Annotated in this window: 58 protein-coding genes, 1 pseudogene and 1 riboswitch (2 of these 60 running past the window's edge); of the genes and pseudogenes, 7 read left to right on the top strand and 52 right to left on the bottom strand. The window is 41.0% G+C overall.

Going from position 1 to position 57,671, the window contains the following annotated elements; genetic code table 11:
* The 29 genes from AC0VX1_RS11710 to AC0VX1_RS11570 all read right to left on the bottom strand — a co-directional run.
* Positions 1-566, bottom strand: partial view of an oxidoreductase gene (locus tag AC0VX1_RS11710; protein WP_413021060.1) — the 5' portion only. 478 nt of this gene lie to the left of the window's left edge; only the first 566 of its 1,044 coding nucleotides appear in the window; its start codon is at positions 564-566; its stop codon lies beyond the left edge, outside the window.
* Positions 567-611: 45 nt separating this feature from the next.
* The gene (locus tag AC0VX1_RS11705; RefSeq protein ID WP_413021059.1) at positions 612-1,040 is read right to left on the bottom strand and encodes a DUF1801 domain-containing protein; all 429 of its coding nucleotides are present in this window, start codon (positions 1,038-1,040) and stop codon (positions 612-614) included.
* A 368-nt stretch (positions 1,041-1,408) separates the two neighbouring features.
* On the bottom strand, positions 1,409-2,884 hold the full coding sequence (gene nagE / locus AC0VX1_RS11700; RefSeq protein WP_475471334.1) for an N-acetylglucosamine-specific PTS transporter subunit IIBC: 1,476 nt from the start codon (positions 2,882-2,884) through the stop codon (positions 1,409-1,411).
* A gap of 189 nt (positions 2,885-3,073) precedes the next feature.
* Positions 3,074-4,279 carry an exo-beta-N-acetylmuramidase NamZ family protein gene (locus tag AC0VX1_RS11695; protein WP_475471759.1) on the bottom strand — a complete coding sequence of 402 codons (1,206 nt, stop codon included), beginning with the start codon at positions 4,277-4,279 and terminating at the stop codon, positions 3,074-3,076.
* A gap of 46 nt (positions 4,280-4,325) precedes the next feature.
* Entirely contained in the window at positions 4,326-6,266 is a 1,941-nt protein-coding gene (locus AC0VX1_RS11690) for a glycoside hydrolase family 3 protein (RefSeq protein ID WP_475471332.1), read from the bottom strand.
* 202 nt (positions 6,267-6,468) lie between these two features.
* The gene (locus tag AC0VX1_RS11685; RefSeq protein WP_475471330.1) at positions 6,469-7,479 is read right to left on the bottom strand and encodes a MupG family TIM beta-alpha barrel fold protein; all 1,011 of its coding nucleotides are present in this window, start codon (positions 7,477-7,479) and stop codon (positions 6,469-6,471) included.
* The gene (locus tag AC0VX1_RS11680) at positions 7,476-8,846 is read right to left on the bottom strand and encodes a PTS transporter subunit EIIC (protein ID WP_057277790.1); all 1,371 of its coding nucleotides are present in this window, start codon (positions 8,844-8,846) and stop codon (positions 7,476-7,478) included. The genes AC0VX1_RS11685 and AC0VX1_RS11680 overlap by 4 nt, the downstream gene beginning before the upstream one ends.
* Before the next feature lie 32 nt (positions 8,847-8,878).
* A complete protein-coding gene (locus tag AC0VX1_RS11675) occupies positions 8,879-9,736 on the bottom strand; it encodes a MurR/RpiR family transcriptional regulator (protein WP_413021054.1) in 858 nt (285 codons plus the stop codon).
* 10 nt (positions 9,737-9,746) lie between these two features.
* Complete coding sequence (gene murQ, locus AC0VX1_RS11670) at positions 9,747-10,655, bottom strand: N-acetylmuramic acid 6-phosphate etherase (protein WP_475471329.1); 909 nt, start codon at positions 10,653-10,655, stop codon at positions 9,747-9,749.
* A 372-nt stretch (positions 10,656-11,027) separates the two neighbouring features.
* Positions 11,028-12,206, bottom strand: a complete 1,179-nt coding sequence (locus AC0VX1_RS11665; RefSeq protein ID WP_413021052.1) for an ABC transporter substrate-binding protein — start codon at positions 12,204-12,206, stop codon at positions 11,028-11,030.
* Between the two features lie 22 nt (positions 12,207-12,228).
* Positions 12,229-12,936 (bottom strand): ABC transporter ATP-binding protein, encoded by a 708-nt coding sequence (locus AC0VX1_RS11660; RefSeq protein ID WP_413021051.1) that lies wholly within the window; start codon positions 12,934-12,936, stop codon positions 12,229-12,231.
* Positions 12,929-13,699, bottom strand: coding sequence for an ABC transporter ATP-binding protein (locus tag AC0VX1_RS11655; protein ID WP_413021049.1), 771 nt, complete (start codon positions 13,697-13,699; stop codon positions 12,929-12,931). Before AC0VX1_RS11655 ends, AC0VX1_RS11660 begins: the two co-directional genes overlap by 8 nt.
* Positions 13,696-14,664 (bottom strand): branched-chain amino acid ABC transporter permease, encoded by a 969-nt coding sequence (locus AC0VX1_RS11650; RefSeq protein WP_475471757.1) that lies wholly within the window; start codon positions 14,662-14,664, stop codon positions 13,696-13,698. Before AC0VX1_RS11650 ends, AC0VX1_RS11655 begins: the two co-directional genes overlap by 4 nt.
* Positions 14,665-14,692: 28 nt before the next feature.
* On the bottom strand, positions 14,693-15,556 hold the full coding sequence (locus AC0VX1_RS11645) for a branched-chain amino acid ABC transporter permease (protein WP_034312368.1): 864 nt from the start codon (positions 15,554-15,556) through the stop codon (positions 14,693-14,695).
* 1,078 nt (positions 15,557-16,634) lie between these two features.
* The gene (locus AC0VX1_RS11640; protein ID WP_413021046.1) at positions 16,635-17,006 is read right to left on the bottom strand and encodes a hypothetical protein; all 372 of its coding nucleotides are present in this window, start codon (positions 17,004-17,006) and stop codon (positions 16,635-16,637) included.
* A 12-nt stretch (positions 17,007-17,018) separates the two neighbouring features.
* A complete protein-coding gene (locus AC0VX1_RS11635; RefSeq protein ID WP_475471326.1) occupies positions 17,019-17,549 on the bottom strand; it encodes an NAD(P)H-dependent oxidoreductase in 531 nt (176 codons plus the stop codon).
* A gap of 43 nt (positions 17,550-17,592) precedes the next feature.
* A complete protein-coding gene (locus AC0VX1_RS11630) occupies positions 17,593-18,225 on the bottom strand; it encodes an efflux RND transporter periplasmic adaptor subunit (protein ID WP_413021044.1) in 633 nt (210 codons plus the stop codon).
* Complete coding sequence (locus tag AC0VX1_RS11625) at positions 18,222-19,862, bottom strand: MFS transporter (protein ID WP_475471324.1); 1,641 nt, start codon at positions 19,860-19,862, stop codon at positions 18,222-18,224. Before AC0VX1_RS11625 ends, AC0VX1_RS11630 begins: the two co-directional genes overlap by 4 nt.
* A 313-nt stretch (positions 19,863-20,175) precedes the next feature.
* Positions 20,176-20,601, bottom strand: a complete 426-nt coding sequence (locus AC0VX1_RS11620; RefSeq protein ID WP_053534838.1) for a MarR family winged helix-turn-helix transcriptional regulator — start codon at positions 20,599-20,601, stop codon at positions 20,176-20,178.
* Positions 20,602-21,179: 578 nt separating this feature from the next.
* Positions 21,180-22,877: a sigma-54 interaction domain-containing protein gene (locus AC0VX1_RS11615; protein ID WP_413021041.1), complete on the bottom strand. Its 1,698-nt coding sequence runs from the start codon at positions 22,875-22,877 to the stop codon at positions 21,180-21,182.
* A 134-nt stretch (positions 22,878-23,011) separates the two neighbouring features.
* Positions 23,012-23,413, bottom strand: a complete 402-nt coding sequence (locus AC0VX1_RS11610; protein WP_475471321.1) for a MaoC/PaaZ C-terminal domain-containing protein — start codon at positions 23,411-23,413, stop codon at positions 23,012-23,014.
* Positions 23,410-23,862: a MaoC family dehydratase N-terminal domain-containing protein gene (locus AC0VX1_RS11605; protein WP_095678347.1), complete on the bottom strand. Its 453-nt coding sequence runs from the start codon at positions 23,860-23,862 to the stop codon at positions 23,410-23,412. Before AC0VX1_RS11605 ends, AC0VX1_RS11610 begins: the two co-directional genes overlap by 4 nt.
* A gap of 18 nt (positions 23,863-23,880) precedes the next feature.
* Positions 23,881-24,645 (bottom strand): SDR family oxidoreductase, encoded by a 765-nt coding sequence (locus AC0VX1_RS11600; RefSeq protein ID WP_057277805.1) that lies wholly within the window; start codon positions 24,643-24,645, stop codon positions 23,881-23,883.
* Positions 24,646-24,665: 20 nt separating this feature from the next.
* Positions 24,666-25,841, bottom strand: coding sequence for an acyl-CoA dehydrogenase family protein (locus AC0VX1_RS11595; protein ID WP_475471319.1), 1,176 nt, complete (start codon positions 25,839-25,841; stop codon positions 24,666-24,668).
* 26 nt (positions 25,842-25,867) lie between these two features.
* Positions 25,868-27,019: an acyl-CoA dehydrogenase family protein gene (locus tag AC0VX1_RS11590; protein WP_034312386.1), complete on the bottom strand. Its 1,152-nt coding sequence runs from the start codon at positions 27,017-27,019 to the stop codon at positions 25,868-25,870.
* Between the two features lie 45 nt (positions 27,020-27,064).
* Positions 27,065-28,660, bottom strand: coding sequence for a long-chain-fatty-acid--CoA ligase (locus AC0VX1_RS11585; protein ID WP_475471317.1), 1,596 nt, complete (start codon positions 28,658-28,660; stop codon positions 27,065-27,067).
* 310 nt (positions 28,661-28,970) lie between these two features.
* The gene (gene parC, locus AC0VX1_RS11580) at positions 28,971-31,415 is read right to left on the bottom strand and encodes a DNA topoisomerase IV subunit A (RefSeq protein ID WP_098185317.1); all 2,445 of its coding nucleotides are present in this window, start codon (positions 31,413-31,415) and stop codon (positions 28,971-28,973) included.
* The gene (gene parE, locus AC0VX1_RS11575; protein ID WP_048678600.1) at positions 31,405-33,390 is read right to left on the bottom strand and encodes a DNA topoisomerase IV subunit B; all 1,986 of its coding nucleotides are present in this window, start codon (positions 33,388-33,390) and stop codon (positions 31,405-31,407) included. The genes parC and parE overlap by 11 nt, the downstream gene beginning before the upstream one ends.
* A 382-nt stretch (positions 33,391-33,772) precedes the next feature.
* A complete protein-coding gene (locus AC0VX1_RS11570) occupies positions 33,773-34,183 on the bottom strand; it encodes a CoA-binding protein (RefSeq protein ID WP_063576383.1) in 411 nt (136 codons plus the stop codon).
* Positions 34,184-34,674: 491 nt separating this feature from the next.
* Here AC0VX1_RS11570 and plsY point away from each other — a divergent pair, with 491 nt between their 5' ends.
* Entirely contained in the window at positions 34,675-35,262 is a 588-nt protein-coding gene (plsY, locus tag AC0VX1_RS11565) for a glycerol-3-phosphate 1-O-acyltransferase PlsY (protein ID WP_034312400.1), read from the top strand.
* A gap of 172 nt (positions 35,263-35,434) precedes the next feature.
* Here the strand turns inward: plsY and AC0VX1_RS11560 are convergent, their stop codons facing one another.
* On the bottom strand, positions 35,435-35,746 hold the full coding sequence (locus AC0VX1_RS11560; RefSeq protein WP_475471756.1) for a protoglobin domain-containing protein: 312 nt from the start codon (positions 35,744-35,746) through the stop codon (positions 35,435-35,437).
* A gap of 361 nt (positions 35,747-36,107) precedes the next feature.
* Here AC0VX1_RS11560 and AC0VX1_RS11555 point away from each other — a divergent pair, with 361 nt between their 5' ends.
* Positions 36,108-36,257 carry a YycC family protein gene (locus AC0VX1_RS11555; protein ID WP_082609358.1) on the top strand — a complete coding sequence of 50 codons (150 nt, stop codon included), beginning with the start codon at positions 36,108-36,110 and terminating at the stop codon, positions 36,255-36,257.
* Between the two features lie 129 nt (positions 36,258-36,386).
* Here the strand turns inward: AC0VX1_RS11555 and AC0VX1_RS11550 are convergent.
* Both AC0VX1_RS11550 and AC0VX1_RS11545 read right to left on the bottom strand, forming a co-directional pair.
* Positions 36,387-37,730 (bottom strand): annotated as a pseudogene (locus AC0VX1_RS11550) (IS1182 family transposase).
* 530 nt (positions 37,731-38,260) lie between these two features.
* A complete protein-coding gene (locus AC0VX1_RS11545) occupies positions 38,261-38,746 on the bottom strand; it encodes an NUDIX hydrolase (RefSeq protein WP_475471313.1) in 486 nt (161 codons plus the stop codon).
* Positions 38,747-38,836: 90 nt separating this feature from the next.
* Between AC0VX1_RS11545 and AC0VX1_RS11540 the strand changes: the two genes are divergently transcribed.
* The gene (locus AC0VX1_RS11540) at positions 38,837-39,133 is read left to right on the top strand and encodes a HesB/YadR/YfhF family protein (RefSeq protein ID WP_034312410.1); all 297 of its coding nucleotides are present in this window, start codon (positions 38,837-38,839) and stop codon (positions 39,131-39,133) included.
* Between the two features lie 37 nt (positions 39,134-39,170).
* On the opposite strand, the gene AC0VX1_RS11535 is transcribed toward AC0VX1_RS11540, so the two are convergent.
* The 7 genes from AC0VX1_RS11535 to acnA form a co-directional block, all read right to left on the bottom strand.
* Entirely contained in the window at positions 39,171-39,464 is a 294-nt protein-coding gene (locus AC0VX1_RS11535; RefSeq protein WP_034312413.1) for a hypothetical protein, read from the bottom strand.
* Positions 39,465-39,488: 24 nt separating this feature from the next.
* Entirely contained in the window at positions 39,489-39,920 is a 432-nt protein-coding gene (locus AC0VX1_RS11530; protein ID WP_034312417.1) for an acyl-CoA thioesterase, read from the bottom strand.
* Positions 39,921-40,077: 157 nt separating this feature from the next.
* Positions 40,078-40,323: a small acid-soluble spore protein Tlp gene (gene tlp / locus AC0VX1_RS11525; protein ID WP_063591297.1), complete on the bottom strand. Its 246-nt coding sequence runs from the start codon at positions 40,321-40,323 to the stop codon at positions 40,078-40,080.
* Positions 40,324-40,389: 66 nt separating this feature from the next.
* Positions 40,390-40,533 (bottom strand): acid-soluble spore protein N, encoded by a 144-nt coding sequence (locus AC0VX1_RS11520; RefSeq protein WP_048678620.1) that lies wholly within the window; start codon positions 40,531-40,533, stop codon positions 40,390-40,392.
* Between the two features lie 128 nt (positions 40,534-40,661).
* Positions 40,662-40,790, bottom strand: a complete 129-nt coding sequence (locus tag AC0VX1_RS11515) for an FbpB family small basic protein (RefSeq protein ID WP_072272906.1) — start codon at positions 40,788-40,790, stop codon at positions 40,662-40,664.
* A gap of 340 nt (positions 40,791-41,130) precedes the next feature.
* Positions 41,131-41,664 carry a redoxin domain-containing protein gene (locus tag AC0VX1_RS11510; RefSeq protein ID WP_475471309.1) on the bottom strand — a complete coding sequence of 178 codons (534 nt, stop codon included), beginning with the start codon at positions 41,662-41,664 and terminating at the stop codon, positions 41,131-41,133.
* Positions 41,665-41,868: 204 nt separating this feature from the next.
* The gene (acnA, locus tag AC0VX1_RS11505) at positions 41,869-44,580 is read right to left on the bottom strand and encodes an aconitate hydratase AcnA (protein ID WP_475471308.1); all 2,712 of its coding nucleotides are present in this window, start codon (positions 44,578-44,580) and stop codon (positions 41,869-41,871) included.
* Positions 44,581-44,965: 385 nt separating this feature from the next.
* Between acnA and sspO the strand changes: the two genes are divergently transcribed.
* Positions 44,966-45,118 carry a small acid-soluble spore protein O gene (sspO, locus tag AC0VX1_RS11500; RefSeq protein ID WP_034312428.1) on the top strand — a complete coding sequence of 51 codons (153 nt, stop codon included), beginning with the start codon at positions 44,966-44,968 and terminating at the stop codon, positions 45,116-45,118.
* A 163-nt stretch (positions 45,119-45,281) separates the two neighbouring features.
* Here the strand turns inward: sspO and AC0VX1_RS11495 are convergent, their stop codons facing one another.
* The gene (locus AC0VX1_RS11495; RefSeq protein WP_034312430.1) at positions 45,282-45,545 is read right to left on the bottom strand and encodes a hypothetical protein; all 264 of its coding nucleotides are present in this window, start codon (positions 45,543-45,545) and stop codon (positions 45,282-45,284) included.
* Positions 45,546-45,661: 116 nt separating this feature from the next.
* On the opposite strand from AC0VX1_RS11495, the gene AC0VX1_RS11490 reads away from it, so the two are divergent.
* Positions 45,662-45,805: a small acid-soluble spore protein P gene (locus tag AC0VX1_RS11490; RefSeq protein ID WP_063576391.1), complete on the top strand. Its 144-nt coding sequence runs from the start codon at positions 45,662-45,664 to the stop codon at positions 45,803-45,805.
* Positions 45,806-45,994: 189 nt separating this feature from the next.
* On the opposite strand, the gene AC0VX1_RS11485 is transcribed toward AC0VX1_RS11490, so the two are convergent.
* Genes AC0VX1_RS11485 through tenA form a run of 9 tightly spaced genes read right to left on the bottom strand, consistent with a single transcriptional unit; the run spans position 45,995 to position 53,312 of the window.
* A complete protein-coding gene (locus AC0VX1_RS11485; RefSeq protein WP_475471305.1) occupies positions 45,995-47,014 on the bottom strand; it encodes a thiazole biosynthesis adenylyltransferase ThiF in 1,020 nt (339 codons plus the stop codon).
* Positions 47,011-47,778: a thiazole synthase gene (locus tag AC0VX1_RS11480; RefSeq protein ID WP_034312435.1), complete on the bottom strand. Its 768-nt coding sequence runs from the start codon at positions 47,776-47,778 to the stop codon at positions 47,011-47,013. Before AC0VX1_RS11480 ends, AC0VX1_RS11485 begins: the two co-directional genes overlap by 4 nt.
* A 1-nt stretch (position 47,779) precedes the next feature.
* Positions 47,780-47,983, bottom strand: a complete 204-nt coding sequence (gene thiS, locus AC0VX1_RS11475) for a sulfur carrier protein ThiS (RefSeq protein WP_034312438.1) — start codon at positions 47,981-47,983, stop codon at positions 47,780-47,782.
* Positions 47,984-47,997: 14 nt separating this feature from the next.
* Positions 47,998-49,122 carry a glycine oxidase ThiO gene (gene thiO / locus AC0VX1_RS11470; RefSeq protein WP_413021030.1) on the bottom strand — a complete coding sequence of 375 codons (1,125 nt, stop codon included), beginning with the start codon at positions 49,120-49,122 and terminating at the stop codon, positions 47,998-48,000.
* 1 nt (position 49,123) lies between these two features.
* Positions 49,124-49,735, bottom strand: coding sequence for a thiazole tautomerase TenI (gene tenI / locus AC0VX1_RS11465; protein WP_413021029.1), 612 nt, complete (start codon positions 49,733-49,735; stop codon positions 49,124-49,126).
* Positions 49,736-49,775: 40 nt separating this feature from the next.
* A complete protein-coding gene (locus tag AC0VX1_RS11460) occupies positions 49,776-50,552 on the bottom strand; it encodes an energy-coupling factor transporter transmembrane component T family protein (protein WP_057275908.1) in 777 nt (258 codons plus the stop codon).
* On the bottom strand, positions 50,553-52,016 hold the full coding sequence (locus AC0VX1_RS11455) for an ABC transporter ATP-binding protein (RefSeq protein ID WP_475471301.1): 1,464 nt from the start codon (positions 52,014-52,016) through the stop codon (positions 50,553-50,555).
* 18 nt (positions 52,017-52,034) lie between these two features.
* The gene (locus AC0VX1_RS11450; protein WP_034312445.1) at positions 52,035-52,613 is read right to left on the bottom strand and encodes an ECF transporter S component; all 579 of its coding nucleotides are present in this window, start codon (positions 52,611-52,613) and stop codon (positions 52,035-52,037) included.
* 15 nt (positions 52,614-52,628) lie between these two features.
* Positions 52,629-53,312, bottom strand: coding sequence for a thiaminase II (gene tenA, locus AC0VX1_RS11445; protein ID WP_034312447.1), 684 nt, complete (start codon positions 53,310-53,312; stop codon positions 52,629-52,631).
* Positions 53,313-53,449: 137 nt separating this feature from the next.
* Positions 53,450-53,581: riboswitch (TPP riboswitch) on the bottom strand.
* Between the two features lie 759 nt (positions 53,582-54,340).
* Between tenA and AC0VX1_RS11440 the strand changes: the two genes are divergently transcribed.
* Positions 54,341-55,069 (top strand): protein kinase domain-containing protein, encoded by a 729-nt coding sequence (locus AC0VX1_RS11440; RefSeq protein ID WP_475471299.1) that lies wholly within the window; start codon positions 54,341-54,343, stop codon positions 55,067-55,069.
* Positions 55,060-55,290 (top strand): hypothetical protein, encoded by a 231-nt coding sequence (locus AC0VX1_RS11435; RefSeq protein WP_475471297.1) that lies wholly within the window; start codon positions 55,060-55,062, stop codon positions 55,288-55,290. Before AC0VX1_RS11440 ends, AC0VX1_RS11435 begins: the two co-directional genes overlap by 10 nt.
* A gap of 292 nt (positions 55,291-55,582) precedes the next feature.
* Here AC0VX1_RS11435 and AC0VX1_RS11430 read toward each other — a convergent pair whose 3' ends face one another.
* The 3 genes from AC0VX1_RS11430 to AC0VX1_RS11420 all read right to left on the bottom strand — a co-directional run.
* Complete coding sequence (locus AC0VX1_RS11430; RefSeq protein WP_034312477.1) at positions 55,583-55,855, bottom strand: HU family DNA-binding protein; 273 nt, start codon at positions 55,853-55,855, stop codon at positions 55,583-55,585.
* A 173-nt stretch (positions 55,856-56,028) separates the two neighbouring features.
* Positions 56,029-57,546, bottom strand: a complete 1,518-nt coding sequence (locus AC0VX1_RS11425; RefSeq protein WP_475471294.1) for a cobyric acid synthase — start codon at positions 57,544-57,546, stop codon at positions 56,029-56,031.
* Positions 57,547-57,558: 12 nt separating this feature from the next.
* A protein-coding gene (locus AC0VX1_RS11420) for a cob(I)yrinic acid a,c-diamide adenosyltransferase (RefSeq protein ID WP_048678477.1) crosses the window boundary here: on the bottom strand, positions 57,559-57,671 show its end. It continues 424 nt past the right edge of the window; 113 of the gene's 537 nt are visible here — the last part of the coding sequence; its start codon lies off the right edge, out of view — the gene reads right to left on this strand; the stop codon is at positions 57,559-57,561.

The following is a 57,671-nucleotide window of genomic DNA, read 5'->3' as shown; positions in this document are numbered from 1 at the left end:
CCAAACAAATGAAGAGCTTGATCGATGAGATGTGATCCTAGATCATAAAGCATGCCTGATCCCGGGCCCGGTTTTTCCCTCCATCTATCCCTAACCACAGGCCGGTATCGATCATAATGGACTTGGTATGTATTGATTTCCCCAAGCACTCCATCATCTATAAGTTTTTTCACAGTCAAAAAGTCATTATCCCATCTCCGGTTATGATAGACACTTAAAACAAGATTCTTTTCCTCGGCAATCTTGAGGAGCTCCTCCGCCTCCCAAGCTTCCACAACCATCGGCTTTTCGAGAATGACATGCTTCCCGGCTAACAAGCTTTGCTTGGCCATTTCATAATGCAAACCACTCGGTGTCGTAATAACAGCCAAATCAATGGACGGGTCTTCAAGAATTTCCTCTAAGCTGCCTACCACTTCCACATCTTTCAAATCTTTTTGGACTTTTTCCTTATTGGAGCTCACAACTTTCACTATTTGAAACTGCTCTAAAACACTAAGTAATGGCGCGTGGAAAGTAGCTCCTGACAATCCGTACCCAACTATGCCCACTTTAATTTTTCTCATTTTCAATCCCACTCGCTTTCTTATTCCTCTTAAACAAACATTTTATTATATTTCATTGTCCGGGTATGTATCTCTCAAAAACTTGACAGATTGATTAATCAATTCTTTCAATACATTAATATTGATATCTGCCACTTTATTGATGTACACACACGCTTTTCCGGCAGTGTGTTTTCCAAATACCTGTAACAATTCTTCTCTTTTTTTGTCCCCTGGAGCAAAGTATAAACTGATTTTTGCTTTTCGAGGTGAAAATCCTACCAGTGGGGCATCGCCTTCGTGACCGGATTCATATTTATAATGATAGGTTCCGAACCCAATTATGCTAGGTCCCCACATCTTTGCCTCATAACCTGTCGTTTCGGTAAAAACATTCAACAATTCGTAGGCATCTTCACGTTTTTTCGGATTATCGACGTTTTCGATGAACTCAATGACACTACTGTCCGTCTCATTGGTTTTTTGTTTATACATGACCGGAACCTCCCTTATATTAAAAGGCAGAAAAAATTCATAAGATATCGCTTGCTCAGTATCTTAATACCCTATACAATCGTGTTTTTAGGTTGTTATGTATGTATACAGCCTTCATCACCGATGTATCAATGATTGGCGGACGAGCTCCTTTACTATTTCTCTATGCTTCATGGCAAATCCTTCATTCAATACCCTAATATATTATAGAACATTGATTCGTTTTATTCTATTTTAAGAGCAAGTTTATTAAGTACATCTTTCGCGCTTTAAAAATCAGTACTTTACCATAATAATCTCTACGATCAGAAATTATTATTCTGATCGTAGATTTTTTTATTAAAAGGCAAACTGCAGTTTTACCAAATCTATTGCCGCCTGATCTTTTCTATTTCATCAGCTATGAAATGCACCTGTGTCCCTACGATGACTTGAATGCTTTGGGGACCCACAATATTGATTCCGGCAACCCCTGCTGATTTGATTTTATTCTGATCGACAGCTCCCATATTTTCCACTTCCACCCTTAATCGGGTAACACAATTATCTACAGATGTTACGTTAGCGTCTCCGCCTAATCCCTCATATATAGCGGAAGCCATTCCAAAGAATTTACTCTCATTATTCCCGCCTTGACCGCTGTCTGCTTCCGCAATCGCTCCTCCGCCATCAAGCTCATCTTCTGTATCATCTTCTCTGCCGGGAGTCATTAAATTGAACCTAGTTATCAAGAATCGGAATAAGAAATAGTAGATGACTGCAAAAGCCAGTCCTTGAAGAAGCAGCATATAAGGTTCATTTGCCATTGGCAATCTTGAGCTTAAAACAAAGTCAATGAATCCTGCACTAAAACCGAACCCTGCTGTCCATTGGAAAGTCGCAGCAATAGCCAACGATATTCCTGTTAATAAGGCATGCACAACGAATAGGGCTGGTGCAACAAACATGAATGCAAATTCCAAAGGTTCAGTAACGCCTGTGAAAAATGAAGCGAAGCCGGCTGCGAGCATTAATGAGGCCACTTGTTTTTTCTTCCGTGATTTTGCCGAATGGTACATGGCAAGAGCAGCTGCCGGTAAACCGAACATCATGACGGGAAAGAAGCCGGCTTGATACATGCCTGTGGTTCCTTTTATTCCCGTTCCAGCCCAGAATTTACCGATATCGTTAAGACCGATTACATCGAACCAGAATACGGAGTTTAACGCATGATGTAAACCAGTTGGTATCAAAAGCCGATTGAAGAACCCATAGAGTCCTGCTCCAGCGGCACCTAATTCACTTATTCCTTCCCCAAATATAACTAACCAGGAGTAGATGAGTGGCCATACGAAGAATAATATTAGGGAAACCAGTAACATGGCAACCGCAGTAAGGATCGGAACAAGGCGTTTACCGCTAAAGAAAGCGAATGCATCCGGCAGTTCTACCTTACTGAACCGATTAAACATAGTTGCCGCTATAAGACCCGAGAGGATTCCGACAAATGCATTTTCTATTTTCAGAAACGCTGGATTTACATCTTTTACATCGATTCCTTGCAGCATCGCCACCGAGTCCGTGGAAAGCAATGTCGTTACGACTAGATAGGCTACCAGCCCGCTCAAAGCGGCAGCTCCATCTTTTCCTTTCGACATCCCCAACGCCACTCCAACGGCAAACAAGATAGCCATATTGTCAATGATCGAAGAACCTGCTTTGATTAAGAAAGCTGCTAACGGACTTCCCGCTCCCCATCCTGCTGGATCTATCCAGTAACCGATCCCCATTAAAATGGCGGCTGCCGGCAATACGGCTACTGGCAGCATCAAGGAACGCCCTATTTTTTGAAGATATTTTTTCATTCCGCTTTCCTCCTGACAATTTCTGATTTAGGGCAAACCCCATATTCTATTAGACAACGGTTCCTTCCATTTTAGAACTTCATTTCATTTATAAATTTGACTATATTCAGGAATAAAGTCTTAGCGATTTACTCCTCCTTCGAAAGCCCATAAAAAAGAAAAGTCCAACCCGGACTTTTCTTTTTTCACTTATTTATAGAGCAAGTAATTTTTGCGAACCTTTTTAAAGGCATCCTGCTTTACTTGATATTCTTTCAAGATTTCATTTACTGTTGAACCTTCTTTAATTCTAGACATTATCCATCCATTGCCAATCAATAAATTGAAATTGTTGGCTGCAAGGAATTCGAAATCACCGGGATATAGATCCTGAATGGTCTTGATGATGTGAAGTCCAGTAGGGACAGCCTTGAACTGTTCTCTATCCGTTATATAAATTTCCACTCCGTGGCTAAGTTTACCTGCATGTTTTGAAAATGTAGGTGTAAAGGACGCTGCCCTAAATTTTACACCGGGTAACCTTAATGCATTTAATTTCCCAGCAAGCTCATCACCGTTTATATAAGGAGCACCTATCAACTCGAATGGTTTGGTCGTTCCTCTGCCTTCCGAGACATTCGTTCCCTCGATCAAGCCTGTAGCCGGATATACGAAAGTAGTGGAAACTGTCGGCATATTCGGTGACGGCAAGACAAAAGGGAGACCAGTATCGTCATAATCCATATCTCGCTTCCAGCCTTTCATCTTGATGACCTTGAGATCTGCTCCAATTTTAAATTCCTTATTGAACAAAGTCGCGAGTTCCCCAACCGTCATCCCATGCTTAAGCGGGAGTGGATACAACCCAACAAACGATGAGAATTCAGGTTCAAGGACCGGCCCATCTACCGACTCTCCGCCTTGTGGGTTCGGCCGGTCCAGCACGATAAAGGGGATATCATTTTCTTTGGCTGCTTCCATTGCATAAGCCATCGTGTAGATATAAGTGTAATAGCGTGTTCCGACATCCTGGATATCAAAAACAAGGACCTCAACATCCTTTAACATTTCAGGTGTCGGTTTTTTCGTTTTACCATATAAACTATAAACGGGCAATCCTGTTTTTTCATCAATATAATATTCAACGCTTGCACCAGCTTGCGCATCTCCACGCACTCCATGTTCAGGACCAAATAAAGCCGTTAAATGAATATCCGGATCATCATGAAGGAGATCGACGATGCTGGTTAATTTAGAGTCGATGCCAGTTGGATTCGTAATCAAGCCGACTTTCTTTCCGCTTAAAACGTTCTTTTCTTCTTTTAAAAGAACTTCAATACCAGGACTGACCTTTTGTTTTTTCTTCTCTTTAACAGCAGTTACACTTTTTGAGGAAACGATACCGAAACAAAGCATGCAAATGGCAAATAGGATTATCATTCTTTTCAAATTGCTTCTCTCCTTATTTTTTAATGGGTCTTCCAGATTTAATATCTAATCCATATCCATATTTATAAAGGCTTTCAGAGGGCCTAGTTACTGAAGGTATATCGACCGGCAACGTGCCTTTTGGTCTTGATTCTCCAAAAATGGTCGAGATGCCTGCCGGGATATTCGGCTGTCTATAACGCCCATTCGAATACCCTTTAAACCCGTAAACAGCAAGAATCGCCTTCGCTTCTTCAAAGTTTGCAACATCATAAGGGTTTCTTAAACTCATTAAAACAAATTCTTTGTCTTTTTTCTTGGCATGATTCATGACCGCTCTAGGGAAGGCTGTTGCCCACTTCGACGAATCTTGAATGCTGTCATCTATCACTCCATCATTGACAGCCGGATCGTTTTTGACAATATAGGAACCAGTTATGACAAAATCCGATTCATCAATGAGTCTGGCCACTTGATCTGTAAATGACTTTCCTGAAAAACTCATACCCGTTATTTGGACTTTCTTTATTTTCTTTTTATTAGCTAATTCGCTGATGCTCCTGGACATGGATTCAACTTGGTCATCAAAAGGAGCAAGAATTAAAACTTTATCATTTTTCTTAGGTTTGAAAGGCAATGTTTTGTGTTCATTTTTCAATAGAGTGATGGCATCTTCCGCCATTTCCCTTTCTTTTTTCAAATGATCTTCGTTACCGACCACTTGAAGCGCGGTTTCGATTTTTTTATCTATCGGAGTATCTTCCGGGTTTAATATCCCTCTTTTCACTTTTAGTTCAAGTATCCTCGTTACAGATTGATTGACTTGATTTAGAGGAATTTCCCCGCTTGCCACTGCTACCTTCACTGCATTGAATACAGAGGTTAGATTCTTTTCCATTTGAAGCGAATTAACCTGTGCCGGCATCAAAGCAATATCAACACCAGATTTCAGGGCAAGGACCATAGCTTCTTCCTGTCCGAAGTTGTCCGCGATGGCTTTCATATTCAAAGCATCTGTAACCACAACACCGTCAAATCCCATTTCTTCACGTAATAGACCCGTGATGACCTTTTGTGATAGCGTTGCAGGAACCATAATTTCTTGACCGTCTTTTTTACTGATATAGGTAGTGTCATCGAATGCAGGAAATTGAACATGTGCAGTCATCATCATATCAACTCCAGCATCGATGGCTCTTTGGAAAGGAAGCAGCTCGATGGAGCGCAAACGCTCTTTATCATGAGAAACAAGGGGAAGACCATAATGACTGTCGACTGCTGTATCTCCATGGCCAGGGAAATGCTTGGTCGTCGCTATCATGTTCTGATTTTGCAATCCTTTTATCATCTGAATGCCAAGCTTTGATACAAGTTCCGGATCGGAACTGAAGGATCGAACGCCAATAACAGGATTTCCGGGATTATTATTGACATCGACAGACGGTCCGAAATTGACATTTATGCCAAGTGACGACAGTTCCTTGCCAATAATTTCTCCGGATTGATATGCGTAACTCTCTTGTCTGGCTGCACCAAGTGCCATATTACCAGGAAGGTTCGTTCCAGTTTGAAGGCGAGTTACGATTCCTCCTTCCTGATCAATCGTTATGAACAGCGGAAGGTCCGGGCTTGCCATCTGTAAACCATCGGTGAGCCGAACCGTTTGTTCGGTATCGACTACATTCTCAGCAAACAGAATCACACCGCCCAGATGATATTTTTCGATGATGCTTGCAACTTCCGAGTTCATTTCAATAAACCCGGTCGCCTTTGTTTCTCCTTGTTTTTGCCAATTACGAAAATCCGGCATGAGCATTTGACCGACTTTTTCATCGATTGTCATGTTTTCTACGATTTCCTGTATATCTGAAACCGTTTTTTCATTCTCGTATCCCTTTGCCGTCGCATTCCCTCCCATAATGGACAAAACCAAACATAATGCGATTCCAGCTGGGGCACATATCCTTTTTATCATTCAGGCTTCCTCCCTTGTATTCTTTTTAGTTCTGTTAGCAACAATTCCAAAACACTGCCGTGAAGGGGTAAAAATGAATGGAAATGAACTATATAGATCCTATAAAGAAATCAAGGCAGCATCGGGAATCCCAGCAGCCGCCTCTTTGAAAAGCCTTCATGAAAAGTATCCATTTATCCCTGGATTCTTTGAGCCCAATTGTTTACTCAATTATAAGTTTTATTGTTTGACCAGGCTTTAGAAGGGACAGCAAGGGAATATCTTCTTCTATAACTCTTCCTATAATGTTGACTCGGTGGTCTGCCCCTAGCTCTCTTTTGCAAATCTGAACCTCTCCCCGATACCTTCCAAAAGCATCATTGTCCATCGTTATGGATCCAAGGCTTCGTGCAGCTGTATTACTCGGCTCAACATTTGCGGTGACCCGGGTATTCTGCAGCCGGAAAACATCTTGAGAAACATCTGGCCTCAATTTATACTGACCGCTTTGCAAAAGTCGGGATTCCATTCTAATAGTTAGAATGTTCAGGTTTTTATATGCAGTTAGATTCTCAAGCAAATTACCCTCCGTTCCCTGATCTCCAACGTAAACTCCTTCCACATGCTGGATTAGCTCAATTCCGGCGGCGTAAGGATTCATCAACCTGTGTTTTTCAAGCGTTGGAAGACCCTCATGAAGAGGACCGCGTTTACTTCCTGCACCCGGGATGAAAGCAAAGATCGGTATGCCGTATTTCTTGAACATTCTATTTTGTTCATGAAAGAACTCTTCTTCAAGGCCCGTTTCAGGCCTTGGATAAAAGTTGTGCCAAGCTATCAGACTTTCCGGTTCCACTCCGCCCCCAAGCACGGCTAAAAGTTCATCTTCATTCAACGTACTTGCATTTAGTGAGAGTGAAAACACCTTAGATAAAGATATGACCGTTTCTTTATCGAACCCATCATCAAGGCGAATCCCTTTAATACCTAATGGCCATAAATCCGTAAATTTGTTAATCCCCAAATGATCAAGTGTATTTAATGAGACATCTGCATGGATTTCCATTCCATAGTCCTCTGCAAGCTTTAAAAGCCTGATCATCCTCTTCACGAGGTCCCCCTTTTCTTCAGGAATATGGAGCGAGGTAAATGCTCTCTTCACTCCCAGATTAGCAGCATGTATAATTTGTGTTACTGCAAGCGGGTCCTGTAGATAAAAAGAAATTCCGATCACTTAAATTCAACCGCCATTTCATCTTTAAATCCGAACAGATACGTAAAAATAAACCCTGCTATATAGGAAATGAACAACCCAGCAAGGAACAGGGCGATTTGGTTTGGATGAACTAGAAAGGTAAGCGGCAGTCCGGACACACCGATGGAAGACGTGGCGATCCCGAATTGAGCTTGGAATGCTCCGCCTACTCCTGCACCTAAACATGCAGTTAAGAAGGGCCGGCCCAATGGCAGGGTCACTCCAAATATAAGGGGTTCACCAATACCTAGCATTCCTGAAGGAAGGCCTCCTCCGATAGCCCTCTTCAAACTTGCTTTCTTCGTTTTCATATAGATGGCAAATGCCGCTCCCACTTGGCCCGCGCCACCCATCGCCAAAATGGGAAGCAGTGGATCATCACCAATCGAATTTATCAATTCTAGATGGACTGGCGTTAAACCTTGATGTAAACCAGTAATGACGAGAGGGAGGAAGGCCGCCCCAAGCACGAATCCAGCTACAACACCGCCGAAATCCAATACATTCAATAACCCATTCGTAATGGCATCCGATAAAAACCCTCCTACCGGCATAAATACAATGTAAGTGACAATCCCGGTAATGAGTAAAGCGATGGTTGGCGTCAAAATGATATCCAGTGATTGAGGAATGAATTTCCTGACCTGTTTTTCCACCAAGGCTATGAAAATAGCTGCAAAGAGTACTCCGATCAACCCACCGCGGCCAGGGAGCAAATTTTCACCGAACAATGAAATGTCGCCGACGGCCGGATTTATGACCAAGATACCAGCAAGGGCACCAAGTGCAGGTGATCCGCCGTATTCTTTTGCAGCATTGGTCCCAACCAAAATCCCCAAGTAGGCAAACAGACCGGATCCGATAACGGTTAAAATGATGGCTAATTGTGATTCTGCTGCGAGCCAGCCCGCTTGAACGATTGCCTTTGTAATACCGGTAATCAAACCTGATGCCACTAAGGCGGGAATTAAAGGGATGAAAATACTTGCAATCCTGCGTAAAAAAAGTCTAAACGGTTTTGCGTTTTTCCTATCAATCTCTGATTTATTCTTCGAGGCCACTTCTTTTAAGTTCAAATCTCCAGAAGCTTCCCCCAGAAGCTTTTCAAATTCTGTATGAACCTTGTTCACCACGCCTGGCCCGAGAACGATTTGTATCGTTTCCTCTTCAATGACGCCAAAAACGCCTTCCGTATTTTTTATATCTTCCATTTTTACTTTCGAACGATCGATTGGCAATACCCTCAGTCTCGTCATACAATGTGCAGCATCGGCAACATTAGATGCCCCACCTAATTTCCCCAATAACTCTTCTGCTAAACTGGCGTACTTATCCCCCTTACCCATTCATAAGCCCCCTTTTTCAAATCTCGGATTAATCATTTATATCGATCTGTCATCGATTTAATGGCAGACCTTGTGTTATCAATATATTGGACAGTTTCTTCATACTGCTCTGAAGCCATCCCCAAAAACAAAATGTCAATCATATATAATTGCGCCAATCGTGAGGATGTTGCTGCACTTCGAAATGGTGCTTCATTCGAATAGGATGTAAACAATGTGGCATCACATAAAGAAGATACCGTTGTTTGGCCATAATGGGTCAGCCCGATTGTCTTGACCCCACGTTCCTTTGCCAGCTTCAATATATTGACAACTTCAGGTGTTTCCCCAGAGAATGAAATGGCAAAAACGATGTCATTCTCATCAGCATTTGCAATCAGGGTTGCAACTAGATGCATATCTGTAAAAGCCGTTGCTCCTTTATTGATGCGAAGTAATTTTTGCTGAGCATCCGCAGCAACTATATTCGAAGCACCCACACCGCAAAAGTGGACGGTTTTTGCATTCAGCATCAGCGTCATGGCATGTTTTAGATTATCATGATCAATTATTTCAGATGTGTCCCGGATGGTCTGAATCGAATTACTCGTTGTTTTCTCCACAATCCGGTACAGTGATTCGGAAGGCTCGATATCCCGGTAGCCCTGTTCAACCCTCTTCATCAAATCTCCAGCAATCCTTATTTTCAGATCTTGAAATCCTTTTATTCCAAGCGATTTACACAACCTAATAACAGCAGCCCCGCTTGTTTGGGCAGAGGTACTTAATTCCTGTACAGTGCTGTTCACAACTTCATGAGGATTCTGCAGAATATATTCCGCTAGTTTTTGTTCGGATTGCGGCAGCTTGCTCAACATCGTCTGTATGATGGATAATCCTCCTGTAGCCATTGCTTCCCTCCTAATCTTCATAGATCGAGATGGCTTTTCTGACATCTCCATCCGCTTTTTCCAGTAGCTCCATAGCTTTTTCATAATCTGTTGCCGTTTTTATCATGACAATCGCTGGCTTAACTTGATTATTTGCCTTTTCAAGCGTATTCAAAGCTTGATCATAATCAGCATTCGTTACTGTTTCTATGATGTTTACTGCACGATCCTTCAGTTTTTGATTACTGACATTTACATCGACCATCAGATTTTCATAGACTTTGCCCAATCGGATCATTGTTGCCGTTGAAATCATATTGAGTACCATTTTATGTGCGGTTGCCGCTTTCATTCTCGTGGATCCTGTTAACACTTCCGGCCCGACCACCACTTCAATCCCTATATCAGCTTCTTTCGTGATGCTCGCGTTATTATTGCATGATAAAGCGACCGCTTTAGCCCCGACCTTTCTTGCATAACGCAAAGCACCCTTCACATAAGGAGTGCGCCCGCTTGCCGCAATGCCAATAACCGTATCATTTGCTGTAAGCGCCACGTCAATCAGGTCACTTTCCCCAAACTCTTCTTTATCCTCTGCACCTTCAACAGCCCGAACAAATGCCTTTTCCCCTCCTGCGATTATTCCCAGCACACTATCAGGCGGAGTGCTGAAAGTCGGGGGACATTCCACAGCATCCAGCACTCCGAGCCTTCCGCTCGTTCCCGCTCCGATGTATATGAGTCTCCCTCCTTTTTTTAACGATTCGCAAGCCCATGCAACTGCCGTTTCAATCTCTGGCAATACCTCCTGAACTGCTGCTGCCACTTTAAAATCTTCTTTATTGATTGCAGAAATGATGTCCATTGTAGTAACACTGTCGATATTCATCGTCTTTTCGTTCCGTAATTCAGTCGTTAATGAACGCAAATGTTCTTCCATAGACTATTAAATCCTCCTATAAACAATCACTTAAATATAATTTCATTTTTTAATATAAAATAATGAAATTATATTTCATATTATATTCAATGATAGCGTTTTCATTACTCAGAGACAAGATATATTTGTAAAATTTGTTAACCGGCAATCTCCGTTCTTCAAAACCCCGATGCTGGCGGCCTGCCTATAAATATTGTACCTATCCCTTGCAGAGTGCGGTATTTTACCCAAAGGAGCCTACTATTTTTAGTGTAAATTTTTTCAATAAAAAAAACGTGTACCGTCACCATATTAGGACGATACACGCAATTTTGCAAAATGCTAAACTAGTATACTACTCCAGACCCGGGACACCTGCACTCCTTTACCCAGTTAACGGATCGGGACCACTTTCCCGTTTTCTACTGCACCAACGACAATAGTGGATGCAAATCCTCCATTTTCATCTATCGAGGGAATATCGTATATTTTTTGATCTGGCCCAATATTTGAAAGCCCGTCTTGCATATGTTTACGGATGGCCTTGGCATCATCAACGCTGCCTGCAGATTTCATCGCTTCCACAAACGCATACATCGCGATATAATTCAATCCTACTTCGGAGCTTGGATCTTCCTTATAATTCTTTTGATATTTCTCGACGAATGCAGGCACTGCTTCTTCATCTGAGTCCATCAATGGCAGAACGCCAATCGAGCCTTCCAATGTTTCATATGAACCTGCAATCGGCTTCATTTGATCCAGCTTTGCTTGATCCATGATGATGAAACCGCCTTTAAATCCCAGCTCCCGAGCTTGCTTCGCTACTTTTGCCGTAGGTTCCGAAGCTCCACCGATGAATAGCACATCAGGATCTTTTTTCAAGGCATTTGTGACAATCGTAAAGAAATCGGTTTCTTTGGCGAAATCAATCGAAGAATTATAAACGACTTTTCCGCCTTGCTTTTTCCAATGTGGGAGCACGGCTTCCGTCCAGTCTTTACCGTATTGCGAAGATGTTGGCAAAGCGGCAATTTTCTTGCCGAAATGTTCCATCGCATATGTTGTAAAAGGCTCGATATACCCCTCGTAATTCGGTGGGATTCGAACAGTTAATGAATTTCCGCTCTCGGTCACTGCCGGTTCACTCGTATATGCACCAATGATGAATTCCTCTTGTTCATTAAAAACCTGAAGTGCCAGCACGCCTCCGCTGTGAGGCGTGAATATGATCGGCGTATCATATTCCTGAATTAAACGTTTAGCATTCGACCCTGTTTCATTAGGTAAGTATTTATCGTCCAACGATACTAAGTTCAACGTGTATTTCTTACCATCTACTTCAAAACCACCAGCATCATTAATTTCATTGACGGCCATTTCGACACCATTCAATGTCCTTTTCCCATATAACGCTGCTGCCCCGCTTAAAGGACCGCTAAAACCGATGTTTACGACATTGTCATTTTTTCCTTTACTGCCACTGCTGGACACAGGGTCCCCTTTATTGCACCCGGTCAAAACAGTGATGGTTAGCAGGAGAAAGACAAATAATACTTTCAGTTTTTTCATAAAAATCCCCCATTCAATTTATTCAGGCCCCAATATACGCTTTCCTTACTTCATCATTGGCTAATAACTCACTTGCTGTCCCTTGAACGACAATTTCCCCATTTTCAAAAACATATCCTTTATCTGCAATGCTTAGGGCAGCATTCGCGTTTTGTTCAGCAAGCAGAACCGTGATTCCTTCGCGGTTTATTTCTTCAATGACTTGAAACATTTGTTCGACAATGAGTGGAGCGAGTCCCACCGAAGGCTCATCAAGCATCAACAATTTAGGTTTCGACATCAAAGCCCTTCCAATTGCGAGCATTTGCTGTTGGCCGCCGCTCAGGCTTCCCGCTTCATCATGATGCTTTTCTTTTAAAATCGGGAATAAGTGATAGACGTATTCCAAGGAATCCTTAATCTCCGCTTTTTTCTTTCGATGCACATAGGCACCCATCCGCAGATTTTCCTGAACGGTCATCTGTGAAAACAGTTTACGTCCTTCGGCACACTGAACGATCCCCTCCCGAACATTCTTATCCGGGGCACGGCCCCCTATCGGCATGCCTTGAAAATGGATTTCCCCCATGGAAAGCTTACTGATTCCGCTTATGGAACGAAAAGTCGTGCTTTTTCCTGCCCCATTAGCTCCTAGCAAAACAACGATTTCTCCCTCGGCAACTTCGATATTCACATGGTTTATCGCAGTGAAACTTCCATAATTCACGGCGACATCTGTTAACTTAAGCACTGGCACTCCCTCCCAAATAGGCTTTAATGACCGCTTCATTTCCGCGGATTTCCTTAGGTGTGCCCTCGGCAATTTTTTCTCCGTAATTAAGGACCATGATGTGGTCTGCCAAGTTCATGATCATATGCATTTTGTGCTCGATTAAACAAACGGTCAGTCCCGATCGATTCAATTTTTTAATCAGTTCTGTCAAGCCTTCCGTTTCATCCGGGTTGATTCCCGCAGCAGGTTCATCAAGAAAGATGATTTCCGGTTCTGTCGCTAGGGCTAGGGCAATGGCTGTCCGTTTCTTTTCCTCCTGTGAGATGTTCGAGACCATTCTGTCAGCCGATTCCGTTAATCCGACAATATCAAGCACCTCCATAGCCTTATCCCTGCAAGCCGCTTCCTCCCGTTTTAAACGTTTTGTTCTTAGAATGGCATCCGCCAAATTGGATTTTGTTCGAAGTCTATGACCGACAATGACATTATCCAACACGGTCGATTGATCGAAAAGGCTTGTCGTTTGAAAGGTTCTTGAAATTCCGAGCCCCGCTATTTCATTGGCAGGAAGTTTGGTGATATCAATCCCTTTAAAAAGGACCGTCCCGGAAGTCGGTCGATGAAAGCCACTGATCAAGTTAAAAAAAGTGGATTTCCCTGCACCATTTGGCCCGATTATTGCATTGATTCTACCTTTTTCAATTGAAAAATCCACATTATTGACGGCCGCCAATCCTCCGAAACGCTTTGTCAAATTCTTAGTTTCGATTAGCAAATTCATCCCTCCTCAGCTTTTATGTGCAATTCGCCCCTAACCCCGGACAGCGCATTATCTTTTCGCTTTCTTTGCCAATCAAAGAAGGCCCCTGCGATTCCGCGCGGATAAAAGATAATGATCACCGTAAGTAATGGTCCGAATATCAACATTCGATATTCTTGAAGGAATTGCAGATTCTGCGACAGGATTACTAATAATAATGTTCCTACCAATGGACCTGAAAGTGTGCCGATTCCACCAACCAATAAATACATCAATAAATCGAACATGATGGCAGTTGATCCGATATCAGGTCCAATGAAACGAATGAATGAAGCATACAAGGCACCTGCCAAACCTGCGAAGAATGTGGATAGGACAAATGCGGTTAACTTATTCTTCATTGTGGATATACCAATCGTTTGTGCTAGGTCCTCGCTGTTCCTGATGGCCATATACGTTCTGCCGGTCAACGAGCGTATAATTCGATACACGATTAAAATCACTGCAAGCAGGAAAATGAGAACGAGATAATATTGGGATGCTGCCGTATCGAATGTGATAGGCCCTATATTCCCGGGAGCAGGGATCCCGATCAATCCCCTAACCCCCTCTGTAAGTCCCTCCCATTTATCGATCACCAGATATATGATGTAACCCACACATAGGGTATAAATCGCGAAAAAGTGTTCCTTTGTCCTTAGCGCAATCAAACCGATTAAAAACCCAATGGCACATGTGATTAAACATGCACATATTAGTGCCAGCCAAAAGTTCATTCCCGCTTTTACTGTGAGCAGGCCAAGAGAATATGCTCCAATCGCAAAAAATCCAGCATGTGCAAGCGAGAGATACCCAGTATAGCCTGATAATAAATTGATTCCATAAACAGCTATCGCCCAGATGAACGAAAGTGTCAGTATATGGAGATAATAATCGTTTTGCGCGATATAGGGGAATGAAAAAGCAAAGATGATAAGAGCGATAATCCCATTTCTTTTCGTTAATATCCTCACACTACCTCTCCCCCTTTGCAAAAAGACCTGTTGGTTTCACCGTTAATATGATGACTAAAAGTATGAATGCAATGATGTCTTTATAATCATTTGAAATATAAGTTGCACCAAGGCTCTCACTGAAACCTAGGATATATCCACCTACGATCGCCCCCGGGATGCTGCCCATCCCACCCAATATGATTATGACGAAGGCTTTTAGGATGACTAAATGCCCCATGCCGGGAAAAACAAGATTAATCGGTGATGCAAGGGATGAAGCGATGGCTGCTAATCCCCCCGATATCATGAAGGTAAGCATCGCGACTTTATTAATGTTGATTCCCACTAATGACGCCCCTTCACGGCTTTGGGACATTGCAATTATCGTCGAACCGGCATAAGTTTTCTTTAGGAAAAGGTAAAGTAAAACCATCACTGCGATAGCTGACACGATGATCAATAATCGCTGAAGTGTGAACGTCAGTCCCAGGATATTGACGACTTGACCATATGGAGAAGTCATAGTATGGAAGTCGGCACCCCAAACAAATTGGGCAAAAGCTTCAAGAAAAAGGAGAATGCCGATGGCTGCAATCTTATCGTGCAACGGAGGTGCCTCCCTTAACAGGCGGAACACGAAACGTTCCAAAAGGACTCCCAACAAACCAACAACAATAATGGATACGAACATGGCCATCCAGTAATTGACCCCATATAATGTCATCATTGACAACGTGATATATCCTCCCAACATATATAGGGCACCGTGTGCAAAGTTCGGAATATGCAAAATTCCATATACTAGCGTCAATCCCAGTGCAACAAGACTATATACGCTGCCAATCGTCAAGCCATTAAAAAGCTGCTGGATCAAAATTTCCATTTATTTCCTCCTTGAAAATTAATGAATTTCACTCTGCTGTTCCTGGCTCACAATCCTGTCCATATTTTAAAAGCACACATCTGTATTAAAAACATTTTCACATACTCTCCCATAGCATCAACATCTCGGGAATGGAATAAGCTTTAATTCCCTTTATTCTCCGCCTATAGAAATATTAGGCATCCGTTGTTAGCGCTTTCATTTTTTTTCGGGCGTAACGATCGTGCAGACAAGCTGTATTTAGGGAAAGCCAATGATTCCATTTTCTGTTTAATGACGGTTTATACATGGTGGCCGTCTGGTTTTTTCACCCCTTTCACCTCGCACCTTCCATAGGAGAATCATTCCGCAGAATAATTTCCAGATTAATTTCCAGATCCAGATTAATATCCAGATAATAATGCAAGTGCCGTGCCAAACATTAAATCACCTTCAATAAGGCTATTAACCAGTCTGTGAATTCATTATTGAATTGTAAAATCTCAAAAGTATCGGTTCCATACGGGATGTCCTTCATTCACTATTGACTGAAAAAATCATTTCTGAATCAAAAAAAATTAAAATGGAAAGGAACCAAAAAATCCCGTTTATAACTTCCATCATTTCACATATTAGCAGGCAGGTAATATTGTAAAAAAATGCAACCTAAGAACCAATAATTTCCTAAGGTAATAAAACCCGTCATCCCCAAAAACGCGTAAATATAATTAGAAATATCAGTCAAAAAGACAGCACCTCCAATTTTGGATAATATCCAAAATTGGAGGTGCTGCTCATACTTACCTATTATTTCCACGACCTCGATATTTTTTAAGTTTCTTCACAATTGTTGCATGAGGAATCAAGCGCTTCTCCAATTTCATGGTAATTTGGTAGGTTTAAGCCGCTTTCGTCAAGATTTCCTTATTTGCTTTTACCACGGAGATCAGCTAGTAAATTATTGTTAATCCTCAAATCTCTTACCGATCGAATGGGTCACGCATTCATAATGTCTAAGAACCGTTACCTTGCAGTTGTACTTAACTCACGATTTAATGTTACCTCACTTTTTAGAGTTAGTTCATCCTTAGGATTTTTTCTACACTTCTCCGTTTTTTTCATTTTCACGCTTACGATTCATGGTTTTTAACGCTTTTCTATATTCTTCATCCTTCATAGCCAATCCCTTGATGTTTAAATCTTCCTGCGTCGTATCCTGGAAACATTGAAGGACTTGGCGGTAGGCCTGATCGTTCATGTGCTTAACCTGCCCAACGGAAGCAGTTAGAGTCTCCTCTGGAACCTCTGGAACCAATTCAGATTTGTCAGGTGAATGGATGGCTTCCTTACCAGTTTCGTTTATAACCGTTTCACGTGCCATCTCTTCTTTTGAAGTTGACCAGAAATTAATCTTGAACAATCCCCCAATAACAGCCATAGCCAATCCTATGCAAGCAATAATGGTCACCATCTGACCAACCCCTTACTGTACATGTGCTAGAGTTTGTGTGACTTCCGCTACACGTTTTCCTAAAGCTCTTCCTAACTCTTGGGCTTGCTTAGGAAGCAAATCTGTACTATCAACAGGACAGGACACCCCTACCCCGTAATAAGATCCATATAAAGCATTTTCTGGAACATTACCAGGTAAGCCGACGATAATCATCCCTTGGTGAAGCATGGGAGTAATGAGGTTAAGCATCGTTGCTTCTAATCCTCCATGGACGGTAGCAGTCGTACAAAATACAGCACCCATTTTGTTTATCAGCTTACCTTCTGCCCATAAGAACCCTAATTTATCTATCCAAGCTTTCAATCCAGAGCTAATCGTCCCGAAATGTCCAGGACATCCCCATACAATCGCATCCATTTCTGATAGCTTATATACATCTGCCTGATCCACATGATCTATATGCACTTCTGCACCATGCACTTCTTGAGCACCTTCTACTATTGAATATGCCAGTGCCTTTGTATGTTCACCTTCACTATCATAGACTACATAGATTTTCATAAAAGTTTCCACTCCTCTTGGATGAATTCATGCGAATTTTCGTCTACAACGAGATTTTGATTTTAGCATTCATACCAGGAAGTACTTTGGCAGATGGATTCATAATTGAGATTTTAACAGAAACTTTTTGAGTGACCTTTGTGAAATTGCCCGTATTCGACTCTGGTAAAGACGAAAATACAGATTTAGTAGCATAGCCGATTTCTTCAACTTTTCCTTCGAAAGTTACGTCGGTATCGCCATCTACGTTTATATCCACTGAATCGCCTTTTTCAATATCCTTTAAATCTGTTTCCTTGATGTTAGCTGTAATGTATAAATGCTTGAGGTCTGCAGCTTGAGCTAGCACTTGGCCACCTTGTACTAGCTGGTCATTTCCCGCTCCATTTTTAATAATCGTTCCCTCCATGGTAGACTTTATGGAAACGGCTTGACCTTCTTCATCAATTGTTCCTATTGCCTTTCCTTTTGTAACAGCTTTACCCTCTTTAATATTCCAATCTTTGAGCATACCAGAAGCTGGTGCTACAATTTGAACCATGTCTGCAGATACCTTCGCATCATCGGTTTTAACAAAGTTCTCATTTTGATAATAAAAGTAGGCACCGCCTGCTAGCAAAGCAATTACAACAAGAATACCTAAAATATTGGCAATTATTAAACGACCTTTACTCATACGTATTTCCCCTTTTTATTCGTTTTTTCCAATGGTGCTGGAAGTAAAATGTGCTGCTCTTTCTGCACTAGCGACCTTCCTTTGCCCGTTACAGCCTTTCCGATGGAAGCTAACAACATGATTATGCCTAATATCAGGAGAATGGTAAATAAATCATGGTAAGCCCCTAGAAGCGCACCTTTTTGACTATTCTCAACCATTGAATAATAAGCCATGCTTTTTGCCTCTGTAAGTGTATGTCCATTATTGATATAATTGCGGACCAATCCGGCCATCTCTGAGTTAGTTTCGGGATTCAATAGAGATATTTCCCCTCGAACATCTTCATAGTGAATCTCATGCATTCGATAAGCGAACCATCCTAGTACTGGTCCAGCAATTGAACCAAATAAATTTCTCATTGAATGCAGGGATGATGACCGTAGTACTGCCTTGTGAATGTCACCTGCTAGTGCTGTTCCCAATGCCCCTGATAATAGCACCATGCTTACGCCTACGCCTATACAAGCCATTTGAACATTTATTGCCGTTAAAGAAACCTCGGTTCCCATTGATCTCCATTGAATGCTGATCATTATGATGATGATGGATCCTACCATTCCCAGCCTGCCTGCACCCCATTTGTCATACAGCAAAGTACAGATGATGCCAGACGCCAAAAAGCCAACAAAAAACCACAAATAAAAATACGTAAGGTATATGAATGGAGGATCAAGAATGTTACTCAAAAACCCATTAGCTCCTGCAATCGCGACGATAAGAGCAATATGAGCAGTTAAAGCCATAATTGTTCCTGAAACTGTTTTTGCTGACCACAATGATCGGATTGGAATAAAGGGATCAACAGCATTAAAATCAACCGCTATGAACAATAACGCCAATAGAAGAGCAATCACAAAAAATGGCCAAACCTGATTTGATGTAAAGCCGTGTTCTTGTAAGTTATACAGCGGGAAAATCAAGTCCAATATTAATAAAGTGAATAAGAAAATTCCTTTCATGTTATGTTTTGTCGTTCCTGAGTTTAACTCTGGCTTCGTTTTGGGTAATATCCTGAACCCTATTACAAGGCAAATGAGGGATGAGAGAATATTTAACAAGAATATCCATCGCCACTCTGAAATACTTAAAGATAAGGATCCAACAAATGCACCTACCGCGCTGCAACCAAATAAACCACCTATCGCAAACAATATAAACAGATTCCGCACCTTGTTTGGGTAAGACCTTAAACTAAGCGGTAGGATTGTCAGAAACAATACACCTGCCCCTAAACCTTGGAGTGATCTGCCAATGGTGAGCGGAATGATCCCCCAGCATAGAATATTGATGATCGTTCCCCCAAGGAATATGAAAATGAAAGTAAGATAAATTTTTCTTATTCCATATTTCATGGGAAGGATACGTCCAAATGGGAGACCTAACGAAAAAGCCAAATTTGAGCAAATGGATGGAAGTAACATAACGTGTGTACTTAAGTTAAGTCCATTTTGAATAACCATTTGATTCAAGATGTAGGAAAGACTTGTAAAGTACTGAGGCCCAAATGAAAATAACGTTAATAGAGACATGAGCACATATTCCGGCAAGAGGGGTTTCTTCATCTCGCCACTCAATACATTATTTTGTGAATTCATATAATTCCCCCTTTCTTTCTAAGCTAATTTTGAATGTCAAATTCCATTCCTTAATATTTTTAAAAGAAAAAGGTCTTCACCATCCATTCATATTGAGCAGTTAAACATGCAACATACCCAAACTTGCTATTTACAATTTGTATTATACAACATATATAAAATATAGCAATAAAAATATTATCCAAACAAAACCTATAACACGTAAAAATGAAAAAGCCTAATTCAAATAAGAACATTTGAATTAGGCTTTTTCATGAAAAGGTTCATTAAAATATGTAATAAACATTACTGGTTCTGCTTATCAAAATTCGGATTATCTTTGTTTCCAGTTCTTAATATCCTGATTCAAACGTGTTAAATTCCTCTGAAGAACGTTTAAATCTTCCTCTGACCAGTCTTTAAGAATATCGGATAATCTTTCTTGACGAGACTTCTGAGCATTATGTAATATTTCTTGCCCTTCTTTCGTCATGACAATTAAGCTGATTCGTCCGTTTTTCGGATCTGGATAACGGCGAATGAATTCCTTTGACTCCATAGCGGCAACCTGGCGACTTGCGGTAGACACATTCAGTCTCAATTGGTCTGACAATTCATTAATGCCTAGTGGCCCATGCTTATCCAATTCACTTAGCAATAAAAACTCGGATCGATCTAGGTTGCCTATTTGTCTACTGGGGGATGTTGTTAGACGTACAAGCAGGGCTATGTCATATTCAATTAACTGGAGTGAGTCCAAAATCTATATCTCCCTTCTAGTGATTTACTTGAAAAATAATTAGGCTGAACTGTGTAGCTGGTTCTTTATATATATTTTCCAATTAAAATGATCCACTACCCTTGTATGTGTATAAAAACAATATACATGATTTTCAATGGCTTACCAAGTTTTAAAGCTTTAATAAACCCATTTAAATCAATATATTGAATAGGATTTAATCAGATATCTTATTGATAAATTCCCTGTTTGTCTCTGACATTCTGAAGGTTCGAGCGAAAATCAGTGTTGATAAATCAATTCTGTAACTTCTCATTTTCTTCCTCCCCTGTAAAAATCGGCTTTTCCTCCTATTCATCGGAACTTTAATAAATTTGTTGATCTAGCAGACTGGTTTCTCAGTAAGACCGTCCTCTAGCCAAAGATGTTTACATCTGGTGAATCTAGGTTGGACACCGCTGCTCCGTTCTATTTTATCTTTTCGTCTTTGGTTCACATTCAATTTATATTTTTTTATTGAATTTTCGCCTCTCGTATAATCAGTCAAAAAAACTGCACCTCCCATTTTTCTAACATTGGGAGGTACAGTTCAAACTCATCTATTCTTTTCCACTGACCTTTAATCGATATTTTTTAAGTTTCCTCACGATTGTTGCCTGACTGGATTCCAGGGCTTCTGCTATTTCATATGTAGTTTGGTAGGTTTGAGCCGCTTTCGTCAAAATTTCCTTTTCGGCTCTTTCCACCGCTTCTTTTAAAGTTAAGGTAGCATTGAGGTTCGGTTGATTCCGATTTTCCGGCTGATATTCTTCCGGAAGGTCGTTAATCGATAATATTCGATTATCCGTCAGCACGACGAGCCTTTCCACAATATTAATCAATTCACGGACATTTCCTGGCCAATCATGTTGATAAAAATATTCCTTCAACCGCGAATCTATTTCTTTTGAGAATTTATATTGTTCGTTTGCTTTTGTTAAAAACAAGTCAGTCAATGCCAAGATATCCTCTCTTCTTTCCCTTAGAGGAGGAATCGTAATCGGAATGACATTCAACCTATAAAAGAGGTCTTCACGAAAATCACCTGTTTTGACCATTTCCGAAAGATTTCGGTTCGTGGCTGCTATTATGCGAACATCGATTTTCTTTGGTTTTGTACCTCCGATTCTTTGAATCTCCCTTTCCTGAAGGGCCCGGAGCAGCTTCACCTGAAGTTGCAGGGGAAGCTCACCGACTTCATCAAGGAATAGGATACCACTCTCTGCAAGCTCAAACATCCCTGGTTTTCCTTTTTGATTGGCCCCGGTAAATGCCCCTCCTTCATATCCAAAGAGCTCGGATTCCAATAAATCAGCGGGAATTGCCCCGCAATTTATTTTGATGAAGTCTCCTTTTTTAGACCGGATGCTCCGATTATAGATATTGCGGGCAAGGACATCCTTTCCAACACCCGTTTCTCCCAGTATGAGTACTGTCGCATCAATATCCGATATTCTTTCTGCTATCTCATAAATCATTTTCATTTTATCACTGACGAATACGACTCCATCTTTGCTCGTTATCTTCCGCAGTTTCTCAATTTCCTGCTTATATTGATGATTCAGTTCATTAGCTTTCGTCAACTCATGCATCAGTTCATTTAAATCAGATAAATCCCTTATATTCGTAACGACTTGCTCTATTTCCCCTTCTGCATTAAAAACGGGACTCCCTGTTATCAATGTTTCCTTTCCCGCAAAATTATCCTGTACGACTGATACCGTTCGTCTCAGCTTCACTACCTTATGAGTCACCGACGCATTCAGTATGCCGCGTTTAATCAATTGGTCCACAGATTTGCCGATATAGTACTCTTTTGGTATGCCTGTGATCCGTTCAATTGCCGAATTGGTATAAAGCGTGATTCCATCTTGATCGGTGATGTATATTCCATCATAGGAATTTTCGATTATTGCATCCAGTGCGCGATTCAATTTATCCGTCTCATGAGCATCAATCAGTAAATCATCCAAAAATTCCGTTTCCCTGCCTATATAAAGAATATTGTCAGCATCCACTTGTTTCATTAATAAAAATAAATACCGTTTATCATGCAGCCTTGCAGCTGCAAGCCTTTTATTATCGAGAAATTGCCACTCATCGAATTGTTCGGTTAATGTATGATTACCATCCTGGCTTAACAATTGATTAAAATAGTTTCCCCAATCCTTAATCCGATTTGCAGAATCCACGACTAGTGCAGGAAAGGTCCACTCTTTGAGCAAATTAAGCTGAGAATCCTGTTTCACTTGATTCATTACTATTCACCTCACCGCCGCAAAAAGAATTCTTTTTAAGTACAATTCTGGATAATTTTCGAAACTCCTTTAAAATTGTCGAATTTCGCTCCTAAAAAAAGTAGTGATGAAATAATTTTCATCACTACTTTACCTCAGAAAGTCTTAAAAATAACCTCTCCACTGATCGCTTCCCTACCTGACTGGTTAGTGGCCGCTACGTTGAAAAAATATCTATCCCCATTTTTTTCTTTTAGATCCGCTTGAAGAGTTATGACATCATTCAAAAAAACCATCCCCTTGAAACGAATCTTGTATTCTTCGATAAATCCAATTTCATAAAGATTACTGAATAGCTTTGCGAGGTTTCCCATCGTCCACATTCCATGTGCGATGATACCTGGAAGACCAGCATTTTTTGCTTCCTCATCAATGGTATGGATGGGATTGAAATCACCTGATGCGCCGGCATATTTAATGAGGTCCAGTCGTGTTACTGGTGCAAGCTCGATGGAATGTAACGATTCACCAATATGAAGTTCGGTTAATGTCGTCACTTACTCATCACCATCCTTCTGATCGTTTCATTTAAAATGACAAGCTGTTCAGCAGTGAAGACAATTTCCCCATTTACATCCGTCCCATAATTTTTAAACGCTAGAAATCCCATTTCCCCTTGTTTCCCTTTTTTCTCATAATAGTCTTTCACTTCCGTATAACAGGTGATTTCTTCCCCTACCTTAAGCGGCCTGTTATAGCGATAAACCTGCTCACCGTGAATCAAGCCTTTATTCGGGAGATTTAAGCTTTCAATCGTCCCAAAATCAAAGACCCTTGGGAAAGTTGGTGGAGCGATATTCGTACCGTACCTTGATTGCCTGCCTGTTTCTTCATCAATGAAAATCGGGTGGGGATCACCAATCGATAATGCGAATTTTTTAACGGCTCCCCGTTCAACTATATTTTTAACGGGGTTGGATCGTTTTCCAATACTTTCGTTGAACATAACATCCCGCCTTTTCTCTTAATTTTTTGGACCGCCCGCAACATATAAAACCTGCCCGCTAATGAATGAGGATGCCTCATCGGCAAAGAATGCAACAGCATGAGCAATATCACTTGGCAAACCGCTTCTGGCAACTGGAATACTGTTTGCCCTATCCTGGATGAATTGTTCAAAACTCACTCCCACCCGCCTAGCTGTTTCTTTCGTCATTTCGGTTTCGATAAAGCCTGGTGCGACCGAATTAGCCGTTATCCCATATTTGCCAAGTTCAATCGCCAGTGTTTTTGTTAACCCCTGAAGCCCAGCTTTTGCAGCTGAATAATTAGCCTGCCCGCGGTTCCCAAGGGCCGAAGTGGATGATATATTGATGATTCTTCCGTACTTATTTGCAACCATATGCTTCTGGGCGGCACGTACTGCATTGAAAGTACCTTTTAAATGCACATCCATTACCGTCTGCCAATCAGAATCGGTCATTTTAAAAAGTAAATTATCCCGGATGACCCCAGCATTATTCACGAGAATATCAAGGGATCCGAATGTGTCGGCTATTTCTTTTATCGATGCTTCCACCTCTTCTGGATTGACCACGTTGGCCACTTTGGTAAAAATGGTATAACCCTTGTCCCTTAATTCATTTCCTGTTGCTGTCAAAACCTCTTCGTTGATATCGATAATCGCTACGTTTGCGCCTTCACTGGCAAACAGTTCGACGATTGCCCGGCCAATCCCCCTGCTTCCACCTGTAACTAAAGCTGTTTTCCCCGAAAATCTCCCTGTCATAATCGTCTCCTCCTAATCTATTATAAAAATTGCCCTACTTTAACATGTCCCTTAATCAAATTTCGGGAAATGATCATACGCTGTATTTCATCCGTACCATCATAAATCCTCCAAAGCCTGGCTTCGCGGTACCAGCGTTCGATGGGAAGCTCCTTCGTATAGCCCATGCCACCGTGAATCTGCAATACACGATCAACGACACGATTCCCCATATTGGCTCCATAAAGTTTAGCCATTGAAGCTAAATGGCGGTTGTCTTCTCCATTATCAAGTGTAAAAGCCGCATTCAATACAAGCCATCTAGCAGCTTCAATTTCTACGGCCGAATCAGCTATCTGCCATTGAATGGCCTGGCGCTCCGCGATCGGTTTACCGAAAGTTACTCGTTCTTTAGCGTATTCTATAGCCATTTGCAGCAATCTTTCTGCAGAACCGACAGCACGTGCGCCCACGATCCATCTTGCGAACCCAATCCATTCCAAGCCTAGTTTATAACCGCCATGCACTTCCCCCAAGATGTTTTCTTCGGGTACCCTGACATTATCAAAAACTAAACCGGCCGGTCCCCATTCTCCCATCGTATTGATATATTCTGATCTCCAGCCCATATCACGGTCTACAATGAAACAAGTTACCCCTTCCGTTCCGGTCGCTTGATGACGTTCTTTGTCAGTTACGGCAATGACCATGACGAAATCGGCATCATTTCCTCCAGTAATGAATGTTTTTTCACCGTTAAGCACCCATTCATTCCCTTCTTTTACTGCAGTCATTTTAATATTTCTCGTATCGGACCCGGCCCCCGGCTCCGTCATGGCAAAACAGGACTTTTTCTCACCATTAATAGTAGGAATCAGATATTTCTGTTTCTGTTCTTCATTTGCATAATAAAGGATGTTATCAGCCGAACCTCCAAAGCTGAATGGTACAAACGTTTTTGACACTTCCATCAAGACAATTGCCATCATGAGCTGACCTAGGTCTGCCCCGCCATATTCCTCCGGGGTATTGATGCCCCAAAACCCGGCTTTTTTTGCTTTTTCCTGTAAATCTCTCAATGTCCCCTCTGGTAAACTAGGTTTTCCTGCCATTTCATTGCGAAGCACTTCATTTTCCAATGGAATCAATTCATTTTCCACGAACTTGCGTATTGTTTTTTGCACCATTTTTTGTTCATCTGATAGTCGTAAATCCATTTAAACCCCTCCGCTTTCCAATTAAACTAGTTTTGATATTTTCTCTTTAATTGCCCGGTAATGATATTCTTTTGGATTTCAGACGTGCCTTCATATATTCTGGTGATTCGGGCATCCCGATAAAAACGTTCAACTGGATAATCCTTCATGTATCCCATCCCGCCATGAATCTGTACGGCCTTATCAGCGATACGATTATATACTTCCGAACCATACAACTTAAGCATGGCCGCTTCTTTAATGATTTTTTCTTTCTGATCGACCATCCATGCGACCCTGTATGTGAATGAGCGAAGTGCTTCTATTTCCATTGCCATCTCGGCAATCATATGGGATACGGCTTGATGATCAATGATCGGGACATTGAATTGTTCACGTTCTGTGGCATATTTGGTAGAAAGATCGAGCAGATATTGACAGGACCCCAAATTACGGGCAGCAAGGCCTGCCCGGCCATTTGCAAGGATTTTCAAGGCATTTACATACCCTTGGCCGACGTCCCCCAGTACATTTTCAGCAGGAACCTCGCAATCTTCAAAAAATAATTCGGCCGAATGTGAGCCTCGAAGACCCATCTTCCTTTCCAGGCTACCAACTCTAAAACCCGGAAAATCCTTTTCTACTATGAATGAGGTGATCCCTTTCGCCCCTTTATCTTTGTCCGTAACGGCCATAACTGTAAAAATATCTGCTACATCTGCATTCGTTATATAATGCTTGGTACCATTTAAAATATATTTATCGCCATTTTTGACCGCCGTCATTTTGAGATTCGTAGCATGGGACCCCGCTGCAGGCTCAGTTAAAGCAAAAGCGCCAATTCTATTACCGCTTGCCATATCTGGTAGATATTTTTCCTTTTGCATTTCATTGCCCATTTCAACTATCCCTACCGTCCCTATACCGGTGTGGGCCCCAATCAGAGTGGTATATCCATTATGTGTTTTACCGATTTCCTCATATAAAGCACATTTTCCCACCATCCCGATTCCGAGTCCGCCATACCTTTCCGGGATACTAAGTCCGAATAGCCCGATTTCCTTCGATAAATTTATGATGGATTCCGGGATATGATCTTCATCCTCTATCTGCATGGAAAATGGATCGATTTGTTCCTCGATAAACTGGCGTATATTTTCTTTAAGTAGCAGGATGTCTTCATCTAAGCGAAAGTCCATTTGCATTCCCCTTTATCTGCGAATTGGTTGTTAACGCTTACATATTTAGTTCGAATGAGCGATATGTTTTTCTTGAAGCTTGCGTTTTAAAATTTTACCGACCGCCGTCTTCGGAAGTTCACTTTCAAATGTGATTGCTTTTGGGACCTTGAAGGCAGCGAGCTGCTTTCGGCAATAATCCTTCAATTCGTTTTCAGTTATTCTTTCACTTGGTTTTAGAACTACCGCTGCATGTACCGTTTCACCGCGATATTGATCGGGAACGCCAAAGACGGCAGCTTCAAGTACCTTAGGGTGGCTGTATAGTATATCTTCAATTTCAATTGGATAAATATTGAATCCGCCTGCGATGATCATCTCTTTCTTCCGTCCCACAATGTAAAAGAAGCCATCTTCATCCATCTTGGCCATATCACCGGTATGCAGCCATCCGTTTTGAATCGTCTTCTTCGTCTCTTCAGGCATGCCCCAATAACCTTTCATCACCTGTGGACCCTTTATGACCAATTCACCTGGTGTATCAACCAAGAGGGCTGGCTCTCCTGTAATGCTGTCAATTATGGCGGCATCCGTATTTTGTATCGGAATCCCAATACTTCCTGGTTTTTGCAGGCCGCTGACTGGATTCCGGTGCGTGACTGGTGACGCCTCGGACAATCCATAGCCCTCAGCAATCTTTGTTCCACTAAGTTCGCTGAACCTTGACAATACATTCAATGGCAATGGTGACGAACCCGAAACGCAAGATGTCAATGTATGCAAATCAAATGGATGGGACTGGTAATATTGTAATAAAGCAATATACATCGTCGGTACCCCTGGAAAAATAGTCGGTTTAAGATTAGTGATAATATCAACGATCTCCGTTACCTGAAATCGGGATACAAGAATTAATTCCCCGCCATTATAAAACGTCAGGTTCATCCCTGAAGTCATGCCGTAAACATGAAATAATGGGGAAACGCCCAGCACCCTTTCCTTCCCCTTTTGAGTATTGATTCTTGAAGTGGCTGCACTTTGCAGCGTATTGGCTACGATATTACGATGGGTTAGCATCGCGCCTTTAGAACGCCCTGTCGTTCCTCCAGTATATTGGAGGACGGCGACATCTCTAGCAGGTTCAATCTCCACAGTGAAATCCGCCTCTGTAACAGATAGCAGTTTTTTTGTCATTTCACATTTGCCCTTTTCCAGCGACACGCTCAACACCTTTTCAACATCGGTTTCAGCTATGACAGCTTCAACTATGGGCAATAAATCGTCGAGTACAATGATGTACCTTGCACCTGAATCTTTCAGGACATGCATTAATTCGTTCGCCTTATACATTGGATTGATTTGGACAACAATGGCTCCATTCAAAAGAGTTCCAAAAAAACCAATTGGATATTGGGGACAATTAGGAAGCATGATAGCCACACGATCTCCCTTTCCAATCCCTTCATCAGCAAGCAAGCGGGCACATTTTTTCACTAACTTCCCCAACTCTGAATATGTATACCTTTTCTCCATGAACGTTACCGCTGTATTATCCGAATACTGTTCGACTGATTGAAAAAATAGTTCTGTTAATGAAATTTCAGGAATATTAATCTCTATTGGATTTCCGGACGGGATATGCTTTATCCAAGGTCTATCCATTTGTCCTCCCCTTTCTTCATTCAAAAATAAAGAAGTCATACTAACAACATGCAAGGAGTGTGCCAAAAATAAATCGTTTTGATACGTTGATTCAGTTAATGCTAAAATTCAAAATTGAATTATTTGCTGCGTTTTTAATAATTCCAGGTTCATAATTCTAGGATTTAAATTTGACTCAATAACTCATTTTTGAATTAAGAACTTGCTTTCAAAGACCCAACTATAGTGCTGGCCTGTGGATATACTGATCATTTTCAGGAAAATAAAACGGGATGCTGATCAAGGTCAGCATCCCGTTCAAAAAAATGATTCACTGCTCTATGGCGGTGTCATCTTCCAATGATATTTTCCATAATTCTTTCGCTTTTCCACTAACCGTTTCATCAAAAACAAATGATCCATTCGTATATCGATCATGATTTTTTAATGAAGCGGCATGAATCGTTTCAATGGTTCCCTTTTCGGAAAGAATGAATAGACTGTCGGTTTTGTTAATGATATCGAAACCAATGACCCTATGAGGATTCGATTTCAATTCCCTCAAGACCACGACACCGCGTTTTGCCCGGCTCGTTTTTTCAAACTCGGTTAATTTCATTTTCTTAATGGCCCCGCGCTGTGTAACGATAAAGATCGATTCTTTACTATCCTTGGCCAAAACCTTTCCGCCAATGACATAGTCATTTTCTTTCAAGTTAATCCCTTTGACTCCTGCTGCCCGGACACCGACAACACTTACTTCTTCTTCATCAAACCATAAACCATAGCCATTATGAGTGACTAGGAAAAGGTCAGCCTGTCCATTCGTATGATGGACATCGACCAGTTCATCGTCACCTTTTAAATTGACACCAACCAGCGGTTTTGAATGACGCTGAGCTTTATAGGAAGCTAATTCTGTCTTTTTCACCATACCATTTTTCGTGATGAAAACTAAGAATTCCGGCATGGTAAAATCTTTGATTGGAATCGCTTTTATGATTTGCTCTTCCCTGTCGATTGGAATGATGTTAGCGATATGCTGACCGGTTTCCTTCCAGCGAATATCAGGAAGCTGATGAACTGGACAATAGAGGTAGTTCCCTTTGGACGTGAACAGCAACAGGACATCTGTTGTATTCATCTCCAGCCTCTGGAGCAGGCGATCGGAATCCTTCATGCCAAAATCAAGCCCTCCTGACGCTGCATAAGATCGTAACGATGTCCGTTTGACATAGCCTTCTTTCGTCACGGTAACCATTACGTCTTCACTCGCAATCAAGACTTCAAGATTTATTTTGATTTCTTCAATTTCTTTTTCGATTTTGGAACGCCGTCCGTCATCAAAGCCCTTTTTAATGAATCGAAGTTCTTTTTTAATAACTTGAAGAAGAACCTTTTCACTGCCAAGAATCTTTGTCAATTCTTCAATTTTGTCCTTCAATTCCGCTGCCTCTGCTTCAAGTGCTGTAATATCCGTATTTGTCAGCCTATATAACTGCAAGGAGACAATGGCTTCAGCTTGCGCTTCTGTAAAAGCAAATTTAGCTATGAGGTTATCTTTAGCGTTCCGTTTGTCTTTGGATGCCCGGATGACAGCGATGACTTCATCTAATATGGATAAAGCTTTCACTAATCCATCGACGATATGTGCCCTGTCATGTGCCTTTTGCAGCTCATAACGTGAACGGTTCACGATTACCTCTTTACGGTGTTCGATATAAGCATCGAGCATTTTAGGCAGGCTCATCAATGTTGGCCGCTTTTTATAAATTGCAACCATATTGAAATTGTAGGCAATTTGGAGATCGGAATTTTTATATAAATAATGCAGGACTCCATTTGCATCTGCTTCTTTTTTCAGTTCGATGACAATGCGCAGTCCTGTACGGTCGGTCTCATCCCTTACTTCGGCGATACCTTCCACTTTCCGGTCTAGACGGAATTCATCCATTTTCTTAACAAGGTTTGCTTTATTGACTTCATATGGGATTTCAGTGATGACGATTTGCTGTTTGCCGCCCCGAATCGTTTCCACTTCCGCCAAACCGCGAATGATTATTTTCCCTTTACCTGTTTCATAAGCCTTACGAATGCCCTCAATTCCTTGAATGATACCGCCAGTAGGAAAATCCGGCCCTTTAATGACAGTCATTAAATCAGCGACTGTCGCTTCCGGCTTATCGATTCGCATAATGGCAGCATCAATGACTTCACCTAGTTGATGTGGCGGGATTTCAGTGGCATAGCCGGCTGAAATTCCTGTAGAGCCGTTTACAAGCAGGTTAGGGAACATTGCAGGCAAAACAATGGGCTCTTCAGAAGTATCATCAAAGTTCGGTACAAAATCGACCGTCCTTTTTTCAATATCCCTAAGCATCTCGGAGGCAATCGATGAAAGCCTCGCTTCCGTATACCGCATCGCAGCAGGCGGATCACCATCAATGCTACCATTGTTTCCGTGCATTTGGACCATGACCTTCCGCAGCTTCCAGTCTTGGCTCATCCGAACCATTGCCTCATAAACGGATGAATCTCCGTGAGGGTGATAGTTACCGATTACATTACCGACCGTTTTTGCGGATTTCCTGAATCCTTTTTCCTGAGTGTTTCCTTCGACATGCATCGCATACAATATCCTGCGCTGCACCGGTTTTAAGCCGTCCCTTGCATCAGGAAGTGCCCGATCTTGGATAATATATTTACTATAACGGCCGAAGCGGTCACCAATTACCTCTTCAAGCGGCAAATCCCGAAACGTTTCTTCAAATACCATCGTTAATGACCTCCTCTTCAATCGACATATTTTCATTATCTAAAATATTCGATTCCTCTTCGAGACCAAAAGCGACATTGGCTTCAATCCACTTACGACGCGGTTCAACCTTATCTCCCATCAAAGTTGTCACACGTCTTTCTGCACGTGCTCCATCATCGATCTTCACACGTATCAACGTCCTTGTTTCCGGGTTCATGGTGGTGTCCCATAATTGATCGGCATTCATCTCACCCAGCCCTTTATAGCGCTGAATCATATAGCCTTTCCCCACCTTGTCTATCGCTCCCTGGAGCTCCTCATCGCTCCAAGCATATTCAATGACTTCTTTCTTCCCTGTCCCTTTGCTCACTTTATATAAAGGGGGCAAGGCAATGTAAACCTTTCCTGACTCTATTAACGGCTTCATATATCGGTAAAAGAAAGTCAGCAGCAGCACTTGGATATGGGCCCCATCCGTATCGGCATCAGTCATGATGATCACTTTATCATAGTTAGTGTCCGGCGTATTGAACTCCGCTCCGACACCTCCGCCGATGGCATGGATGATCGTATTTATTTCCTCGTTTTTAAAAATATCCGCCAGTTTTGCCTTTTCCGTATTGATAACTTTACCCCGCAAAGGTAGAACTGCTTGGAAACGGCGATCCCGCCCTTGTTTAGCGGATCCCCCAGCAGAGTCACCTTCTACAAGATACAATTCATTTCGTTCGGGATTTTTCGATTGGGCCGGTGTTAATTTCCCGGAAAGGATGGCATCGGATTTTTTCCGTTTCTTCCCGCTTCTTGCGTCTTCACGGGCTTTGCGTGCCGCTTCCCTTGCCTGGAACGCTTTAATCGCTTTTTTAACCAATAGGGTACTTGTGGTCGGATCTTCTTCAAAAAAGTAGGCTAGGTGCTCTGATACGATGGAATCGACTGCAGAACGGGCTTCGCTGGTTCCAAGTTTGCTTTTGGTTTGTCCTTCGAATTGAAGAAGTTCTTCAGGGATGCGCACTGAAATGATTGAAGACAAGCCTTCACGTATATCGGTACCTTCGAGGTTTTTATCTTTTTCCTTTAATAGCCCCATTTTTCTGGCATAATCATTGAATGCCCGTGTCATGGCCGTTTTTGCACCAATCTCATGGGTGCCTCCATCTTTTGTACGAACGTTATTCACGAAGCTTAGAATATTTTCTGAATAACCATCGTTGAATTGAAAGGCAAGTTCGACTTCGATCCCATTTTGTTCCCCTTCTAAGCTGACTACACTATGGAGTGTCTCTTTCTCTTCATTTAAATAATCAACAAACGCTTCAATGCCATTTTCATAGTGAAAAATTTCATTATGGTCGTTACGCTCATCCGTCAATTCTATCTTCATGCCTTTTAAAAGAAAAGCTGATTCGCGAAGGCGCTCACACAGGATCTCATAATTAAAAGTCGTCACCGAAAATATTTTAGGATCAGGCTTGAAGTGGATTTTGGTCCCAGCTTGATTTGTTTTGCCGATTTTCTCCAGTGTGGTTTCTGGCTTTCCGCCATTGAAAAAACGTTGTTCGTATATGAACCCGTCCCTCTTGATTGTCACGACAAGCCATTCAGACAACGCGTTAACGACCGAAGCACCGACTCCATGAAGGCCTCCACTCGTTTTATATCCGCCTTGTCCAAATTTACCTCCAGCATGAAGAATCGTTAAAATGACCTCAGGCGTCGGTTTACCTAATTTATGCATGCCAATAGGCATTCCACGCCCTTTATCGGATACACTTACACTGTTATCTTTATGTATTTTCACACTAATTTGGTCTCCATATCCAGCTAAAGCCTCATCTACGGAGTTATCTACAATCTCGTACACTAAATGATGAAGTCCGCGTGCATCAGTACTGCCGATATACATACCGGGACGTTTTCTGACCGCTTCGAGTCCTTCCAGTACCTGAATTGCATCATCATTGTACTCGATTGTTTTTACTTTCTTTGCCACAGAAATTCCCCTTTCCTTACTAAACACAATTTCCGGGCCAAATCATACTGCAATGAAATGACTCACTAGCTTAACAAATCCATTAATACGTTATTATCATTATAACAAGTATAATACTTTCATGAACAAAGAACAAGTGTTCTATTTTTTTGTCCTTTTTATTAGCGTTAGCACATTTGTGTGGAACAAAACGTATCATTGCTACCATTCTAATTGTAGCGGTAAATTTTCATTTGGCAAATATACTTTTATATTTAAATCAAATTAAGCTTTAATGGCTTAATTTTGCCCGACCGCTCAATGCCCGCTATGGCTGCCTTTCAGTTTTTCTCCAGAAATAAAGCTATACCTTAAAAAAAGAGCGGAAGTTCCGCTCTTCATTTTACTTAGTAAGGGCGTGTTCGACTTTTATACATCGATTCATGATGACAGTATGTCCTTTTTCTTTCAAGAAATTATAGGCTTCTTCATTTTCCACTCCTAGCTGCGCCCAAAAGATATCTGCATCGATTTCTGCAAATTCCTTGGCTATCTCCGGAAGGAACTCTGAACGGCGGAAAACATTGACGATATCGACGTGCCCTTCAATATCTTTCAGGGCTTTTACTGCCTTTACACCCAGCACTTCAGCTACAGCAGGGTTTACCGGGATGATTTCGTATCCGCTATCCTGCATGGCCTTCGATACCATATAAGAAGTGCGCTCAGGGTTATCAGATAAACCGACGACAGCGATGCGCTTCGATTTTTTCAACATCTTTCCCATTTCTTCCCTGCTTGGATTTTCTATCATTCTTTTCAATCCCCTTTTATAATAAAATGTAATATTTGATTAAAGAGTATTCCTAACAAAGGTATTTTACAGAGAAAAGCTGTTTATTACCATTATTAAGAAAAATCATTATACAAGAAAGAATAAGTTTAGAAAAGGCATGACTCACTTAACTTTCTTATGTTCATACAGACTACCACGTATTGTAACAATTTATACAAGGAGGCATCGTTCATTATATATTTACGAAAATAAGGAAGTCTAAACCTTTTACCGTTCATGAACTTAACGTATATCAAAAGATGTAGGTCCATCAAGGAAAATTCATTTTTTTAGTGGATTTTTTTTGGACAGCCGTACCATTTTGTCACGAAAATGTTACAATAAGAGAAGCTTAACAGGTATTTCAGGGCTGTTTTTAGCTATTTCTACACGTTTATTTTTGAAAAAGGGAACAATCTTCCTTAAACGTGATAAAAAAAGAAGATTTTTCTTAAAGAAAGGGTAATAGAATGCTTACATTTATCACTATACTGGCTGCCTACCTGATCGGTTCGATTCCGTCCGGTTTAATAATCGGTAAAACATTTTACAAAATCGACATCCGGGAGCATGGCAGTAAAAATCTAGGCGGGACAAATACCTTCAGGACACTTGGTGTCAAGGCAGGACTAACCGTTACTATCATGGATATACTTAAGGGTACCCTAGCAACTTATCTGCCGTATATGCTAGGCGTGGAAATGCATTTATTGCTAGCCGGAGTTATTGCGGTAGTCGGTCATATGTTTCCCATTTTTGCAAACTTTCGGGGCGGAAAAGCCGTGGCAACTTCTGCTGGTGTCATTCTTGCTTATGAACCATGGTTTTTTGTCTTTGCCGTCATCATTTTCTTTATATCCTTATACATATCCAAATATGTCTCGCTTTCATCCATGATTGCTTGTTTACTTGCTCTCATCTACAGTTTAGTTTTTCATATTAAAGATTTGCCGCTCATTATTGTAATCAGTTTAATAACGATCTTCATTTTTTACCGGCATCGCGCAAACATCAAGCGGATTATCGATAAAACTGAACCTAAAGTAAAATGGTTATAAGAACATGTGCATTACCATGTGAAGATAGGCCCGTATGCAAGGGCCTATTTTCCATTCTACAATTCATTTGTAAGTCATGCCTCGAAACCTTTTCACTAATTGCTGTTCGAGATTGAGTATCTATCCTATCGCTGATATTAAAGCCCGCTGCTCATCTTCATTCTTGGTTTGTTCAAAGACGATTCTTTGCATTTTGAAAACCGGGTGAATACCACCGGGGCTGTAAGCCAATACAATAATGAGTCTTCGCCACCTTTGTCCGCAATTTAACAAAATCATCGTCAATCACACCATTGAATAAAGATAACATATGAGTAATTAACGTCTTTCTCAATCTTCCCACTGTCCTGTGCACCGTTATAATCCCTTTCAATTCAGGAACCTGCAGAATTTTGATAAAAGGCATCAACAACTCCCTCGACCTGGGGTTCGATTGCCTCTCTAAAATATTGATCAGCTTTAAAACATATTCCGTTAAATCGATATATTAACCTGAAGTTTCACCTGTTCACTGCCCCATATCCCACTCCCCGGATTTTGAAAATCGCGACATAGCTAATCCATTATACCCAACAATAAAATGTGATTCTTTATACCTGTTTAATTGAAATTAAGTTAGGTTACCCTCAAAAAAAACGATTCATTTTGACTATTTATATTTCATTCCGGACTCCACACGATTCTTTTGTCAAGGTAAAATGGCCTGAGTCATTTCTACATTAACTTCAAAACGAATAAATCGTTTGGAATTCGTTTTGTGGAGAAAGAGTCAAGTAAGGATTGAATAATTGTTGAACAGGGGCTACACTGGAACTAGTTATTACATATCGATAGGAGAAAGTGCCATGAAACCATTGCAAATATCACCGGAAACTGCATTAAAGTTATCCAAGTCACTAAACTTGCCTTTAGAGCAAATCATGCATATGCCTACACCAGTCTTGCTGAAAAAGCTTGCCGAGGCTGAAGCAAAAGAAAAAGGCAATACAAAATAGCTGCAGGAATCTGCAGCTATCATTTTGTAGACAAAAGGGGTTCGGAATTAAAACATTCTGAACCCCTTTTGAAATCCCCTTTGAATTTTCGCCTAAAGTTAAAAGATTGCGGCTCTACGAGCCCACATGTTAGGCCATTTTTGGACCACGCCATGTCCAATTGGCCATCTTCTTTAAATTAATGGCAGCGAAAGTAAGCATCGCCTTCATTGACAATTTAAGTCCCCTTAAAGTAGTCCAACGCATACCATGCTTTTCTTTTGCATCTGCGAATACACGTTCAACCGTTTCTTTACGTTTTGCATATATAGGTTTTACATCTTGATGATGACGCAGATGATCTGCTTCTTCCACATGTGTTTGCCAGATATGCCATGTCACCACTTTTTAACAGTCTTTGCTTTCTGTACACCGAGATAAAAATGAGCATGTTGTACAAATTTGTTTTGGCGATTTGTACTCGCAATAGCCCTCTTTATTTGTTGTTGAGTACTTTAAAGTTTCGCCCGAAGGGCAAAGGTAACAATCAAAATGTTCATCGTATATATAGTCCTGTTTGCGGAAAAATCCTTCTTTGGTGCGAGGACGTGTATAAGTTAAAGCCGGTATGATTTCTTTGTTAAATAGGTAGCTTGTAATCGCTGGTGTTTTATAAGCTGCATCTGCGGCAACGGCTTACGGTTTTCCAACTTTCTCAATCACTTGTTCAACTAGTGGCTCTAAGATCTGGACTGTCATGTGTATTTCCAGGTGTTACAATCATTCCCAATGCAAAACCGTTGCGGTCGCTGCCGCTTGGAATGAATAGGCAAACTGTTTTGTTCGTTCATCTTTAACACATAGTAGCCACTCTCAGAATCCGTTATACTTTCTTTAATCTCTTTGGTCTCTTCTTTATCAAATTTATCTGGTGGAAAAGGCTTTTTTCCATGGTTTTCACGATCTTGATTGATTTCTTCTTGAAGACGTCCTTGATACGCTCGTGTTTCTTTACGAACGATTTTCTTTTCAAATTTCCGTTTATTCGCACTGGCTTTCACATGTGTGGAATCCACGAAAACGTGTTCAGCACTTATTAACTTTTTATTAGCAGCTGTCATTAAAATGCGATAGAAAATCTGTTCAAACAGGTCTGTATCTTTAAAGCGTCGCTCATAATTTTTCCCGAACGTGGAGTAGGAGGTATCATGGAAACCATAGCCTAAGAATCAACGGTAAGCCATATTGGTTTCAACTTCTTCAATCGTTTTACCCATGGAACGAATACCGAAGGTATATTGAATGAAAGTCTAAAATAACTGGATCAATACTTGGGCGTCCTAACTCTGAATACATATCTTTCACCAAGTCATAAATGAAAGTGAAGTCAATGGCAGCCTCCATTTTACGAACCAAATGGTTCGGTGGCACCAGTTGATCTAAAGTAATCATTTCAAGTTGATCTCGCTGAATAGAATCATGTTTAGAAAGCATCCTCATCACCTCAAGTTTTAATACTTCTATTTTAAAACAAAAATGACTCCAGGCAAAAGTGTTCTATCTAAAAGGTAAGACAAAGTTGATTGGAACGGAAGGTACGAGACTCCTGCGGGAAAAGCGCGTCTAGGGGAGACCCCGCAGGCGAAAGCCGAGGAGGCTCCCCGACCGCCCGCGGAAAGCGAGTGCCTGGAGTGGAAATCAACGTCCAAATTGTACAAGCCATAAAAATAGACAAACTCGATTTTCATCGAGTTTGTCTACAGTCTGATAGCTACAGGAATCTGCAGCTATTTTTGTGTGTGCTCATATGGGTACGAAACGATCTTACTGGCAATACCATTTCCGGATTTCCTTTTACAAGCCCCGTCTTTATGAGCAAATTAATTAGATGGCATTTCATTTTATCCTCACAATATATAATTTCAAAGTCTTGCTTAAATCATAAATATATCAATATTCCGAATATTCCCCCGCCGCTTTGGCTCAGGAATCAAAAAGGCAAAAAAACCGCAAATGGGCGGTTTTCAATTGAAAGTCAATTCTTTTGCCATATCATGCAGAGGCTTCTTTTTGACTGATATTAATTGTTCATTTTCATAGGTACATGCAAATTCTTGTGGTGGTTCATCCTGTAATATATCGCTCAGGTAATACTTTATGTTGGACACAACTTCACTTGCCTCCATAACCCATTGAAATGGCTTCCAGGCAAGTTCCCCTTCATCACAGGCAGATAGCCCTCCCCCTTCATCTTCAGCTCTGTAAACATACATTCCACCTGTTTCATTCCATGTCACGATTCCTCGAAAGCTCATCCCCCTTACTTTCAATCCAGTTTCTTCAAGAATTTCGCGTTCCATCGATTCATCGATGGTTTCACCTTTTTCTATTTTCCCGCCTATGCCATTCCATTTATGCCGATTGGGATCCTTTCGGCGAAATAGCATCAACACTTCGACTTCGTTGGATCTTTTTCGAGTTATGAAACAAATATTGTATATAATATCCATTGTTATTTCCTTTCTTAAACGCACATTATTCGCATCTACCGTATAATTACTTTATACTTAAATAACGAACCTCTAGGAAGGAGAATGAGTATGAAACTGACCATTTCCGATCAAGCAGCTAAGTGGTATATTGATGAACTGGGGCTTCAAGAAGGCTCTCATTTGCGCTTTTATGTAAGATATGGCGGGCATAGTACCGTCCAAAGCGGCTTTTCATTAGGTATCATGCAAGAAGAACCGGAAAATGCAGCGGCCGCAACGACTATGAACGAGATTAATTTTTATGTAGAAGAAAAAGATTTATGGTACTTTGATGGCCACGATTTACTTATTACTTTTAATGAAAAACTGACTGAACCAGAATTTCAATATGAAAAGAGTGCTTGACAATAAAGCAGCGGTGTAAACTGCTGTTTTTTCTTGTTCAATCGAGCAGACGCTCTTCAATATCTTCCGCCCTAAGAATTTCCGCTTGTTTATCCCCTAAAAGATCAAAATGAGAATAGCCATCCTTCCTGTGATGAATCCACTCTTTTTTTAGCCCGTATTGCTTACCCCACTCCGCTAAACGCCTTAAATCCTTGCATCCGACTTTTGTTACCGTCTTGCAACCGGGAAATCGGTCATCCAGCCAATAATGAGTTAAAAAAGCTATTTGGCCTTGATCGATTTTCTGCTTCCAGGCTACGATGTCTACCCGTTTAATCCCAAAAGCCATTTTTGATCACCTCAATAATTGTAATTAAACCAATTCATCCTGCTTTTTATTTTTCTCATAGGCCTCATGCCATTCAGGATACATGCGTTTAATGGATATTGGGCGGAAGCTCTCCTTTTTAACGCAAACGTGGGAAGAATGACCTGTAGCCGCCACTTCATTTTTCCCATTAACGATCTCATACCCATAAACGACGCGTAAACCGTCATATTTTTCAATCCAGGTTTTAATTTTCACCTTATCACCATATCTAACAGGGGTTTTATACGAAGCTTGAATATCCATAACAGGTGAGAGGATGCCATCCGCTTCCATATCAGCATAATAAAACCCTAAATCATTTATCAATTTTGTCCTGCCTAGTTCCATCCATATTAAATAATTCGCATGGTAAACAACACCCATTTGATCTGTCTCTGCATACCGCACTTCAATTTCGTTTTCAGCTATGAACATTTTGTTTCCCCACTTTCATTTCTCTTGCAATAAACATTTTACCATAACAATTGTGCAAATTTCATTTAAGCTGTCTTTATAGACTGTTTCCCTTCATTGAACCTAAAATGAAAGGGGAGAAAGATTTCTCATCTCTTTCTCCCCTTTACCTAGTTGTTTACATATTATCGTTACTATAACCGTTTTCCCGTGCTTCCTGCTCATCTTGCATTTCTTCCTTCATTCCATCAATGCTCTTTCTTCTTCGTTCATTTTTATCCTGAATTGCCTGCTTTTCTTCCCCTGAAGAAAATGATAACGTTTCATTTGCAGCGATTATATTTTCTTCCGTATTTTCTATTGCATCTTGAATTTTTTCAACATTATCCAAACGATTATCCGGATTGTGCTTATTTGTGCCCATTATTTTCACCTCATATTATTTATTCACATAATATTATTACGATTACTTTATAACCTTGTCCCTTGATTACTCGCCTTTAGTTTGAATGACCTGAGCATGTTTGCCTGATTTGTCCTGCATTTTCTTACCGTTGTTCCCGCCCGCTGCTATTGGCTGTGTTCCTTGATGGCTCGGTCTAAAGTGTTTGGAATCTTTTTTTGGATTACCCATTCTATCGCCTCCTTCTCTTATCATGGATAAAAAAGAGGAAATTCATGAATGCCAGTTTTTGAAATAGTTATGAAAAAAGAGCCAGCACCTTGAAGGGACTCATGGCACTGACTCTTTTTAAGCAAAGACTATTCAGCCTTTTGCATATGTTTTTTTTCAAGACGTTCTTCAAGTCTTTCCATTTGTTTAACGTCCATCAATAATTCCCTTTTATTTTCTTTAATTAATTCTTCAAATGTCCTTTTTCTTTTTTTCATGCTTTTCACCTACTTATTTTTAATATACAATTCAGCATTGCCAAATTAACGTAAAATTATGACTATATGGTTTCCATCCCTTTAATTGTCATAATTATCAGATTTTTAATCCGATAAAAATTCCATATCTCCACTCTTACTTTAACCCTTTTTTCATAAACTTTAACCATAATTTTTTAATTTTTTTGATTTTTCCATAAAAGTTTGACAACTTTGTTAACATACATAAAAACGGAACCTCATAAGGTTCCGTCTTGTAATAAAAACGTTCCTTGTTTTCAGAAACCGGGGTTTTCGGCAGGAGTGTGTCGCAAATCACTTCAAACTTCATATGATTACCCTACTGCATACTATTTATATTTCGTTCCATATCTTTTAAGGTCATGGCCGAAATTACCTTATTCCTGATAATGCCTTTTTTGTCGATGAAGTAAGTTGTCGGTATGCTAAGAATTTTGTAGCGCTCATTCACTGGATTTTTTGCACTTTGACTATCCAGCGGTATGGTAAAAGTAATTCCATTATCATCCACAAATGCTTGTACATCATTTTCAGGGTCAATATTTACTGCAAGTACGACGACATCATCACCCGCCTGTTGTGTGTATTTCTCCATATCCGGCATTTCCTTCTTGCAAGGCGGGCACCACGTTGCCCAAAAATTCAGCATTACCTTTTTTCCCTCATAATCCGATAATTCAACTTGTTTACCATCCAAAGTTTTCAGGGAGAAATTCGGTGCTTTAGCTCCAATTTTCAATCCGCCCAAAGCATCTTTTTCGTCATTTCCCTTCGATTCATTATCCATCGCCTGCACGATCGCTACAGTAATAAGTGATAGTAAGGCCACCGAAGCAATAATTTTTTTAAGCATACTCGTCCTCCTAGTCCCATTACAATAAAAATATTAGTCCATTTCCAGAATTAGAACAACTTCCCTATTCCATCTTAACAATAAAAGGGTATGCGGAAAAGTGCAATTCCTATAAATCATATCATGATATCTCATTGTTTCATAAACCTGACACAAAAAAAGCGGTAAACCTATAATAGGTTTACCGCTTCCTAAAAGCTGAAATTAGCCTTTTAATTTATTACGTAATACCATTTGAAGGATACCACCATGACGGTAGTAGTCGATTTCGATTTCGGAATCGAAACGAACAAGTACATCAAATTCTTTTACGTTTCCAGCTTCATCAGTAGCTGTAACTTTTACGATATCACGCGGTTTAACCGTTTCGTCGATTTTAACTGCGATCGCTTCTTTACCAGTCAATCCAAGCGTTTCAGCGTTTTCGCCTTCTTTGAATTGAAGTGGAAGAACACCCATTAATGCAAGGTTAGAACGGTGAATACGTTCAAAGCTTTCAGCGATGACTGTTTTGATGCCAAGAAGGTTAGTACCTTTCGCAGCCCAGTCACGAGAGCTTCCCATACCATAGTCTTTACCAGCGATTACTGCAAGACCTGTACCATCAGCTTTGTATTTCATACAAGCATCATAGATAGCCATTACATCGCCTGTTGGCCAGTAAGTAGTGTAACCACCTTCTGTACCTGGAGCAACTTGGTTACGGATACGGATGTTTGCAAATGTTCCGCGCATCATCGCTTCATGGTTACCACGACGAGAACCGTAAGAGTTAAAGTCACGCGGTTTCACACCGTTTTCGCGAAGATAGATACCAGCTGGTGTATCTTTACCGATTGCACCTGCAGGGGAAATATGGTCAGTTGTTACTGAGTCGCCGAATTTACCAACTACACGCAAGCCGGAAAGTGGGTTAACTGAACCCGGTTCTGGTGATAATCCTTCAAAGAATGGAGGATTTTGAATGTAAGTCGATTTAGAATCGAAAGCATAAATCGCTTCGTTGCTTGTTTGGATTTCATTCCAACGTTTGTTATCGTTGAATACTGTTTCGTATTCTTTACGGAATAATTCCGGTGTAACTGTCGCTTTAACAGCAGCGTTAACTTCTTCTTGTGATGGCCAAATATCAGCAAGATATACATCGTTACCATCTTTGTCTTTACCAAGAGAATCATTGTTAAGATCGAAGTCCACAGTACCAGCAAGTGCATATGCAACAACCAAAGTAGGTGAAGCAAGATAGTTTGCTTTCACTAGTGGGTGAATACGACCTTCAAAGTTACGGTTACCAGAAAGTACTGAAGTTACTAGTAGATCAGCTTCAGCAACAGCTGCTTCGATTTCGTCAGCCAATGGACCTGAGTTACCGATACATGTTGTACAGCCGTAACCAACTACGTTGAATCCTAATTGATCAAGGTATGGTTGAAGACCTGCATCACGAAGGTAACCAGTAACAACTTTAGAACCTGGTGCCAATGATGTTTTTACATAATCCGGAACAGTCAAGCCTTTCTCAACTGCTTTTTTAGCAATAAGACCCGCTCCAAGCATTACGTACGGGTTAGAAGTGTTCGTACAGCTCGTGATTGCAGCAATTGCAATCGCACCTGTTTTCATTACCGTTTCTTTGCCATCGGCAAATTTAACAGTTACTTCTTTATCCAATTCAGAATTGTCCATGCCAAAACCTTGGTTGCCCATAGGTGCATTGATCGCGTCATGGAAAGATTTTTTCATTTGAGAAAGTGGAATCAAATCTTGCGGGCGTTTAGGGCCTGAAAGGTTTGGTTCAATTGCTGAAAGGTTGATTTCCACAACATCATTGTATGCTGGATCTTCGTTTTCAGGAGAGTAGAACAAACCATTTTCTTTGCAGTATGATTCAACCACTTTAATTTGTTTTTCATCACGGCCTGTTAAGCGCATGTAATCGATCGCTTCTGCATCAACAGGGAAGAAACCAACTGTAGCACCGTATTCAGGAGCCATGTTAGCGATTGTTGCACGGTCAGCAAGTGGAAGGTATCCTACTCCTGGGCCGTAGAACTCAACAAATTTACCAACTACGCCGTGTGCACGAAGAACTTGTGTTACTTTCAATGCAAGGTCAGTAGCTGTTGTACCTTTAGGAAGTTGGCCAGTCAGTTTAACACCAACGACTTTTGGAACTGGGAAGTAAGATGGCTGTCCAAGCATGCCTGCTTCTGCTTCGATACCGCCGACACCCCAACCAAGAACACCAATACCGTTGATCATTGTAGTATGTGAATCTGTACCGAAAACAGAATCAGGGAATACTTCGAAGTCTCCGTTTGGAGTTTCAACAGCATGAACCACGTTCGCAAGGTACTCTAGGTTAACTTGGTGAACGATACCAGTTGCCGGTGGAACTGCACGATAGTTGTTGAATGATTTTTGAGCCCAGCTTAGGAACTGGTAACGCTCTGCATTACGTTCGAATTCAAGATCCATATTGGCATCTAGGGAATCCATTGTACCTGCTTTATCAACTTGTACAGAGTGGTCAATTACAAGGTCAACCGGGATTTCCGGGTTGATTTTGTCAGGATCTCCACCAAGTGCCGCGAAAGCATTACGTAAAGAAGCTAAATCAACAACAACTGGAACACCAGTGAAATCTTGTAGGATTACACGTGAAGGCTTGAACGGAACATCTATATCTTGTTGCTCGCTTGTTCCCCATTTAGCAAGGTTCGCAACGTGTTCTTTTGTGATTACTCTTCCGTCTACTTGGCGAAGGACCGCTTCAAGTAATACTTTAATGGAATATGGAAGGCGTGATACTTGGCCATCCCCTGCTTTTTCAATAGCGTCTAGGCTGTAGTAGTTGTAGCGTTGCCCATCAATTTCAAAGGACTTACGCGCTTGGTATACGTCATTTTTCGTCATGAATATTACCCCCTATTAAACTGTCAGAACGTATTCTGCACATGAAAGTAAAACCTGGTTCACTGAAACCATGTTTACTATAAATATAAGTAAAAAAGTTAGTTTGTCGAATTTTCTCTCTCTTCTCCCACCCTAACTCTTCCTTCAACTTAATACTAATATAGAAATGAGTATAAGTAAATAACAAGAAAGTTATTGTTTTTGATAAGTTTCTCTTATAGAAAAAAATCCCCCACATATTAAAGTGCATTTAAGAAGACTTGCTGATATGCATTTTCTTGAAAATCCCCCTATTTGCGGCCTGATAAATTATTCCATCAAAACATATTGACACTTCATACATAATCATTCGACATTATCACATTCTATGGGTGGAGGTGTCGAAATGACAAAACAAAAGGCAAATCATGTTATACCAGGTATGAATGCAGCAAAAGCGCAAGGTAATGGGGCTGGATACAATGATGAACTGGGAAATGAACCGCCATTATCGGAAATGCAAAGGCAAAACAATAAAAAAAGAAAGAAAAACCAATGATTCCCCTCATTTTTAGACTTTAAATTAGGATAGGCTTTTTGAAATGGCAGATGTCCTGCATTTTTCAAAAAGCCTATTCCTTTCTAAAATCAATTAACGCACAAGTAAAACGCGCAAAACCCAAGACTAATGCGCATGGACTCATGACGAAATAACCAGTCACTCAATAGTCCTCAGAATTGACCTCATTGACGATTGCCTGGATATCCTGTTCGAATTTTTTCAATTGTTCTTTCTGGTGTTCGGAAGCGGTGACTAAAGCAGATTGTATTTGTTGATAGGCCTCGTTCACTTCCTGCTTCACATGTTTCAATTCCGTTCCGTAATTCGGTGCGTTTTTCTCAATGGATGAGTATACATCAAATACTTGTTGATAACTTTGCTGGGCTTCCTGAAAAGACCTTCGCTTATCTTGTTTATCCTGCATTTGGATTCAGCTCCTTAAATATGGTGTCCATCCATAGCATGTACGAGGTTTGCAAATATATGTATGTGAATAAAATTTCACGGACTGATTATCTTAAGAGATAGGAGGGATCGAACATGAACAAAAACGATGGTAAAGATATGCGAAAAAATGCTCCTAAAGGAAATAACCCAGGTCAACCAGCACCGTTAAGCGGTTCTCATAAGGTGAAAAACAGGCAGCACTCCCGTCAGAAGCATAATAGCAGTCATGATATGTAAGCTGCTTAAATAATCGTTCCATAACAAAGCGGTGCCGCCCCAAAAAGGCAGACACCGCTTTCGTTTTATATTTCTGAAGCAAATAAGCCACATTGGGAAAATGTTCGATACCTTCCTATTATAAGGGCATCTTTTTTTGGCACTCTTTCACGGGTATAAACGTGTATTGCAAGTCGGTGCCATTCCATTTCAGCCAAAATAACGATGATATAACGTTTTTGCTTCTGCAATATCTTTTGTTCCATGAATCAACGCCCGCCCGTTTTTAAAAACGACCAACCGATGGGCTCCAATGGTAAATGAAAGTAAATAAGGATTCCTGTCGATCTTACCACCTTGTGCGATAAGATTATTTTCGAGTTCCGCTAAGTCTCTTTCAACCCTCATTGCCGGCCGGATTTGGACGGAATCCCTACCGCATAAAACGGCGGTCTTTGTTCGATTTGAATAAGAGAGGTGGGGATACGTTCGATTTGACCCACATGACAAACAAGTATCCTTTTTTAATTTCGCTACATTTATCGATGAATGTTCATTTTTCCAAAGATCAAATGAAACGATTTTGTTTCTCAGCGATTCGTGATCTTCGACAAGGATTTTTAAAGCTTCCGCCATTTGATGGGCAACGACCGTTTGAACGGCAGGACTGATGATTCCCGCCGTATCACAAGTCAGTCCTCCAATCGGGACCGTTTCCAGCAAACAATTCAAACATGGTGTCTTCTCTGGGATCACCGTGTAACTTATCCCATAACTCCCTACACAGGCACCGTAAATCCAGGGGATTTTATATTTTTGTGCAGTATCGTTAATAAGCATCCTTGTGTCGAAATTATCAGTGGCATCCAATATCAAATCCACGCCTTCAACAAGCTTCGCCAATTCATCAACCGAAACATCCGCCACATGTGATTTTACGATTACATCCGAATTTAGCGCATTCAGGCGATTCTTCGCTGCCACTGCTTTCGGTATTCTTTTTTGTGCATCATCTTCACAATAAAGCTGTTGTCTTTGAAGGTTGCTCCACTCTACATAATCCCTGTCAACAATGGTGAGTTTCCCAATTCCGGCTCGAACAAGGCCTTCCGCAGTTCCCGTACCGAGAGCACCCGCTCCAATCACCAAAACGTGTTTTTGGCGAATTTTCATTTGCCCTTCTTCCCCAATAGGACCAAAAAGTTCTTGACGTGAATAACGCTCATTCATCCAATGCTCAATCCTTCAACTGGGCTGCTTGCAATCGCGTAATCATTTTTTTCGATTCTTCCTGCTTCATACCCCAATCGCCCTGCCTCAATGGCAAGTTTCATTGCTCTCGCCATTTTGACTGGGTCTTTCGCCCCGGAAACAGCAGTGTTAAGCAATACGCCATCCGCCCCCAATTCCATGGCGATCGCTGCATCAGAGGGTGTTCCAATCCCTGCATCAACAATTACCGGCACCTCTGATTGTTCCATGATGAACCGTAAGTTCAGTGGGTTTATAATGCCTTGACCAGAGCCAATTGGTGAAGCTCCGGGCATGATTGCATGGCACCCCACTTCTTCCAGGCGTTTAGCGAGCAAGACATCATCCGAAGTATAAGGTAATACGGTGAATCCCAGTTTCACTAATTCTTCAGCAGCTTTCAATGTTTCAATCGGGTCAGGCAGCAGTGTTTTTTGACAGCCAATGACTTCAACCTTAATCATGTCACATAAGCCAGATGCCTTTGCAAGCTGGGCTATGCGCACTGCTTCTTTGGCTGTTTTAGCTCCTGCCGTATTGGGAAGGAGTGTGTATTTCTTCAAATCAAGCTTTTCCAAAAAATTGGGCTGACTGGCTTCAAAAATGTTCATTCTCCGGACCGCGAATGTTAATATTTCCGTCTCCGAAACCTCCACTGATTGTTTTTGAACATCGAAATTTGGATATTTCCCAGTACCTAATAATAATCTTGAAGAAAATTCATAAGAACCAATCTTTAACATATCATCCGCCTCCTACAAAATGTACAATCTCTACCTTGTCTCCATTTGACAAAAGTGTTTCACTTAGACTTTCTTTTGCTAATATTTCATCATTCAATTCAACGATCACTACTTTTTGATGTAGATTAAAGTGTTGTAAAAGCCCTGTAACTGTTGATTCTTCAGCAGGAATCCGTATTTTTTCCCCGTTAATAATCAATTCCAATTCATCCACCTCCATCAAGAAAAAAGGGGCTGTATCGAACGGTCCAATCGAAAAGGGGACCATTCGGGATTTGCCTTCCTTTCCAAAATATCCGCTATAAGTACACCTGTAATTGGAGAAAGCAAGATGCCATTCCTATAGTGCCCCGTTGCAATGAAAAGTCCTTTGCATGCCGGATGTTCACCGAAGTACGGTAAGCCGTCCCCAGTTTGGGGGCGTATACCTGCCCATGTCTTTTCCAATTCGGTTCCTTTAATCGCCGGAAGCAATTGCGTTGCTCTTTCTATTAACGTAGAAATCCCCTCAAGACTTACCTTTTGATCGAAAGTGTTCGCTTTAACCGTTGCCCCGACAATGATTCTTCCGCCAACTTTGGGCACAAGATAGCAGCCATGTGAGAAAATTGTCTTTTCAAGCAATGGACGATCGGTCAGGACGGAAAAGCACTCTCCCTTTACTGGATAACTGTCGAGTATGATCCCTGATTTTTCTAGGAGGAAAGCACTCCAAGCGCCACCTGCCACGATGACATTTTCACTTGAAAATCTACCTATGTCCGTGACAACTCCCGTTACACATCCGTTTTCCGTAACCAAATCGGAGACATGAACAAATTCCTTTATATCCACACCAAGGGCAGCTGCAGATTCAGTAAAAGCGAGCGACAGTCTTGTGGCTGAAACTTGTCCATCATTCGGAATGAACATGGCTCCTTTAATCTCATCCGATAAAAGCGGTTCCGTTTTCCTTATTTCGGCAGTCGATAGCCATTCAGCCTCAAGTCCGGCATTTTGCTGGACTTTGATCATGTTCTTCAACTCGGCTACTTGATCACTCGATAGCGCCACCTTATACATGCCCTTATTCACTAATTCGATGTCTATTCCACTTATGTCTTTTAATTCTTCCGCCAGTGCAGGAAACATCGCCCTGCTTCGACTTGCCAATGTAAAAAGGGGATTATCAGGATCTAACTCGGATTGTGCTCCTAACATCCCAGCTGCAGCACTGGATGCTTTACTGGCAAGTCTGTCTTTTTCCAATAAGAGAACCTTCTTACCTCGCTTGGCTAATTGAAAGGCAATGGATCCACCTATTACTCCTCCCCCAACAATGATTGCATCATATATGGTTTTCATATTATGTCTCCTTTCCCAAAGACTTCGCATATTCTTTAACGGCTTCAATCGGATTTTCAGCTTCAAGCACACCTGACATGACCGCAATTCCGTGTGCCCCCGCATCCAGCACGTCTTGGCAATTGAAAGGTGTTATTCCTCCTATCGCAATTATCGGAAGATCGACATTTCTTGTGATTGCATGAAGCTCCTCAACTCCCCTAGGAGGAAGGCCAATTTTTGAAGCCGTTTCAAAAACATGTCCATAAATCGCGTAATCGGCCCCTTTGCTGAATGCGGCTTTCGCTTCATCCATGGAATGGATCGAACAGCCAACATTCATCCCTGGAAAAGCTCCTTTTACGACTTCTGCATCTAAGCTATGAAAAGCCAATTGCACACCAAATGCTTTGTGTACCCATGCTACATCCACCCGGTCATTAATGATGATCTTAGAAAGCGGAATCTTATTATCATGTAATAGCCTCACTGCTCGACAGAGTTCCGAAGCACTCCTATGCTTTTCCCTTAAATAAAAGAAATCAACATGTTCCTGAATGTTTGAAGCGATTTCCACAAACTTTTCAATTGGCTGTTTCCCAGTGGAAATTATATGCAATTCATGTGCATTCATACTAGAACCCCCAACTAGTAAAGTTACAATCCCATAAAAATCAAATAGATACTAACGGGAATTGAATCGATAGGTAAAAGCCGGCCAACAGCAGGATGATAAAATACAGAATGAAACCATGGTCCATTTTTGAAAAACCAAATTCATAATAGTATGTTCGATCCCGAGTGTCTGTAAATCGCTTTGCCTCCATCGCAACCGCGATTCGGTGAGCACGTCTGATGCTTCCGGATAACAACGGGATGGAATAGGCTTTCATTTTAAAATAGACCGACCTTATCCCTTTTCCTCTTTCGAAACCGCGTACCTTCATCGCGTTTCGTATCGTTTGGAACTCCTCCATCATGATGGGAATCAGCCTTAATGCCGCCATGAAACTATAGGCATATTTCGGTTTAAGCTTAACTTGCTGCATTAACGAATAAAACAAGTTCACTGGTCTCGTCGTTAAGGAAAAAGTTAAACCAAGGGCCGCAAAGAACAAAGCTCGAAAGCCTACCAGTAATCCCCTCATGAAACTTTCTTCCGTAATCGATATGAGGCCCCACTCAAACCAAAGCGTCTCACCTTGCCCGAATAATATCATTGCAGAAGAGGTGGATATAAAAATGAAACAAAAGGGAATCGACAAAAGCAGGATGCGTTTTATCGAATGCCCGGTAAAAAACAAAAATAATATCAATACGCCAATGGTGATGTTCATCATATAATTCAGGTCATGAATGAATAACGCCACGATGCATAATACAATCAGTACACCAAGTTTAAGGCTTGGATTAATTCCATGGAGCCATGTTTCTGCGTTTGAAACATTCATCTACATGACACTCCTTTTAACTTTGGTCTCGACAAATCCGGCTTGCGCGATGTTTTTATCACTTATTACGTTTCCGCCCTTTACCGTCCAGATCCTGGTTGCAAAGTTTTTTGAAATATGTTCGTCATGAGTTACCATGATCACGGTTATTCCGCGCCTTCGATATTCCTCGAACCATTCCAATAATGCAAAGGTATTTTTCGAATCTTGGCCAAATGTCGGCTCATCCAGGAGAATGATTTTTTTGTCGATGACGATTGATGCTGCTACGCTTAAGCGACGCTTTTGACCCATTGATAATTGAAACGGATGTTTATCCCGATGTGCCTCAAGGCGGAACACTTTAAGCAATGAGCGGACTCTCTCATCTATTTCTTGTTGCGGCCTTTTATCAATACGCAATGAATAAGCAATCTCTTCATATACAGTATTTGCAACGAACTGAAACTCAGGATTTTGAAAGACAAACGTCATATGATCCGTTGGATTTTTCACCATTTTAATGGGGTTCCCCAATAATTCATACGTACCTTTCGTTTTTATGAACTGCATCAATGCATGCAAAAGTGTACTCTTGCCCGCGCCATTTTCTCCCCTGATCACAATCCATTCTCCTGAATGGACCTTCAGCTCTTCAACCTGGATTTTTTCCTCTTTATTCCGAAAACCGCTAAATCCTTGCACATCCATAAGAGGTAAACAATCTGTAAATTGGTGTTCCCTAGTGGGTGCATACTTCTGTATATATTCATCCCAAACACCTGGGAACCAAATTCCATGTTCTCTCATTTCATTTTTATATAGGGAAAGAATGGTGTCTCTTGGACCATCAGCTATGATTTGACCGTCATCGTTTAAAAGCACGATTCGTTCGATGAATTCTAAAACATGGTCAATTTTATGTTCGACGATAATAACCGTTTTGTCTTTTCCGACTTCCTTCAACAAGTCCCAGATTTCTTTCGTTCCTTCCGGATCAAGCATGGCTGTCGGTTCATCTAAAAATAGCACTTCTGGTTCAAGGGCCAATACTGAAGCGATTGCCAGACGCTGCTTCATCCCGCCTGATAATGTTTCTATACTTGTGTGCCCTAGGTTCAATCCTACATTACGGATTTGATTTTCAATTTTCTCTTTCATTTCTTCTTTAGGGATGGAAAGATTCTCAAGGACAAAGGCAATTTCCTCATCGGCAAATGGCATGCAAAACTGGCTATCAGGATCTTGAAAAACATACCCCCATGAAGAAGGGCATTTCAATTTCTCCGCTTTCATCGGGACTTCGATGGAATTCGGAATCAATCCGCTTAACACTTGCAACAGAGTGGACTTACCACATCCTGATGGTCCCAACAATAGCACTTTTTCTCCTTGATCAAACGATAGTGATAGATCCTTGAATATCAAAGATTCATCACCGGGAAATTTCATTCTTAACTTTTCAACAGAAACGATTGGTTCCATGGCCCTCAACCTCTTCTTTTAATCAAGTTCTGCATAATCTTTATTGGAAACCGGACGCACAAGATTAGTTACCCCTGTTGCTTCCAGGACTTTAACTAAATAATAAGCGGTCACACCTGCAAAGAATATGGAACCCACAAACCTCGCTATCATGAATAACGATAGATTCCAAGTAGAAAGAGCACCTATTTCCCCGTATGCAAAATCCATGATAACTGATGCCAGGCAGGAAGCCATCGCAGCTAAAACGGCCACCGGCATATTGAATTTTTTATATTTGAACCCCATGAACACCAGTTCCGCGAACAAACCTTGGACCACCCCATATAACAGTACAGTCAGCCCCCATGGGGAACCTAGAAAGAATTCCCCGGAAGCTGCGGCTATCTCCGCCAAAAGTGCCACACCCGGTTTCCGTAAAATGAAAAAGGCGACAGGGCCAGCTATAAACCACATTCCATAAATAAGTTGATCCAGATGTAATCCTAATGGTTTAACGGAATAATAAATCGAACCCCAAAGGATATAAACGATTCCAAATGCTACCGCAATCACGATCGTGACTAATATATCCGTTAATTTCAATCCTTTTTTCATTGTTTCATTCTCCTTTTATACTTCTAATGTTTCCTTATGAACGGGCCATGTCTCTAAACGATAAGCCATTTCCCAAAATGAGTATTCATATTGGCTGCTGAGAATAAAATGCTCTTTCATTCTCGCCTTATCTTCTTCAGTTACTTTTTCAGCAATCTCATCCAGCCTCGCAATTTGTTCTTCCACCAAAGTGCGGAACCACTCTCCTCCGTAAGCCGCTATCCATTCTTGATAAATCGGCTCTTCGGGCATGCACCCTTGCAGCTTTTCACCTATCTCATAATACAGCCAGTAACACGGCAAGATAGCTGCAATAACATCTCCTAAATGTCCCGAATAAGCCGCACGATACATATGGGAAGTATAAGCATAGGCAGTCGGGGCAGGCTTGAAATTTTCCCGTTCTTCTTTAGTGATGCCTAATCTCTCGGAAAAATTCTCATGAAGCTTCAACTCCGCTTCATATGTTCCTTGTGCATGGCCGGCAAGCCTGCTTGTTGTATGTAAATCTGTAGCCTTGACTGCCCCTAAGGCTTGAACTCTAGCAAAATGAGATAAATAATAGGCATCTTGCATGACATAAAAACGGAAACACTCCAATGGCAATGTGCCATCTCCTATTCCTGCAACGAACGGATGATTAAAACTAGCTTCCCAAATGTGATCAACTTCCTTACGGATTTCCTCTGAAAACTTCATGTCCATTACCTCCGAAATTGTATTTTTTCATTGAACGTTACAGAAAAAAAACACTTATCACCCCTTTTTTTGCAAACAAAAAACCACTTTCTTAAACGTAAAGAAAGTGGTTGTACTTGAAATAATACAGAAATGTATAGTTCCAGACCCCACTTCCCTACGCTGGTATAAACCAGATCAGGTTCTAAGGGTCTTAAAGTCATACTTCAATCTCAGCTTTTGTGGGTAAAAAATCAACTTTTACCTATAAAGCACCCCTAGTGGTACAAATTGTATATTAAATTCATTTGCCTTTATATTAACACGATAAATCCAATTGTCAAACGTATTAGAAAAGTTTTCTTGATTTAGGGTTACTAAACTTTCAATCTTTCATACCCTCAATTCCCGTAGCCTTCAAAGAATTTGATCAAAGGGAGCTCAGTTAGTAGTTTACTCGTGAGTTTTACCGGTTTACTCGTGAATTCTACTGTTTTACTCGTGAGTTTTGCCGGTTTACTCGTGAATTCTGCTGTTTTACTCGTGAATTGGCCACTTGACTCGTGAATTCAGCAGTTCACTCGTGAGTTTTTGCAATTTTACTCGTGAATTTAATGAATTCACAGTAATCCCCTTTTGAACTTTCCATCAAACCAGCTCACTATTGTGACGCCGGTTAGGGATTTCCCAAAGCAACTTCTCAACTCGCGCCCATCCACCTCATCACCTCCTACTCTTTTATTATGAATTCATTATAGTAAACTTAATATTTTTAAAAACCATATAATTTCATAATGTGAAAATATAGGAATTATTTATTTTTAATTGTGAACTATCAAAAGATCGCCCCGAAGAAATGACTTTCATTACCGCATTATCAAAAATCAGTGTTAAACTAACCATGATCATTCATATTTCCAGCATAGTTAATAATGGTCTTTTTTTTTGGTTCTTGACTCGAATATTTGAAAGTGGTGAGGGAAGTTTCAATTTTTCGTTCCTTTAGAAAGTTCTACCAGTTAATTGTGGATATTCCTTTAAAAAAGAGTGTGGTTTTGAATTACCGCTACGAGGTAAAAGCTGTAATCGGAACAGGAAGCTACGGTATTGTTTATCGTTGCAATGATTTGAAAATGAATGAAAATATAGTGATCAAACAGCTCCGGAAAAGTAAACGCCGCAGTAAAAAAGAGCTGAAACAATTTGAAAATGAAATTTCCATATTACGAATGTTAAACCACAGAAATATCCCTAAATTTCACGAGAAATTTTCGCAAGATGGAAATGTTTATTTTGTGATGGATTTCATAGAAGGGAATAATTTAGAAGACCATATTTTCTCGAATCAATTAACGTTCAATGAGAAAGAGTCTCTACATTTTCTGGTTAAGCTGGTCGATTTAGTATGTTATCTACATGAGCATGACATTTTCCATCAAGATATACGTATACCGAATATTCTACTTAAAAACCATCAGCCCATTTTGATAGACTTTGGTTTGTCCAAGATGATCAATTCGGACAACCTCGCTAGAGAATCCATTTTGCAGCTGAAAAGGCAGGATTTTTACGACTTGGGGGAAATACTTCTATATGTACTTTATACGACGTACGCTTCCAAAAGTAAAAAAGCACTTCCTTGGACAGAAGAGCTTTCGTTAGAAAAAGAAACCGTGCATATACTGAAAAGGTTATTAAGCATCCAAGAACCTTACTCAGATATTAAAGATATCTCAATGGACCTTCAGGCTGTATTGAAGTCAAAGAATTGGAATTAGCTGCTGCTGCCCCGCCCTTTTCTCTTGTAGCGGTCACTTCCACTCATGGGATACCTTTTGTAGCCTCGGCTGCTGCTGCTGCTGCCTCGGCGATAATGCCCATGTCTTCGCTCACTGCTGCCTTGGGAAAGCTGTTTGATTTTTTTCATTATTTTCTTCAGCATTTCTTTCACCTCTTTTATTTTGGTTTTAAAGCCTGTTATTCATTTAGCCTAACATAGTCACAGTATAAACCTTATTAATAAGTACTATAATTTTTTTTCATTTGTGTTACAGTCCATTACTGCTTCATGGATTCGGCTTTTTTCATTGTTGGTCATGGGAACGCCCTAATCCCTTCAATTTATGAAACTCCAAATGGCTCTTACCATATACGAATAGATGACAAAGTCGATTTTTTATCTTTTCCATTTCTGAGTCACATTCGGTATATATTATCTGTTTTTCGAATCAGTCAGAAAACAAAAAACCTGGCGCATATTTCATCGCCAGGTTTTTTTCTTCGTTCACCTTTTATTTTACAGCTTCTTTTAATTCCTTACCTGCTTTAAAAGCAGGTACTTTACTAGCTGCAATTTGTATTTCTTCGCCAGTTTGCGGGTTTCTTCCTGTACGGGCAGCACGGTCACGCACTTCAAATGTACCAAAACCAACTAATTGGATTTTTTCATCTTTAGCAAGTGTAGCCGTGATTGTTTCAAACAATGCATCCACTACTTTTTTTGCTTCGTCTTTTGTCAGTTCAGCTTGTGCTGCAACACTGCTCACTAATTCTGTTTTATTCATATGAACACCTCATCCTTTTATTTTGTATAAAATATGTAGAGAAGACAACATAACATATCTTGTATGCCTCTGTCACTTATTATGGCTAAATAAAAGGAATTGCAGCTCAAAATTGATCTTTCATGCAGATAAAAGGGCCTTGATCAACATACTAAGCACGGTCTGACTCTTGTTCAACTTTCTGCAGTTTCGAGCTGCAGCCATTGATAGACGGTATCCATATCAATGTTTTCTTCCAGATGGGAAGCCAAAAGGTTATACGCTTCCTCCCTGCGCTCCGAGTCGCTTTGAACGTTTTCCTTCACTTCATCCAACCCCTTGTTCCGTCGGATTTTGTTAACCAGTAATCTAGTGAACAAGCGATTATGGAATATTCCATGGAGATATGTTCCCATAACTTGGTTGTCATTGGAAATGGCTCCATCCTCTCTTCCATCCTTCAATAATAGAAAGGGCCTTACTTGTGACTTCAATGTCGTTCTGCCTAAATGTATTTCGAAACCGTTAAGATTCATTTGACTTTCCATTATCCCAGCAGAAAGGACACCTTCCATTTGTACCGTCTTCTTTTCTGCTTGAAAGACGGTTTCCACCGGAAGAAGCGAAAGCCCTTCTGCGTTCTCACCATCACCCTCGATAGCATCAGGATCGAAAAGTTTAATCCCTAGCATTTGAAAACCGCCGCATATGCCGAAGATCATCGTTCCTTGTTTCCGCCGTTCATCGATGGCCCGATCAAATCCCATACGTTTCAACCACTCTAAATCTTCCATCGTGTTTTTTGTACCCGGCAAAATTAGCAGATCGGGATTACCTAACTCATGGACACTGCTAACAAGTTGGACACCTACTCCGGGTTCATCGAAAAAAGGATCCACATCTGTAAAATTGGAGATCCGCGGAAATCTCAGGACGGCTACATCGATCGGAAACTCAGCCTTTTTAGGTTTTTTAAAACGTAAGGAAGAGAGGGCAAGTGAATCTTCCGCTTCAATATTCACGTCTAGATAGGGCAGCACCCCGAGGACCGGAATCCCGGTTTCCTTTTCCACCCATTCAATGCCATCGTCCAACAATTCACGCATGCCACGAAATTTATTGATGATGATCCCCTTTACACTATCTCGTTCATCTTGATCCAATAAGGCAAGTGTCCCGATAATGGACGCAAATACTCCACCACGGTCAATATCGGCCACTAAAATGACAGCTGCATCCGTGAGCTTAGCCATTCGCATATTTGCAATATCCCGGTCCTTAAGGTTAATTTCAGCAGGACTTCCTGCCCCTTCGAGTACAATGATGTCATATTCATCTTGTAGTTTTTCCACCGATTTACGGATGATGGGCATGGCTTCCTGGACAAATTGGGACCGATAGCTTTTTGCATTCATATCAAGAAAATGTTTTCCGTGAACGATCACTTCCGAAACCATATCCTGCTTTGGTTTCAGTAATATCGGATTCATATCAGTCGTTGCCGTTATCCGTGCTGCCTCCGCCTGTACTCCCTGAGCCCGTCCGATTTCACCGCCATCCAAGGTTACATAAGAATTCAAAGCCATGTTTTGTGATTTGAAAGGGACGACACGTAATCCTTTATTGGAAAATACCCGGCAAAACGCCGTACAAATCAAACTTTTCCCTACATCGGATGACGTCCCTTGTATCATGATGGATCGTGCCTTCATTACGCTCACCCCCTAAAACTCTAATCCTTTGACAGCACCGATACCCTCGTCATAATAATGCTTGGTCGCCTCAATCGATGAAACCAAATCCGCCATTTCCATAAGCTCTGGCTTGGCGTCCCTGC

This window comes from Peribacillus sp. QJM3NY_7 (genome assembly GCF_056173225.1).
Note: the sequence above shows the minus strand (reverse complement) of the source record. Positions and strands in the feature narration are given on the sequence as shown.

Coding starts and splice junctions, on each gene's coding strand:
- AC0VX1_RS11705 (WP_413021059.1), bottom strand. CDS start 1,040: ATGTATAAACAAAAAACCAATGAGACGGACAGTAGTGTCATTGAGTTC.
- nagE (WP_475471334.1), bottom strand. CDS start 2,884: ATGAAAAAATATCTTCAAAAAATAGGGCGTTCCTTGATGCTGCCAGTA.
- AC0VX1_RS11695 (WP_475471759.1), bottom strand. CDS start 4,279: ATGCTTTGTTTCGGTATCGTTTCCTCAAAAAGTGTAACTGCTGTTAAA.
- AC0VX1_RS11690 (WP_475471332.1), bottom strand. CDS start 6,266: ATGATAAAAAGGATATGTGCCCCAGCTGGAATCGCATTATGTTTGGTT.
- AC0VX1_RS11680 (WP_057277790.1), bottom strand. CDS start 8,846: ATGGGTAAGGGGGATAAGTACGCCAGTTTAGCAGAAGAGTTATTGGGG.
- AC0VX1_RS11675 (WP_413021054.1), bottom strand. CDS start 9,736: ATGGCTACAGGAGGATTATCCATCATACAGACGATGTTGAGCAAGCTG.
- murQ (WP_475471329.1), bottom strand. CDS start 10,655: ATGGAAGAACATTTGCGTTCATTAACGACTGAATTACGGAACGAAAAG.
- AC0VX1_RS11665 (WP_413021052.1), bottom strand. CDS start 12,206: ATGAAAAAACTGAAAGTATTATTTGTCTTTCTCCTGCTAACCATCACT.
- AC0VX1_RS11655 (WP_413021049.1), bottom strand. CDS start 13,699: ATGAATTTGCTAATCGAAACTAAGAATTTGACAAAGCGTTTCGGAGGA.
- AC0VX1_RS11645 (WP_034312368.1), bottom strand. CDS start 15,556: ATGGAAATTTTGATCCAGCAGCTTTTTAATGGCTTGACGATTGGCAGC.
- AC0VX1_RS11640 (WP_413021046.1), bottom strand. CDS start 17,006: ATGGTGACCATTATTGCTTGCATAGGATTGGCTATGGCTGTTATTGGG.
- AC0VX1_RS11635 (WP_475471326.1), bottom strand. CDS start 17,549: ATGAAAATCTATGTAGTCTATGATAGTGAAGGTGAACATACAAAGGCA.
- AC0VX1_RS11630 (WP_413021044.1), bottom strand. CDS start 18,225: ATGAGTAAAGGTCGTTTAATAATTGCCAATATTTTAGGTATTCTTGTT.
- AC0VX1_RS11625 (WP_475471324.1), bottom strand. CDS start 19,862: ATGAATTCACAAAATAATGTATTGAGTGGCGAGATGAAGAAACCCCTC.
- AC0VX1_RS11615 (WP_413021041.1), bottom strand. CDS start 22,877: ATGAATCAAGTGAAACAGGATTCTCAGCTTAATTTGCTCAAAGAGTGG.
- AC0VX1_RS11605 (WP_095678347.1), bottom strand. CDS start 23,862: ATGTTCAACGAAAGTATTGGAAAACGATCCAACCCCGTTAAAAATATA.
- AC0VX1_RS11600 (WP_057277805.1), bottom strand. CDS start 24,645: ATGACAGGGAGATTTTCGGGGAAAACAGCTTTAGTTACAGGTGGAAGC.
- AC0VX1_RS11595 (WP_475471319.1), bottom strand. CDS start 25,841: ATGGATTTACGACTATCAGATGAACAAAAAATGGTGCAAAAAACAATA.
- AC0VX1_RS11590 (WP_034312386.1), bottom strand. CDS start 27,019: ATGGACTTTCGCTTAGATGAAGACATCCTGCTACTTAAAGAAAATATA.
- AC0VX1_RS11585 (WP_475471317.1), bottom strand. CDS start 28,660: ATGGATAGACCTTGGATAAAGCATATCCCGTCCGGAAATCCAATAGAG.
- parC (WP_098185317.1), bottom strand. CDS start 31,415: ATGGTATTTGAAGAAACGTTTCGGGATTTGCCGCTTGAAGAGGTAATT.
- AC0VX1_RS11570 (WP_063576383.1), bottom strand. CDS start 34,183: ATGATAGAAAATCCAAGCAGGGAAGAAATGGGAAAGATGTTGAAAAAA.
- plsY (WP_034312400.1), top strand. CDS start 34,675: ATGCTTACATTTATCACTATACTGGCTGCCTACCTGATCGGTTCGATT.
- AC0VX1_RS11555 (WP_082609358.1), top strand. CDS start 36,108: ATGAAACCATTGCAAATATCACCGGAAACTGCATTAAAGTTATCCAAG.
- AC0VX1_RS11545 (WP_475471313.1), bottom strand. CDS start 38,746: ATGGATATTATATACAATATTTGTTTCATAACTCGAAAAAGATCCAAC.
- AC0VX1_RS11540 (WP_034312410.1), top strand. CDS start 38,837: ATGAAACTGACCATTTCCGATCAAGCAGCTAAGTGGTATATTGATGAA.
- AC0VX1_RS11535 (WP_034312413.1), bottom strand. CDS start 39,464: ATGGCTTTTGGGATTAAACGGGTAGACATCGTAGCCTGGAAGCAGAAA.
- AC0VX1_RS11530 (WP_034312417.1), bottom strand. CDS start 39,920: ATGTTCATAGCTGAAAACGAAATTGAAGTGCGGTATGCAGAGACAGAT.
- tlp (WP_063591297.1), bottom strand. CDS start 40,323: ATGGGCACAAATAAGCACAATCCGGATAATCGTTTGGATAATGTTGAA.
- AC0VX1_RS11520 (WP_048678620.1), bottom strand. CDS start 40,533: ATGGGTAATCCAAAAAAAGATTCCAAACACTTTAGACCGAGCCATCAA.
- AC0VX1_RS11515 (WP_072272906.1), bottom strand. CDS start 40,790: ATGAAAAAAAGAAAAAGGACATTTGAAGAATTAATTAAAGAAAATAAA.
- AC0VX1_RS11510 (WP_475471309.1), bottom strand. CDS start 41,664: ATGCTTAAAAAAATTATTGCTTCGGTGGCCTTACTATCACTTATTACT.
- acnA (WP_475471308.1), bottom strand. CDS start 44,580: ATGACGAAAAATGACGTATACCAAGCGCGTAAGTCCTTTGAAATTGAT.
- sspO (WP_034312428.1), top strand. CDS start 44,966: ATGACAAAACAAAAGGCAAATCATGTTATACCAGGTATGAATGCAGCA.
- AC0VX1_RS11495 (WP_034312430.1), bottom strand. CDS start 45,545: ATGCAGGATAAACAAGATAAGCGAAGGTCTTTTCAGGAAGCCCAGCAA.
- AC0VX1_RS11490 (WP_063576391.1), top strand. CDS start 45,662: ATGAACAAAAACGATGGTAAAGATATGCGAAAAAATGCTCCTAAAGGA.
- AC0VX1_RS11485 (WP_475471305.1), bottom strand. CDS start 47,014: ATGAATGAGCGTTATTCACGTCAAGAACTTTTTGGTCCTATTGGGGAA.
- AC0VX1_RS11480 (WP_034312435.1), bottom strand. CDS start 47,778: ATGTTAAAGATTGGTTCTTATGAATTTTCTTCAAGATTATTATTAGGT.
- thiO (WP_413021030.1), bottom strand. CDS start 49,122: ATGAAAACCATATATGATGCAATCATTGTTGGGGGAGGAGTAATAGGT.
- tenI (WP_413021029.1), bottom strand. CDS start 49,735: ATGAATGCACATGAATTGCATATAATTTCCACTGGGAAACAGCCAATT.
- AC0VX1_RS11460 (WP_057275908.1), bottom strand. CDS start 50,552: ATGAATGTTTCAAACGCAGAAACATGGCTCCATGGAATTAATCCAAGC.
- AC0VX1_RS11455 (WP_475471301.1), bottom strand. CDS start 52,016: ATGGAACCAATCGTTTCTGTTGAAAAGTTAAGAATGAAATTTCCCGGT.
- AC0VX1_RS11450 (WP_034312445.1), bottom strand. CDS start 52,613: ATGAAAAAAGGATTGAAATTAACGGATATATTAGTCACGATCGTGATT.
- tenA (WP_034312447.1), bottom strand. CDS start 53,312: ATGAAGTTTTCAGAGGAAATCCGTAAGGAAGTTGATCACATTTGGGAA.
- AC0VX1_RS11430 (WP_034312477.1), bottom strand. CDS start 55,855: ATGAATAAAACAGAATTAGTGAGCAGTGTTGCAGCACAAGCTGAACTG.
- AC0VX1_RS11425 (WP_475471294.1), bottom strand. CDS start 57,546: ATGAAGGCACGATCCATCATGATACAAGGGACGTCATCCGATGTAGGG.